At 47.6% G+C, this 57,671-nt stretch carries 46 protein-coding genes (1 of these 46 only partly in view); 18 read left to right on the plus strand and 28 right to left on the minus strand.

Annotation, left to right across the window (positions count from 1 at the left end; all coding sequences use genetic code 11):
* From B3A20_RS01150 to B3A20_RS01225, 16 genes are all read right to left on the minus strand, one after another.
* A partial coding sequence (locus B3A20_RS01150) for an ATP-binding protein (RefSeq protein WP_290760960.1) occupies window positions 1-1,224 on the minus strand: 1,224 nt, incomplete at its 3' end.
* Between the two features lie 97 nt (window positions 1,225-1,321).
* Entirely contained in the window at window positions 1,322-2,431 is a 1,110-nt protein-coding gene (locus tag B3A20_RS01155; RefSeq protein WP_290760962.1) for a putative phage abortive infection protein, read from the minus strand.
* 11 nt (window positions 2,432-2,442) lie between these two features.
* The gene (locus tag B3A20_RS01160; protein WP_290760964.1) at window positions 2,443-5,448 is read right to left on the minus strand and encodes a reverse transcriptase domain-containing protein; all 3,006 of its coding nucleotides are present in this window, start codon (window positions 5,446-5,448) and stop codon (window positions 2,443-2,445) included.
* A gap of 15 nt (window positions 5,449-5,463) precedes the next feature.
* Window positions 5,464-6,711, minus strand: coding sequence for a restriction endonuclease subunit S (locus B3A20_RS01165; protein WP_290760966.1), 1,248 nt, complete (start codon window positions 6,709-6,711; stop codon window positions 5,464-5,466).
* Between the two features lie 95 nt (window positions 6,712-6,806).
* Window positions 6,807-8,459 (minus strand): N-6 DNA methylase, encoded by a 1,653-nt coding sequence (locus B3A20_RS01170; RefSeq protein WP_290760968.1) that lies wholly within the window; start codon window positions 8,457-8,459, stop codon window positions 6,807-6,809.
* Window positions 8,460-11,690 carry a type I restriction endonuclease gene (locus B3A20_RS01175; RefSeq protein WP_290760969.1) on the minus strand — a complete coding sequence of 1,077 codons (3,231 nt, stop codon included), beginning with the start codon at window positions 11,688-11,690 and terminating at the stop codon, window positions 8,460-8,462. It abuts the gene before it with no gap.
* Window positions 11,691-12,236: 546 nt separating this feature from the next.
* A complete protein-coding gene (locus tag B3A20_RS01180; RefSeq protein WP_290760971.1) occupies window positions 12,237-12,758 on the minus strand; it encodes an FISUMP domain-containing protein in 522 nt (173 codons plus the stop codon).
* Window positions 12,759-13,093: 335 nt separating this feature from the next.
* The gene (locus B3A20_RS01185; protein WP_290781465.1) at window positions 13,094-14,005 is read right to left on the minus strand and encodes a radical SAM mobile pair protein B; all 912 of its coding nucleotides are present in this window, start codon (window positions 14,003-14,005) and stop codon (window positions 13,094-13,096) included.
* Window positions 13,993-14,682, minus strand: coding sequence for a radical SAM mobile pair protein A (locus B3A20_RS01190; protein ID WP_290760975.1), 690 nt, complete (start codon window positions 14,680-14,682; stop codon window positions 13,993-13,995). Before B3A20_RS01190 ends, B3A20_RS01185 begins: the two co-directional genes overlap by 13 nt.
* Window position 14,683: 1 nt before the next feature.
* A complete protein-coding gene (locus B3A20_RS01195; protein ID WP_290760977.1) occupies window positions 14,684-15,115 on the minus strand; it encodes a MarR family transcriptional regulator in 432 nt (143 codons plus the stop codon).
* Between the two features lie 50 nt (window positions 15,116-15,165).
* Window positions 15,166-15,693 carry a flavin reductase family protein gene (locus B3A20_RS01200; protein WP_290760979.1) on the minus strand — a complete coding sequence of 176 codons (528 nt, stop codon included), beginning with the start codon at window positions 15,691-15,693 and terminating at the stop codon, window positions 15,166-15,168.
* 54 nt (window positions 15,694-15,747) lie between these two features.
* Complete coding sequence (locus B3A20_RS01205) at window positions 15,748-17,085, minus strand: plasmid recombination protein (RefSeq protein WP_290736329.1); 1,338 nt, start codon at window positions 17,083-17,085, stop codon at window positions 15,748-15,750.
* Between the two features lie 438 nt (window positions 17,086-17,523).
* Complete coding sequence (locus B3A20_RS01210; protein ID WP_290736326.1) at window positions 17,524-18,663, minus strand: AAA family ATPase; 1,140 nt, start codon at window positions 18,661-18,663, stop codon at window positions 17,524-17,526.
* Window positions 18,660-18,986, minus strand: a complete 327-nt coding sequence (locus B3A20_RS01215) for a plasmid mobilization protein (RefSeq protein ID WP_290736323.1) — start codon at window positions 18,984-18,986, stop codon at window positions 18,660-18,662. Before B3A20_RS01215 ends, B3A20_RS01210 begins: the two co-directional genes overlap by 4 nt.
* A gap of 2 nt (window positions 18,987-18,988) precedes the next feature.
* Entirely contained in the window at window positions 18,989-20,062 is a 1,074-nt protein-coding gene (locus B3A20_RS01220; protein ID WP_290736320.1) for a site-specific integrase, read from the minus strand.
* Window positions 20,049-20,252, minus strand: coding sequence for a LysR family transcriptional regulator (locus tag B3A20_RS01225; protein ID WP_290736317.1), 204 nt, complete (start codon window positions 20,250-20,252; stop codon window positions 20,049-20,051). The genes B3A20_RS01220 and B3A20_RS01225 overlap by 14 nt, the downstream gene beginning before the upstream one ends.
* 189 nt (window positions 20,253-20,441) lie before the next feature.
* Here B3A20_RS01225 and B3A20_RS01230 point away from each other — a divergent pair, with 189 nt between their 5' ends.
* From B3A20_RS01230 to B3A20_RS01250, 5 genes are all read left to right on the plus strand, one after another.
* A complete protein-coding gene (locus B3A20_RS01230) occupies window positions 20,442-20,972 on the plus strand; it encodes a helix-turn-helix domain-containing protein (protein WP_290736314.1) in 531 nt (176 codons plus the stop codon).
* Window positions 20,973-21,158: 186 nt separating this feature from the next.
* Entirely contained in the window at window positions 21,159-21,407 is a 249-nt protein-coding gene (locus tag B3A20_RS01235; RefSeq protein WP_290760982.1) for a hypothetical protein, read from the plus strand.
* A 140-nt stretch (window positions 21,408-21,547) separates the two neighbouring features.
* Complete coding sequence (locus B3A20_RS01240; RefSeq protein ID WP_290760984.1) at window positions 21,548-22,642, plus strand: ORF6N domain-containing protein; 1,095 nt, start codon at window positions 21,548-21,550, stop codon at window positions 22,640-22,642.
* A gap of 72 nt (window positions 22,643-22,714) precedes the next feature.
* Complete coding sequence (locus B3A20_RS01245) at window positions 22,715-22,891, plus strand: type II toxin-antitoxin system HicA family toxin (RefSeq protein ID WP_290760987.1); 177 nt, start codon at window positions 22,715-22,717, stop codon at window positions 22,889-22,891.
* 8 nt (window positions 22,892-22,899) lie between these two features.
* A complete protein-coding gene (locus B3A20_RS01250; RefSeq protein ID WP_173561013.1) occupies window positions 22,900-23,319 on the plus strand; it encodes a type II toxin-antitoxin system HicB family antitoxin in 420 nt (139 codons plus the stop codon).
* Between the two features lie 192 nt (window positions 23,320-23,511).
* On the opposite strand, the gene B3A20_RS01255 is transcribed toward B3A20_RS01250, so the two are convergent.
* Window positions 23,512-24,579, minus strand: coding sequence for a glucokinase (locus B3A20_RS01255; protein ID WP_290760990.1), 1,068 nt, complete (start codon window positions 24,577-24,579; stop codon window positions 23,512-23,514).
* Between the two features lie 206 nt (window positions 24,580-24,785).
* Between B3A20_RS01255 and B3A20_RS01260 the strand changes: the two genes are divergently transcribed.
* From B3A20_RS01260 to B3A20_RS01275, 4 genes are all read left to right on the plus strand, one after another.
* Window positions 24,786-25,544 carry a 1-acyl-sn-glycerol-3-phosphate acyltransferase gene (locus B3A20_RS01260; protein ID WP_088630440.1) on the plus strand — a complete coding sequence of 253 codons (759 nt, stop codon included), beginning with the start codon at window positions 24,786-24,788 and terminating at the stop codon, window positions 25,542-25,544.
* A gap of 2 nt (window positions 25,545-25,546) precedes the next feature.
* Window positions 25,547-28,000 (plus strand): ribonuclease R family protein, encoded by a 2,454-nt coding sequence (locus tag B3A20_RS01265; protein WP_290760995.1) that lies wholly within the window; start codon window positions 25,547-25,549, stop codon window positions 27,998-28,000.
* Between the two features lie 3 nt (window positions 28,001-28,003).
* A complete protein-coding gene (locus tag B3A20_RS01270; protein WP_290760996.1) occupies window positions 28,004-28,924 on the plus strand; it encodes a hypothetical protein in 921 nt (306 codons plus the stop codon).
* 124 nt (window positions 28,925-29,048) lie between these two features.
* Complete coding sequence (locus B3A20_RS01275; protein ID WP_290760998.1) at window positions 29,049-31,136, plus strand: phosphoglycerate mutase family protein; 2,088 nt, start codon at window positions 29,049-29,051, stop codon at window positions 31,134-31,136.
* Here the strand turns inward: B3A20_RS01275 and B3A20_RS01280 are convergent, their stop codons facing one another.
* The gene (locus tag B3A20_RS01280; protein WP_290761000.1) at window positions 31,137-33,512 is read right to left on the minus strand and encodes an ABC transporter permease subunit; all 2,376 of its coding nucleotides are present in this window, start codon (window positions 33,510-33,512) and stop codon (window positions 31,137-31,139) included.
* An 8-nt stretch (window positions 33,513-33,520) separates the two neighbouring features.
* Complete coding sequence (locus tag B3A20_RS01285) at window positions 33,521-34,603, minus strand: amino acid ABC transporter ATP-binding protein (protein WP_290761002.1); 1,083 nt, start codon at window positions 34,601-34,603, stop codon at window positions 33,521-33,523.
* A 254-nt stretch (window positions 34,604-34,857) separates the two neighbouring features.
* Here B3A20_RS01285 and B3A20_RS01290 point away from each other — a divergent pair, with 254 nt between their 5' ends.
* Entirely contained in the window at window positions 34,858-35,883 is a 1,026-nt protein-coding gene (locus B3A20_RS01290) for a S66 peptidase family protein (protein WP_290761004.1), read from the plus strand.
* Window positions 35,884-35,920: 37 nt separating this feature from the next.
* Here B3A20_RS01290 and B3A20_RS01295 read toward each other — a convergent pair whose 3' ends face one another.
* The 5 genes from B3A20_RS01295 to rpmH form a co-directional block, all read right to left on the minus strand.
* Window positions 35,921-36,901: a hypothetical protein gene (locus tag B3A20_RS01295; protein ID WP_290761006.1), complete on the minus strand. Its 981-nt coding sequence runs from the start codon at window positions 36,899-36,901 to the stop codon at window positions 35,921-35,923.
* A gap of 374 nt (window positions 36,902-37,275) precedes the next feature.
* Window positions 37,276-39,132, minus strand: coding sequence for a YidC/Oxa1 family insertase periplasmic-domain containing protein (locus B3A20_RS01300; protein ID WP_290761008.1), 1,857 nt, complete (start codon window positions 39,130-39,132; stop codon window positions 37,276-37,278).
* The gene (gene yidD, locus B3A20_RS01305; protein WP_290761010.1) at window positions 39,129-39,380 is read right to left on the minus strand and encodes a membrane protein insertion efficiency factor YidD; all 252 of its coding nucleotides are present in this window, start codon (window positions 39,378-39,380) and stop codon (window positions 39,129-39,131) included. Before yidD ends, B3A20_RS01300 begins: the two co-directional genes overlap by 4 nt.
* Window positions 39,364-39,726: a ribonuclease P protein component gene (locus B3A20_RS01310; RefSeq protein WP_338082507.1), complete on the minus strand. Its 363-nt coding sequence runs from the start codon at window positions 39,724-39,726 to the stop codon at window positions 39,364-39,366. The genes yidD and B3A20_RS01310 overlap by 17 nt, the downstream gene beginning before the upstream one ends.
* 14 nt (window positions 39,727-39,740) lie before the next feature.
* Window positions 39,741-39,896 (minus strand): 50S ribosomal protein L34, encoded by a 156-nt coding sequence (gene rpmH / locus B3A20_RS01315; protein ID WP_014546417.1) that lies wholly within the window; start codon window positions 39,894-39,896, stop codon window positions 39,741-39,743.
* A 375-nt stretch (window positions 39,897-40,271) separates the two neighbouring features.
* Between rpmH and B3A20_RS01320 the strand changes: the two genes are divergently transcribed.
* Genes B3A20_RS01320 through B3A20_RS01335 form a run of 4 tightly spaced genes read left to right on the plus strand, consistent with a single transcriptional unit; the run spans window position 40,272 to window position 44,290 of the window.
* Complete coding sequence (locus B3A20_RS01320) at window positions 40,272-40,781, plus strand: DivIVA domain-containing protein (RefSeq protein WP_290761016.1); 510 nt, start codon at window positions 40,272-40,274, stop codon at window positions 40,779-40,781.
* Window positions 40,782-40,785: 4 nt separating this feature from the next.
* Window positions 40,786-41,010, plus strand: a complete 225-nt coding sequence (locus B3A20_RS01325) for a DUF167 domain-containing protein (RefSeq protein WP_097020938.1) — start codon at window positions 40,786-40,788, stop codon at window positions 41,008-41,010.
* Window position 41,011: 1 nt separating this feature from the next.
* On the plus strand, window positions 41,012-42,583 hold the full coding sequence (locus tag B3A20_RS01330; RefSeq protein WP_290761020.1) for a diguanylate cyclase domain-containing protein: 1,572 nt from the start codon (window positions 41,012-41,014) through the stop codon (window positions 42,581-42,583).
* Between the two features lie 6 nt (window positions 42,584-42,589).
* Complete coding sequence (locus B3A20_RS01335; RefSeq protein ID WP_290761022.1) at window positions 42,590-44,290, plus strand: sensor domain-containing diguanylate cyclase; 1,701 nt, start codon at window positions 42,590-42,592, stop codon at window positions 44,288-44,290.
* A gap of 33 nt (window positions 44,291-44,323) precedes the next feature.
* On the opposite strand, the gene B3A20_RS01340 is transcribed toward B3A20_RS01335, so the two are convergent.
* On the minus strand, window positions 44,324-44,758 hold the full coding sequence (locus B3A20_RS01340) for a metal-dependent transcriptional regulator (protein ID WP_290761024.1): 435 nt from the start codon (window positions 44,756-44,758) through the stop codon (window positions 44,324-44,326).
* Between the two features lie 189 nt (window positions 44,759-44,947).
* On the opposite strand from B3A20_RS01340, the gene B3A20_RS01345 reads away from it, so the two are divergent.
* From B3A20_RS01345 to B3A20_RS01360, 4 genes are all read left to right on the plus strand, one after another.
* A complete protein-coding gene (locus tag B3A20_RS01345; RefSeq protein WP_014546335.1) occupies window positions 44,948-45,529 on the plus strand; it encodes a xanthine phosphoribosyltransferase in 582 nt (193 codons plus the stop codon).
* 91 nt (window positions 45,530-45,620) lie between these two features.
* Complete coding sequence (locus B3A20_RS01350) at window positions 45,621-46,928, plus strand: nucleobase:cation symporter-2 family protein (protein ID WP_290761028.1); 1,308 nt, start codon at window positions 45,621-45,623, stop codon at window positions 46,926-46,928.
* 230 nt (window positions 46,929-47,158) lie between these two features.
* Entirely contained in the window at window positions 47,159-52,126 is a 4,968-nt protein-coding gene (locus B3A20_RS01355) for a RecQ family ATP-dependent DNA helicase (RefSeq protein ID WP_290761031.1), read from the plus strand.
* A 144-nt stretch (window positions 52,127-52,270) separates the two neighbouring features.
* Window positions 52,271-53,230, plus strand: coding sequence for a virulence RhuM family protein (locus tag B3A20_RS01360; RefSeq protein ID WP_290761033.1), 960 nt, complete (start codon window positions 52,271-52,273; stop codon window positions 53,228-53,230).
* Window positions 53,231-53,380: 150 nt separating this feature from the next.
* Here the strand turns inward: B3A20_RS01360 and B3A20_RS01365 are convergent, their stop codons facing one another.
* From B3A20_RS01365 to B3A20_RS01375, 3 genes are all read right to left on the minus strand, one after another.
* A complete protein-coding gene (locus B3A20_RS01365) occupies window positions 53,381-54,556 on the minus strand; it encodes a deoxyguanosinetriphosphate triphosphohydrolase family protein (protein WP_290761035.1) in 1,176 nt (391 codons plus the stop codon).
* Between the two features lie 119 nt (window positions 54,557-54,675).
* The gene (leuS, locus tag B3A20_RS01370; RefSeq protein ID WP_290761037.1) at window positions 54,676-57,363 is read right to left on the minus strand and encodes a leucine--tRNA ligase; all 2,688 of its coding nucleotides are present in this window, start codon (window positions 57,361-57,363) and stop codon (window positions 54,676-54,678) included.
* 121 nt (window positions 57,364-57,484) lie between these two features.
* Window positions 57,485-57,671 carry the 3' end of a hypothetical protein gene (locus B3A20_RS01375; RefSeq protein ID WP_290761039.1) on the minus strand. Its footprint extends 659 nt past the window's final position, so 187 of the gene's 846 nt are visible here — the last part of the coding sequence; its start codon lies off the right edge, out of view — the gene reads right to left on this strand; it ends in the stop codon at window positions 57,485-57,487.

Raw genomic sequence — 57,671 nt, forward strand, 5'->3', positions numbered from 1 at the left:
TATCGCCGATTTATCGCCGATTTTTAAATTTATCGCCGATTTATCGCCGATTTTCGAATTCATCGCCACTTTTTCGTCGTTATTGTGGCGATAAAAGTTCACTCGGAACATGTCCCCGATTTCGGTGAATTCGGGGCGAGCCACGCCATATTCCTGGCACATCATATTAATCCGCTGGAAACCGGAGCCCCATCCTTCTAGAACATGAACCTTTTCAAGAGTGCGGGCAAGAGTCTTGTTACGGATAGAAGAGCGGCCGCTCAAGGCCTCTTCAAGAGTTAGCGTTCCATAAAGACTCCCCGGCGAAGAGATTTCCACGCGGTCATCATATACCGCCACCTGCACGCTGGAATTCATTTGATAATTCCTATGGATTGCAGCATTGATTATTAGCTCTCGAATAGCTTTCGGCGGGAGTTCGTACTTTTCATCATGAACGACCCCGTTTATTTCGATGGCCATATTCAGGTGGTTGAGAACGAACTTGTAAGCATCGTCAATTTGCTTGCAGAGCGGACCTTCGTAGTCCTTCTTATCCAAAAAGTCGGCCCGCATTGTTCCGCGGAACCGTGCACACTGAATTCGCGAAGTATATTCATGCTTGCCCAAGAGAATAGCCAACGCATTCGTCGCCTTGTCATGCGAACGACCTGTCAGAAGATGCAAGTTTTCTAAATCCGCTTTTGTAATTTTACGTTTGGCCCTTTTTGAAAAGTCCTTGCAAAGAAATGCTATATCGGCATCGGTCACCTTTAGCGAACGATACGGGAGTCCATCGTAAGAAATGTTTCTCCCGCGATTTTCAAGTTCCGAAAGTGCCGCCAAATCAGCGTTACGAGTAGTGGCACCAAGGCGGATATACGTTCCGTTTTCTTTCCCCTGTGATTTTATATAATACGGCGTTGCCATTCCAGGGAAAACCTGCACAATCAAGAGCTGCGCGCCCTCGACAATTTCCGCCGTAATGTCGAACATTATCTGCGGTACGCACATCTGCGAAATTTTATCGGCAATACTATCCTTGAGTTCGAACAAGTCGGCCTTTTTGGGGATGCCAATAAACTCCCGACGATTATTCACGCCAACGACAAATTTGCCACCCGCCCCATTAGCAAAGGCAACGATAGACTTGACCCATTTTTCGGAATCTTCGGGCAATTCCACCTTGTACTCCAGGGTGCGGCTCTCGCCATTCAGGATTTCTTGCTGTAAAGACATTCGCATTTTCCTCAGATTCTTAAAATTACTCCGTCATCTCATCAAATATACATTCTCACCAGGACATAATTTGACATTTCAATCAAGAAGGAGAAATTCATTATTACTGTTCTTCAAACTCGAACATTGGTCCATCGCCTTTAATATGTTCAGGAAACAGAGTTCGAAGACTCACTTGATTGTATCGGTTTCTCCCATTTGGCCAAATATTATGAATCATGCGATAATCAGAAAAGAAATGATTCTCGATACACTCCCATTTTTGACCATGATTAGAAAGCCAATTATAGAACAAAAGTAATTGTTCTGTGTTAGAAAGTTGAGCTCTTAAAATACGCAAATAATTTCTTTTTGCAGAATAAGCATCCTCACTAGAACCATATAAATCGTCATCAATGTTTACGACATATTTCACAAGTAAATATAAATGCCGGTAATAATGATTCATTTGAGACGAATGCCCGTCTAAAATTATTGTACCCATCACAGGCGTATATATATCTTTAAGTTCTTTTTCGACTTGATATGGATGAATGCTACTGCACATTTGCTGAACATTTACCATATTTTTATATTGATATTCATACAATTTTTCATTATAATGCGAGTCCTTCCATTTCACAGCTTCAATCCCATAGTAAAAAATTCTATAAACTCTTTTCAACCAATCTTTTCGACTTACTTTGGCCAACTTAACATATTGCTCTTTTTGATATTTCTCTGCAAAATATTCTAGTAATAAATCAATTACCTCAAACTCTTTCAAATAGAATTCTGTCGCATCATGTCCTTTTAGTTCAACCAAATCATACTTGGGGCCAAGACTTGAACTGATTCTATCAGTAATAGATGTTGAAATTTTATTTTCTATTCCACTCATCATCCATTTTTTCATACCCAGGTATTTTGTGTTTTCTTCATGAATTTTTAGCATCTCATAAAATTGTCGTTCAATTTGCATCTTTTCATTATTACGGAGCATCTCCTGATTAGCGTTATATTGAATCCAAAAAGCCGCAAAAGTTGCAATAACAGCCGCAATGGCTATAAAAGGACTCATTATACTGAACACAGTTCCGATTCCACCCGCATATTCAGGAAATGAAATCAAAGCCGGAATTTTAGTAAAAATCAGTGGAGAGGATAGTGCAAAAGCAATAACTATTCCTAAAAAAACAGATATACCAATAGGTTTCTTGTGAGCAAATTTCATTTTCCATCTCCTTAATCTTTCTTCACAACAAATCTAGCCGACAATGGTTTAATATCTGGTTTTTCCTTTTTCTTGCATTCTTTTTTTACCTTTTTCTTCTCTGCAAAATGTTTCAAATTCTCTTTAATTTCCCCATCCAATTTTTCGTAATAACCATATTGATAATAACGATATTTACTTAAATTTATAGATCCAATTATCACATTATCATTTTCACCGCCCTTTAAGCGCACAATATCTTTACTGTCTCTATCATAGGGACCGGTAATACGAGAATCGCCATAAAGAGAAGTGTTAGATTGTGCTATAAAGCAATGAAGATCACGAGATGTGGAAGATATTATTTTTGAAAAATATGTAGTATCCGGGTTAAATACAGATACAGTTAAAATGTCACATAATCCTTTAAATAAAGCCCTTGCTGCAACATCAGTCAATTCATAGCATACAAAGGAGGCAATATTTATTCCGTTCCATTTAAAAATTTGATACTCTGGTTCGTGAAGATCTTCACATATTCTCCCAATTTTAGAGAGTTCCTTTTTTTCTATCGGAGAATAATCATTTTTTTCACGAATATATATTAGGGACTCTTTACCAAAGCGATTTAAAGGAACTGACAACGGGAAAATATTTAAAAGATAATTGTGGACAAAATCATCTTTTCCCTCAACATATTGTAATCCAGCGACAACAGCAATGTTTGTTTTCTTAGAAAAACGGATAAGATCTTTAATCCAATAAATCGGAACATAAAGCTCAGGCATTATTAAAATTTTGGCATCATGATAATTGCTATACTGAAACATTCCTTTCAAAACATTATTAAAAGATAGTTTCGCGTCATAAGTCAAAGGTTTCCATCGATCCGTTGGATTTTTTGTATCAACTTCAAATTTCACGCTCGCAACACCAACCTCTATTTTATTGCCAAAAGACTTTCGTGAAGGGATAATAACTCTATTCAGCCTATATCCAGCGATATTAGACTCTTCATCCATAGAAATAACCGGAGAAACAGTCTTTATAAAATTTACTTTTCTATATAAATTTGAGACAAAATCTGATACATACGAAAATTTTCCGTCAGTTCGTCTCTTTATGTGCCGTTGATAAAAAATTAACAGCATTACTTCTTCATAATAAATAAAATGCGGAGACCACTTAAGTTTTTTCGATTTATCCAAATCACTACTAATGTTTCCAAGTTCTTTCATTGTCATTTTCAAGAAAGACACTTCATTCTGATAATCAAAATAATTTGATAATGGTATCGGAATCAAGGAATCATCGAAATAATTGACATCTATGTATTTTTTGACCTGATCACAAGCCTTTGCGAAATTTTTCTTACAAGCGTCGAAATCTAGTGACAAACTCATATATAAACCAACATTTAACACAGATTGCAATGTATCTTGTAATTTTTTTGTCAGTCCTTTTGTTGTTGAATAGAGTTCTTTTTTCAAATTATTACATTTAATGTTCTTTATTTCTTTTCTTATTTTCTTACAAAAAGCCCTTGCGTTACCTTCATCATTTGCAATTTTTCTTCCTTTTGTTCGTTGAACCATAACTAGGAAACTCAGATAACGGCCCCAATAAGGATAAAATTCAATGCACTGACTTCCCGAGAAGAACTGTTCAATTTGTGATATATTTTCATCAATATTCTTTTTTAGCTTACTAGATCTGAACGCATCAATACGTGAATAATTATACAACAAAGAGGAGAAAAAACGTCCCACTTCAAAAGAACTTATATCAATTTGCCCAATATCCCTTATTTTATTTTTCGAGGACAAATTTTCAACATCATACACCCTCTCTGCAAAGGCTTCTAATTTCAAATCAATATCTGGAATCGGATCTAACTGGCTTGGCTTTACTCTTATAGTTTTGTCATAAATATCAATTATCGCCTTTGGTTCATCGTGTTTTACACATACGACCTTAATTTTTTCTTTTTGTATCGTCAAGGTTGGTATTTGCGATAGACTATAATTGTCGTGATTCGCCTGCAATAAATCAAATTGGATTAAGACTCGATTGATAATATCTGCATTGCATTCATTTTCAGATACACAAGTTTCATAAACTAGTAAAATATCATCTACATATCGTCCATAATAAACAGGTTCAGTTTCAAGAACTTTTTCATCAAAATTAGAAAGGTATAAATTGCCTAGAACCATTGAGGAAAATAGACCTATAGGAAGTGGATATTCTTCCTTTTTAAATTCATCCATTCCTCTTCTATAAGGAGATATTTTTTCTTTATATTTTAAGAAGACTTTTTCAAATAATTCGTTTAGCACATTTACTATTTTATTCTCAGAATTCTTTGATGCAAAATCATCTAATTGTGAAAAACTAAATCTTACCGAATAAAAAAAAGATTTTAAGTCTAGCGAAAAGAGAATCGTATCTTTTCCACTATCATAAGATTCTCTTAACGCATCAAAAGCTTGATTTCTCCATGAATTGTACTGAAAATAAAACATTTTGAAAAATCTATTGCTTTCAAAATCAATATCTTCAGAGACAACATCTTTTCTTACAGAATTACCATATACACTTTTTACAGGAAAATCATTTGAATAATAATATTCCGCAATAAAGAGAGTCCAAAATACATCTAGAATATATATTTCAACAGGAGCGTCAATAAAAAAATTTACTTCTGTTAAGGATTTCTCGCAATTACTGATATTAGAAACGGGCATATCAGCAGAGCGTTTTTTGGGATTTTTTTCTTCAAACTTTTTTGGTAAAATAAAGAAATCAATACTTTGAATCAGCGAATTAAAAAATATCTTTGACGATTTCTTCCTTGGATGTAACAATGCATCAGCCATGCAAGAAAACGATTCATTCATTTTCTCTGAATCATACTCAAAGTCAACTATTTTTGAACGAATCAGAAGGAAATTTTTATTATAGAAATAGTATCCCTTTAATTTTCTATACGCTCCCTCAAGGCATCTCTTAACATCACCAAAATCTTCAAGATTCATTTTTCATTTCCGTTTTTACATTACTTCCACTTGGCCGATCATGAGGAGCGGGAGAAGGGTGTTGCGTTGAGTTGTTAAGGCTTCGATTTGCTTTGCGTTAAAAAGTTGTTTTTTTATAAGGGGTGCTACTTGAGCATTAAATTTTTCAACAGTCTTTAGATCAGGAAAAAACCACATTGTATCAACAAACTGATCTAACTGAAAATTTTTTATCCCACTAGTTTTGCCTTCAAAATTGAAAAATATTCCATTATCATAAAACATTTTCCACATAAAAGAAATATAATATGCATACTGAGGATTTTTCATCGTAACGGCTTGGCAAAAGTTCGAGCATATTAGTTTGTTATCAAACATTTCCAACAATTCCTTCGTCATGAGCCTAGAACGGCCAGTTGATTGTGTTGGGCTTCCACCAGAAATCTCAACAACCAAATCAAATTCTTGAAGAAGTTTTGACGAATTCTTTGCCAGAATATAGCGAATAGGCAAATCAGTCATTTTTTCAATATCTGCACCCCTAATGCAAGAAACCTGAAGATTATAATTTTTTTCAGGATTTTCTTTGCCCCAGTCTCCGCCCTTGCTTTCCTTTATATAACAGCCAATTGTACTCACTTCCCAATTTGTGGGGATGTTGCGGTTGAGGGTTTTGTTGTAGGTGGTTTGGTGGCCGGCGCATTGGAGGAATGTGTAGTCGTAGATGGTCTTGGCGGTTTGTTCCAGCACGCGATTCTGGGCACGGAGATTTTCAATGCGTTTGTCAAGAGTAGAAAGCATGTCCCCTATTTTCTTTTGTTCAGACAATTCAGGAATATTTATTTCCATTTTTTTGAAATTATCTAAAACAATTCTAGGAAGTGCTGTTCCAGACACATAGTATTTCATTGATTTTTTTACAGAAGGATTACGCAATAAAAAAGAAAAAAAAGTCGGATCAATAATATCTTTGTTCGGACGCAAAATTGCAATCGAGGACAAAATAACCTCATCCTTTTCTTCTTTACACACAAAAGCATACTTAAGATAACTACCATCTTTTGCTATAAGAACATCATCTTTTTGCGGACGACATCCTGCAGCGACAAGACTTTTAAAATCATCTTCTGATATCATTTTGTAATCCGAATCGTTAAAGCCAAATTCATTCATATCTTTAACAGAATACATCGGATATCCAAAATCAACCGCCTTTGGACTGAAATGAGAACCATCTGTAATTTTCAGGCAAACATCATTTAGCTTATATTTCTTCATTTCCATAAAAAATCCTAGATTCTTCGACTTCGCTCAGAATGACAATTCCTCATTTCCCATTCCACATTTCACTTCGTTTCTCTTTCGGCTAGCGAGGGTTCTTAAATTTTCATCCCCTTAAGGTTCTTGAGAATCTGATTATCAAGTTCTAGGCCCTGAGCAGAAAGGGTTTCCAGTTCCTTGGCGAAGCCCCTTATCTTGGCCTTGAATTCTTCGGGAGTAATCTCTACGTATTTCACCTTGATATCAAAGTATTGGCCTGCGCTCAGGCTGTAGCCCTTTTCCCTGATATCCTTGTAAGTCACAGCAACAGAGAAATCTTCCACCGTTTTCTTTTTGCGGAAGGTGGTCACAATCTTCTCGATTTCTTCGGTGCGTAAGCGACGCTTCTGGTTGTTGCCTTCCTTGTATTCTTCACCAAGCTTGCTAGCGTCAATCAAAATAACCTTGTCGGAATCTTTCTTGGGCGATTTGTCGAAGAACAGCACAGAAACGTTGGTTCCGGTGTTCGCAAACACGTTACTCGGCATACTGACCACGCCACTAACGATATGCTTATCGGTAATGTATTCCAGAATTTTCTTTTCGACACCGGACTTGCTTGTAATAAAGCCCGTAGGAATAACGATTGCACCCTTTCCTTCGGCCTTTATGGAATTAATCACGTGCTGGATAAAGCAGGTGTAAATGGCCATCTTGGGCTTGTTGGGGTCAACCTTCTTTACCTTGTTGGGGATGCCGGCCCAAAAGCGGACACTGTCTGCCGCCAGAGTGTCGGAATACTCAGGGAAATCTAGCTTGAACGGAGGATTGCTTACCACAAAGTCAAACTTCTTGAGGCTTCCATCCTTTTCTACATGGGCGGGTTCCAAAAGAGTGTTCCCCTGCACCACATTAGGCAAACTGCCTACCAGATTGTTCAAGATTAAATTCAGTCGCAGCATTTCGCTGGACTTGTCAGAAATATCCTGGCTGTAAATGGAGCAGCGGTCCTCGCCCACCTGGTGAGCAAGCGCCATAAGGAGCGTGCCTGTGCCAGCACTGGGGTCGTAACAGGTTGCGCCCTTGTATTCGGTTTCGGGATCCACCAAAAGTTGAGCCATCACCTGGGCAATGGCACGGGGAGTAAAGTATTCGGCATACTTACCGCCACCGGCATTGTTGTAATCCTTAATCAGGTATTCAAAAATGCCGCTGAAAAAGTCATACTTTTCGTTAAAAACTTCTTCAAAGTTAAATTCCGCGATGTTCTTTACCAACGCCTTGGCAAAATCATCGCGCTTACCAATGTCGGTCACATAGGGCGTAACGGCAGCAAAGATGTTCACTTTTGCCTTGCCCGAGGTCACCACCGAAAACTGGTCCTGGTTATAGGTCGCGATATCAACCAAAGTGGAATCCAGCAACGCAGAGAAATCGCCCTGGGTCGAAGCATTGTATAAGTGGCTCAAGGTCTGATGCGGCTTGATTAAGGGAATGCCACCGCCCATATAAGAGAACAAATCCTCAACTTCTTCATCGGTAAAGGAGTCGTATTCAACATCCCACTTTTCCGCTTTGCTCAAGCGCTTCTTGTAAGGAGTCTTTTGGTTCTTGGCTTCAAAGGCAAACTTGTCGTTAAAGAACTTGTAAAGGAAAATCTCGGTGATTATCTTGTATTCGTTGCCGCCATTTGCAAGGCCATACGCACCAGTCGTACTTTTAAGGGAATCAATAAGGGCTATGGTTTTGGCTTTGAGTTCTTCGGTGTTCATTTACACTCCATAACTATTATACTGATTGATGTATTCATTAGAAATCAGGTTGCTAATGAATTTGCGGTCATCAAGACTTGCGGTCAAATCAAGGTCCATGAACTTGTGGCTTACGCAGCCCAAAATATCCTTACGGAGTTTGTCCTCGTTTTCCACAATTCCCGGATTCTTTTCAAACAGGTCGTCGGCAGAGTCCTTGATTTCGATAAGGCTTTTCTGAATTTCGAATTCTTCCTTAGAAAGCAAGGGTCTTTCTTTCTTATCGCTTTGGGCACGCACTTCATTTGCTTCTACAATTCGCTTGTGGATGCGGACAAATTTCTCATCGTTCTTGTAATGGGACTTTAGCGCGCGATTCTTGCGATTGATTTCCTTGATTTTGGACATTACATCTTTCAAGTAGAAAATGCTGCCTTCGGCTTCAGTTTTGTCTTTAGGAATATAGCCGTGTTCCCTGAAATACTTTCTGAATTGTTCAATAAGGTTGACAAACTTGTCTTCTTTCTTATCGAAGTTGGCGTCAAATTCGGCACGGACCTTTTCGGCTTCTTCCCTAAGGCTATTAATGATAATCTTGAGTTCTTCTGAAATGCCCTTGCGGAATTCAAAATCCAAACTATCAAGAATCGTATTGATTATGCCCGACACATCTTCGCTATGGTCGTTGCCTTCCTTGAAGTTAATGGCCGCAATGCGGCGCTCCACCTCACGCAGCAAAACGGGAATGCCACCAGGCAGCATGTTCTTATACTTGTCCTGCAGTTCGACGTTCCCGCTGGAACGGATTCTGTTGCCCAGGCCTTTTGCGTCTTCAAGAATTTTACGAAGATGGTACAGTGGTTCCTTGTCTTCAATTCCATCAATAACTTCGCGGAATTCCTCGTAATTCTCGGTAGGGAAATTCCACAAGAAATCCGTCAATTCCTTAATCTGCTGTTTGACTTCTTCGGGATTTTCAATAATCACCTGGCCCGGGTCAGCGGAAAGTTCCAAGCCAGAATCTTCCGTAGTCTTGTTCAGTTCCCGCAGGTAACGGTCGTTGGTGGCATCAAAGTTTTCCTTGATGTCAACAAAGTCCACCACATAGCCGTATTTGAAATCTTTGTATGGACGGTTGACACGAGTCAACGCCTGCAGCAAATCATGTCCATCGAGTTTGCGACCAAGATACAACTTTTTCAAGCGGTTTGCGTCAAAACCCGTAAGCAACATTTTATTGACAATCAAAAAGTCCGTCGTCATGTTCTTCTTGTAGTCAACAATGTATTCCTTGCGTTCCTTCTTGTCTCCTTCATCATGGAGAATCAGGGACGCCTTCAACGGTTTTTCAAAGAAAGAAGCGTTGTAATGCATCAGCTTTTCTGCCGCCATGTTTGCGACTTCTTCTCTCTTTTTCTCAATGACGCTTAATGCAAAATCGTAGCGTTCGTTCCACAACTCAAAAAGTTTACGGGCCTGGTCGTTGGTTTTGCAAACAATCATGGCACCAATAGACTTGTCGTCACATTCAACGCGGAAAGAGGTAAAATCATCAATGATATAATCCAGCAGGGCGTTCAAATACTTAGGATGCTCAATGATTTTATCCTTATCGATATCGCTCTTTTTTACTTGAATCTGGTTTGCCGAATTGTTTTCAAGTTCATCAAGAATCCCCTGCAAAGTTTCTTTGTAGTGGGCTTCAATGGGTTCACGCATCAACTTAAGCGTGTAACCGTCCGCAATTGACTTGTCGTAATAGTAGGTGTGAATGTAATCGCCAAACACGCGCCAGGATTCACGTTCTTCACGAAGCAGCGGAGTGCCCGTAAGGGCGAGCTTTATTGCATGTTTGTCGGCACTCAAAAGGTTTGCAAGAAACTCTCCTTCGGGATTGTAGCCTCGGTGAGCCTCGTCAATAAAGAATATTCGTTGCAGGTTTGTGTTGTAGCCCGCAGAAATATCTACCGGGGCCTTGTCTTCGGCAAATTTCTGGATATTCACCACGGTGATTTCCAGCCTACCGTCGGCACTTTTTACCAGCTGCGTATTCTTGATATCCGCCATGAGTTGTGCGCGGTCTTCTACAGTCTGCACAACAAGTCCACGAGCGGCAAACTCATCGCAAGCCTGTTCCATCAAGTCAATTCTATCCACGATGAAATAGAACTTGGCGGGAACTGACTTTTTCGCAAAATAGTCGGTGAGGCTCTTTACGGAGTAATAAGCCAAAGCCGTCTTGCCGGACCCCTGCGTATGCCAAATGATTCCGCTCTTTACGCCTTCATCCAATTTTTTACGGATGGCAAAAGAAGCGAAAAGTTGCTGGTAACGCATTACATGTTTTTCAAGAGTCTTTATCTTTTCGCCGTCGTCTTTTTCGACAGTCTTTTCTACATAGGCAAAACCATAACGAAGCAGGAACAAGAAACGCTCCTTGCTCAGCAACGAAGTCAGAATGCGGTTCGTGGGAGTAGTCACCTTGCAATTCGTGGCATACTCCGGATGGCACTTGAGGGAAAGGCAATTTCTGTGCTTAAGAATCAGTTTTTCTGTATCTTCCGAAACTTCCCGATACGGATACTTGGGGCCGAACTTTTCGTCTTCTTCGCGGAACACATTGAAAAACGCTTTCTGCTTACCAATGCAGGCGTAGAACGCACCCTGGACAGGAACACGATTCGCATTGTCGTATTCTTGATTGTTGCTAAAAATCATCAGCTGGGTGATGTTCAGAAAACGCCTAAAACTTTTGTTGGGCAAACGCTTCTGGTTTGTGCGGCTTTGCTCTGCAACAATGCCTTCTGCATTATTCGGCTTTTTCACTTCGATAAAAGCCAAAGGCAACCCGTTCACAAAGCACGTTATATCTGGGCGGAAACTATCACCCGTCTCCTGATTCTCGCAAGGAAGTTCCGTCGTCACAAGCCAGCTATTGTTCTCCGGATTTTCGAAATCAATCAGCTTGATTCCTGAATTCGAAGAGAGAACCTGGTAAAATTCACGACCAAGATCATCACTACCAAGCTTGCTTAACACAAACTTTGCAAAAATTTGAAGATCGTGAAGCTTTTGTTCCGGATTTAAACGAACAAGAGCCTTAAGGAACTCATTGATAAGGACGTTGTTGTTCTTATCAATCCGACCTACTGGAGTTCCTTCGCCATATTCAGCAAAATAGGTGTAACCCAAACGGCACAGATGGAGTGCCGCCGGGACCTGAACTCTAGTACATTCGTTAAATCCAGCCATAATCAATAGTCACTCAACTCGAAAAAAGGGTTCGCCCGAGTGGGCGAGCCTTATGTACGGTAATATAATTTAAAATCATGTTTGGCAAGTCTAATTTTCTTAGAAATGAAGCATTTGAGAGAGAAAACTCTTCTCTGGCATTTAAAATCGCTCGCCGACGGCGGGCGATTTTTTTGCAGTCGGGGCATTGCGGGGTGTCCCCGCTAGAAGGGGTAGCAAAAAACGCCGAAGGCGGTTGCAGCGAGGGGGAGGCCTCCCCCACCATAATAATTTTCAGAAAATCGCGCGGGCCTATTGACAAACAGAAATTCTGAATTTACATTATACTGCACAAGTGTATAATCTTTGGCATGGCTCTGTCGGGCCAGGCCGTACTTTTGGGTCGAAACTGCGAAAACGCTGCGAAAATGGCCCTTTGGCTCTGTCCAGTCATTCTGTACGGCTACGGAAACGCTGCGAAGTCGGAACCTGCCGAAATAGCCTAAAAACATCGGTCATGCAGCCGAAAAACAGTTTTGGAAGGGCTTACGGATTGAGGATTTTTTGCTAGCCGGGCACAAGTGTACAGTTTAGCCCGACAGAGCCCTTATCCATTGTGCCCGCACTTGCGCTGTAATAATGATACTTACCCTTGTCACCGACATCGTCAGCAGTCCAAAAGTCTGCACGCTTACCAAGCAATTCGAACTTGCCCTTGGCATTGCGGAATCCAGCCGCCTTTATGTCGAAAGAAGCGCTATTGCCCGCCACAGAGCCCCATTCACTATCGGACGCCATTCTCCAGCCACCTGGGCAAGCACCCTTTGCCGCCTCATAAGTATAGAGGCGCCCGCTAACAAATTTCTTGTCGTTACAATTCGGCTGTTTTTTATACCTCTCACCTTCGGCATCGTAGCAGTAGCTATGCTTCGTTTCAAAATCTAGATTCTCCGCCATCCAAACTTGATTGCCGATTTTTACGGTCCTGTAACTTTTCCCGTCACGCGAATCCGTCATGGCCCCCATTTGCGGAGCAGCAAGGGCAACCAACGCGGTCATCAACACAAACAGAATCATTTTGTTTATCATATTTGAATCTCTTTACTTACTTGAAACACATCCCTTTTCCTCAAGGCCCGCACGATAGGCCTCTGCCGAAGGGCTATCCCCTTGGAACAAATCGAACTCGTTGCCGGACATCATATTCTAACGGATTTTGCTTCGGAAATATGATGCCCCGTTCTTTTGATTATTTGATATATCCACATTATCCAGCCTATACGATGGAATGTTATCAAATTGTTATCAGGCGTGATAACAAAAGGCTTGTGACAATCTTTGCGCGTGTTTATTATAGCGGAAATTATTCGTATTATCAAGCATTGCCCTACAGAAATTGCTCTCCGTCCTCGATCATGCCATGCTCACTTTTTCCGCGTTCCCGTATTTTCCGAGCCTCGAATCTCCTCGTGATAGAAATAATCCACAATCACGGGATGGCCCTGCGGTACTCTGCCGTAGGGCATTTCGTTGTCAACGAAGGGGCAATCGTACTTCTTCGCCATTTCCTCCGCTTTCTTCTCCAACGCCTCAAAATAGCTTCTGTCATGCTTGTTGTAAATCTCGTCATAGAGCTGCACAAGCTCGGGACGTTTCCCGGCGATATAGTCCAGAATGGTTTTCTTGAACCCGCCTCGCAGGTTCAGGTTTTCCAGCCAGAACAGGTCGCACTGATTCTTCACCCGCTCGAAAATTGCCTCAAAGTCCGTGATGCCGGGGAAGACGGGTGAGACAAAGCAGACCGTCCGAATGCCCGCGTCGTAGACCTGTTTCATGGCGGCAATGCGGCGCTCAATGCTCACAGCGGCGTCCATGTCGTTTTTGAAGTCCTCATCCAGCGTGTTGATCGACCACGACACCGTGACCTGCCCCAACTCCTTGAGCAGATCGAGGTCGCGCACGACGAGATCGGACTTCGTGCAGATCAGAATATCCGCGCCGCTGCCGCAGAGCTGCTCGAGCAGCTTCCGCGTGTTGCGGAAGTGTTCCTCCTGTGGGTTGTAGCCGTCGGTGACGGAGCCGATCACGACGCGCTGACCCGCGTATTTCTTCGGATTCTTGATCTCCGGCCAGTGTTTCACATCAAGGAAGGTGCCCCATTCCTCGCTGTGGCCGGTAAAGCGCTTCATAAACGACGCATAGCAATATTTGCAGGCGTGGGTGCAGCCCACATAGGGGTTGACCGAGTACCCGCCCACGGGCAGATTTGACTTAGTCATTACACTTTTGACGTCTTTTTCTCCGACGAGAATCCCATCCATCATTACTTGTGCCATGTTTTCTGTTCCTCCAAAACTCTGTTGAATGCGGCGGGCAACTCCTGTATCATCTGTTCCTCGCCCATAATGGGGACGAGGTCTTCCTTCCAAAACACCGGAATATCCAGCGTGTGCGCCTGCTCCATGAGCGAGTACGCCCACGCCGGTTCTGTGTGTATCTTTTTGCTTTGAGCGCCGGTCATGGTGCCGATGACGATCCAATCGACACCATGCAAGTCCACCTCGCCGGGATCATCGAACAGCGGCTCAAAGGTCGCGTGATAGTGCCTGGCGCGGACATTCTCCCGTAGTGCATAGACGCGCCACAGCTCGGAGCGCCGCGTGACTGTCACGCCAAACCATGCGTTGTCGAGGTCGCAGTCGATGTCCAGCAGATCGGGGCGCTTGGAGAGAAACAAAAACTGGTGCTGCGGATTCTCCGCGATTTTGGCAAACACCTGCTCGCACCATTCCGGCTTCCAGCCGGAGAGATCGCTCATGCCGGTGAGCAGGAAGTTCTGAGGCTTCGGCTTCTCCATTAGCCGCAGCTTGTTCGGAAAGAACTCCGGCTGGGAGAAGTCGTCGATCATGTGATACCGCTTGACGTTGTTCCTCGCGTAACAGTAAGAACATCCCACCGTGCAGCCGATCACCAGATTCATATTCTGAATCAGATCCTTGATGCAAACCGACATATTACAGCGCCTCCTCAACATTTGTGAGCACCCGGCGCAGATAACCCTCCAGCGCGTCGATTTCCTCCGAGGAAAAGCCCTTGTAATAAATGCTTTCGATCTCCGCTGTGACCGCGTTGTAATCCTGCTCCAACGCCTTTGCCTCGTCGGTGAGATAAATCAAAATCTTCCGCCGGTCGTGGTCGCCCCTGTCCCGCCGGACAAGCCCCGCTGCCTCCATACGGTCGAGCATACTGGTGAGCGTGTTCATGGCAAGCCCCGTCTCTTTGGAGAGCTTGCTAATAGGTACGCCGTCTCCTTGCCAGAGAATGTAGAGGATACGTCCCTGCGCGCCGTTGAATGCGTCGATATTCTTATCGCTGAGAATGCGGTCAAAAACACGGCCGCCCACCTGTTTAATCTGCGAGATCAAAAATCCGCCTTGTCTGCTCATTTCTGTTCACCGATAAAAGGGCGGTCTTTCAGACCGCCCTTCCTTTCTCATTACTTCTTCTGCGCTCCCGCCAACTCAGCGTAGCCGTTCCAGCCGAAGATCGCCTCTACGGAATCATCGGCAAACAAATTCTTCACATCACAGACGTGGATTACGTGGTCGTCAGCGTCTACCGTTTCAACAACTGCTGCGTGGATGGCAAGCCGCGTGGAAACTGGGATCTGAATGTCGGTGCCCTCGACTGACTTCATAGCAAGACCGAGCTTCTCTACCTTGTTGGTGTCCCGACCGGAAGATGTGCCGCAACCGATCAACGCGCCGGCCATATCCACGCCCGGAACCGTCAGAACGACTTCCTTGGTCTTGGCGAGCAGTTCCAGAGAATAAGCGCCCTTGTTGAGTGCAAACATGATCTTGCCGGGGTTGGTGGAGGCGTAAGTCCAGAACGCCAGTGTGGCAAGGTTTGTGGTTCCGTCACTCTTGCGCGTGCAGATCAGCGTCATCGGGTTGGGCGAGGTATATGCCGGAGCTTTTGCGATTTTGATGGTTTCCATATCAATCACCTTTCTTTTTTTCATTGAATTTGTGCCGTAAGGAATATTACTATATAGAATGATATTTGTCAAGTCTTTTTATCGCGCTCCGATGCTGTGCCTCTGCCGTTGCATCCTCCTCTGCCGTTTCTGCTCTGCCTCGCGCTCCCGAATCGCCCTGACCTGCTCCTCCACCCTGTCCGCGCCATAGCCCCGGCATAAGGCGTCATAGTCCGCTGCGACCTGCTTCAAGCTCTTGTTCTCCTCTGCCAGCCGGTCAAAGGAGGCATCCAGCGAGGCGTAACGCTGTTGGAGCCGGTTATAACTATCGTTCAGCCGGTTGAAGCTGTTTATAAGGTCAAGATACTTGTTATAGAGCGCGCGCAGGACATCGACGATCTTCTTGTAGAGAGGTTTGGCCTTCTTCTCGCGGTACGACCGCGCCGTTTCCAGCGCACCCGCTTCGGGCAGCACCTTGTCAACATCATCGGAATATCGTCGCGCCAGCTCCTCGACCGCTTCGACCTTCGGTACCACGGCGTCAAGCTGGGCTTTTGCTTGTTGCGCCTTCTTCCTTGCCTCCTCCATCTCCTCGTTTCGTCGCTGAGTCTCCTCCGATGCATAGGCTGCTGCGTCCTGAATCCGTGCGAGGCGCTGCTGCTCCTGCTCCACCTTGAACTGCGTCACCGTCAGGTGTTCCTCGTTGCTGCCGACCTCGCCGCGCTCGATGTCCGTGTACCCGGCAGCGACCATGTGCCGATAGAAATCGTCCTGCAAAACGCTGTACGACTTCTTCAGTACCGGCTTGCCGTTCTTTTGGAGGATTGGCTCACCAATATCGTCCACTGCCGGTTTCGACGCCCATTTCTTGCTCCGGCTGACCTGCGTAATGACCTCTTTTACAGTACCACGCAGCGTGGGGTCTTTGCACCGCTTTGACCACAAAATCTCCTTTTTTACCACCGGCACATAGACCACATGGAGGTGGTAGTGGTACACGTCCTCACCCAACTGCTCCGACATGGCGCGGTTGCGCTCGTCGGCGTGCATGACGGCGGACAGGATGTACTGCTCGCCGCCGACGATCTCCACCGCTGCCCGGTACGCCTCCTCATAGAACTGCCGCGCGTAGTCATACCCGCCGTGGTTGTAGAAGTAGGCGGAGTTGACGTCAAACACCAGCTCGCAGAACTTGGTGGCGTCGGGTTTCAAGCCGCGCGTCGAGATGACCTTTTCTTCCTCCATCTTGCTGAACATCCCAACATAATCGTCCGTGGGCGCTTTGAAGTGGACGTTAAGCTCCGCGCGCTCCGGCACGATGTCGGGATTGACATAGGTTTTCTTCTCACGCTCGTTGTGCGCCTGCGTGTTGCCGATGTTGGCGTCGGACACGTTGACGTTGCGGACACAGGTACGGTCTCCCGTGTTTCTTGCCATCGTAAATCACATCCTTTCGTTGAGATACGCCCCGCCGGGGTCGGAGGGCACTTCCTGCGGGAAGTGTAATAACCCACTATGACACTTTCAGCCTTGCGGCTGCAAAGTGTCGTGGGCTCTCCGAGGGGGCTGCCGGAAGTGTCTGCCCGCTGCGGCGTCCAGACACTCCCGGAGGGGCGCTGCCCCTGTCAACTGCGGTTGACTCCCCGGCAGGGCTGCCCTTTGTAAAGGGCACCCTGCACCCCGCCGAATCGTCGGCATAAGCTCCATATCGCTCGCCCCCGCGCATGGCGCGAGGGCTCGTTTATTCCGCTGTGCCTCCTCTCCCCAAAAAGTCTTGCGACTTTTCGGAGACCCCATCGCCGCGACGGTCGCAACGGTTGCGACGGTTTATTTGTACCGTCTCAAATACCGTTGCAACCGTCGCAAGCGTCGCGCTTACGTCAGAGCCGCATCACCGGCAGACAGCAAACGAAGGTATATCCGCCTGCCCTCATGCCGCAGTTTCCGTCCGTATTCGATGTTGTAGTCGCTTCTGAGCCGCGCTGAATTGACATTGAGGTATCTGGTCAGCGCGTTTGCCGCCATATCGGCATCGACCACACTGACCAGCTCAGAGGGGCTGCCGCTCCATTCCGGCGCGTCCGGCGTCACCAGTGCCGCCACCTTTTCAAGCAGCGGGTCGGGCGGTGCTTTCCATAGTTCCCGCTCCGCGTGGTCAAGCTGCCAAACCAAACTATCCTGATCTCGCGTCAGGTGGAGCCGTTGGTCGGGCTGGTCGCGGCCTACTACGTCCAGCGTGGCGTTTAGGTCGGTACGCTTCTCCTTGCGGAGCAGCAGCGCGCCGTCCGCGCAGCCGAGCAGGCCCGTCGTGCCGGAGATCATGTCAAAGGCGTCATCCGCCGCTTGCTTGCGCGTGTGGTGTACCAGCAGGAGACAGATGCCCCTACTGGCCGCAAAGCCCTTGAGCTGACCGATGGCGTCGTAATCGCCGGAGTAGCTGTATGCCTCTCCGATGGCGTCGCGCACCTTTTGGAGCGTGTCGATGATGACCAGCCTTGTGTCGGGACGGTCTTTCAGAAAATTATCGAGCTGTTCGACGAGACCAAGCCCGATCTGCGCCGACGTGATGGCAAAGTGCAGGTTGTCCGTCCCCTCCACGCCGAACATCCGGGACATACGCCCCTGCAACCTTTGGTAATCGTCCTCCAGCGCCAGATAGAGGACGCCGCCTTGCCGGACAGGGTAGTCCCAGAGCGTGTGTCCCATGCTGACATGGTAGGCAAGCTGGGCAACGAGGAACGACTTGCCGATCTTCGGCGCGCCAGCCAGCAGATACGTCCCGGCGTACAGCAGACCGTCGATCAACGGCGGCCTGCTGGTAAAGGAACAGTCAAACAAATCGTTCATGGACAGGGTGTTGAGGTGCATCGGGTCGCAGAAACGCTGGACTTCCAGCAACTTTTTCTTGTATTCCGCATCCTCGTCTGTTATACTGATGTTTTCTTTAGTGAGTGACTGCCCCACATCTGCGCCAACAGATGCGATAGGGGCGGTCATTTCATTTTTGTCGTTCATCCCGTTTCCTCCTTCATGCCGTTCATGATCGCGGCGATCATGCCGATTACGTCCAGCAGGTCGTCATCGACGCCTGCCCCGGCCTCAATGCGCCGCAGCTCGTCCAGCACGGCGGCGAGCTGGTTCCGCAGCGCCTTGAACACCCTCGGATTGCCCTGCACCACCACCTCGCGGTCAGTCAGGCGTCGCGTGATGTAGTCCTGCTTGGTCAGTCCCGAGAGCCGCACGGCGGTTTCGATCAAACTGTCCTCCTCCGGCGACACCCGGAACGCGACGGTGACGTTGCGCCAGCGGTTGTGCTCGTCACGGTTCTTTGCTGACATATTCAACTCCCCCTTTCCATGTTCAGCTTGTCCGCCATCTCCGTCTGCTTGGACGGAAACAGATGTGCGTAATGATAGGTGATGTCAATGCTCTCATGCCCCACCCGGTCGGCAATTGCCACCGCCGAGAAACCCATGTCGATCAATAGCGAAATGTGCGAATGTCTGAGGTCATGGATTCTGATGCGCTTGACCCCAGCCTCCTTCGCACCCCTGTCCATCTCGTGGTGGAGATAGCTTTTCGTGACGGTGAAGATGCGATCCTTCTTCTTGACACCGTAGAGCATACCGATGTAATCCTTCATCTCGTCCCGCAGGAAATCAGGCATCTTGATGGTACGGTTGCTTTTCGGGGTTTTTGGCGTGGTGATCACATCCTCGCCATGGAGCCGCTGATAGGACTTGTTAATCCTCACCGTCCCAGCCTCGAAATCAAAGTCTGACGGGGTGAGCGCCAGCAACTCCCCCTCGCGGATACCGCACCAGTAGAGCATCTCGAAAGCGTAGTAAGAGAGGGGCTTGTCCATCATGGCATCCGCGAACCGCTGATACTCCGCCTTTGTCCAGAACAGCATCTCCTTCCGTTCCTCCACTCCCATGTTCCCGGCTTTGGCTGCGGGATTGGAACGCAGATCATAGTAGCGGACGGCGTGATTGAAGATGGCGCTGAGCTGGTTGTGCAGAGACTTGAGATAGGTCTGCGAGTAGGGCTTGCGCTTCTCGTCCCGGTAGGCGAGCATCTCGTTCTGCCATGCGATCACATCCTTGGTGGTGATCTCGCTAATCTTCCGCTTGCCGAAATAGGGCAATATCTTTTGCTGGATGATGTTGTCCTTGGTCAGCCACGTGTTTTCTTTCAGCCGGGGCTTCTTATCCTTGGTGTAAAGCTCCACAAAGGCTTCAAAGGTCATATCCAGATCGGAGCAGGTCTGTAACTTGAAACCGTGCTCCCAATCCTGCGCATCCCGCTTGGTGGGAAAGCCCCGCTTGCACTTCTGCCTGCGCGCTCCCGTCCAGTCGCAATACCGCGCCATGACGTACCATGTACCCCGTTTTTCGTCCTTAAATACCGGCATCCTTGTTCACTTCCTTTCCGGTTCCGTAGAAACGTTCATTAAAATACTGGCGATTGACTCGCCCCGAGATGGTGATGAAGCCCTTGCTTTTCAGTTCCTCGTTGAGCTGCCGAATGAGCTTGTAGGCATAGGGCTTCGACACGTCCAACTCTTTTGCGACTTCTTCTGCCCGAATAAATTTGTTATCCATGCTGCTTCCTCCTTTCCTCAATGATAACGCTTTTTGTTTAGCGTATGCTGATTATACTAACTCTTTTCCGTTATGTCAAGGTCTTGCGAGTGGGTAAATATAAACAAATTTATTTAATTTCTCTTGACGAATCTAAACAAATATGCTATGCTCTGTATGTCATCAAAAGAAAGATAGGAGCTGACGGTTATGGCAATCGGTGAGCGTATCCGCTTTTTCCGCAACAAGATGGGTGTCACGCAGAAGTATCTCGGTCAAGTAGTGGGCTTTCCCGAACGCTCCGCCGATGTGCGCATGGCGCAGTATGAAACCGGAAGCCGTTCCCCCAAGGCCGATCTGACCAAGGCACTGGCGGGCTACTTTGGCGTCTCCACCGACGCCCTGACCGTCCCTGACATAGACAGCGACATCGGCCTGATGCACACGCTCTTTGCTTTGGAGGATATGCGCGGGTTGACCGTCGGAGAGATCGACGGCGAAATCTGCCTGCGTCTGGACAAGTCCCGCGGTAAGACCTATCTCTCGATGCTGGAAATGTTGTCCGCTTGGGCGGAGCAGGCCGCGAAGCTGAAAGCGGGAGAGATCACCCAAGAGGACTATGACCGCTGGCGCTACAACTATCCCCGATACGACACCACGCAGAGATGGGGCAAGGTTCCGTCACAGGAACTTAGCGACGCATTGACCGCTGCGTTCAAGGACAAGCTGGATACCGACTGAAAAACGACAAAAAAGCCTTTACCGACGCTGCCATCGGTAAAGGCTTTCTCAATATGGATCGTGTCACCCGCAAACCGTGAAAGACCACTTTCCACCCGCAAACCACAGGGGATGCGGAATGATACGGTTTTGGGGCTGTGTTATCAAATTGTTATCAAAAGAGGAACGAGAAGTCCGCAAACGCTGATGCTGAAAGGGTTTCAAGGTTTGACGGAATTATTCCCAATCTATATCATCGCAGGCGGAAGCCTGAATACAACGGACGGACATGGCGCCCTTCTTGCTATAGGCATTCTTATCCAGGCTCTGTCGGGCCAGGCCGTACTTTTGGGTCGAAACTGCGAAAACGCTGCGAAAATGGCCCTTTGGCTCTGTCCAGTCATTCTGTACGGCTACGGAAACGCTGCGAAGTCGGAACCTGCCGAAATAGCCTAAAAACATCGGTCATGCAGCCGAAAAACAGTTTTGGAAGGGCTTACGGAATGAGGATTTTTTGCTAGCCGGGCACAAGTGTACAGTTTAGCCCGACAGAGCCTTTGGCATTTTTTCCTGCTTGTACGCCAGAGGAGTTAACGATGAAAAAAGATGTTGCGGTCAATGCGGCCGAGGCCGTTGCGCCGAAAAAGCCCGAATTTTCCCTGATAGACGAGGATTTGCTCAAATCGCGGATATACACCATCCGCGGAGTAAAGGTCATGCTTGATGCCGATTTGGCAGAAATTTACGGGTATGAAACTCGAAAATTTAATGAACAGGTAAAAAATAATATCGAAAAATTTGATGAAGATTTTCGCTTTCAGCTGACTTCAGAAGAATTTGAAAACTTGAAGTCCAAAATTTGGACTTCAAACTGCGGAAATTCGTTGAATTTCGACAATTTTTATAAAAAAGGAAACTTGATGTCCAAAAATCGGATATCAAGTTGGGGTGGCGTTCGAAAAATGCCCTACGCCTTCACGGAGCAGGGCATCTACATGCTCATGACGGTGCTCAAAGGCGAACAGGCGACTGCACAGAGCAAGGCCCTAATCCGCCTATTCAAGCAAATGAAGGACTACATTGCGGCGGAGAATGCACCAAATACTTCTGCGGGAATGGCTTTAGCGACGCAGACAAGTCAAAACACGCGGGATATCGCCGAGATTGCTACGGACGTTCGCACGCTCTCTAACAAGGTGGAGCGAAATGAGAGTTTTCTCCAAAAAGTCATGGCGAATTTCATCGATCCAAGCACATTCAAACACTTCCTGATTCTGAACGGGCAGCGGCTTGAAGCCGATGTTGCCTACACGCAGATTTACGGTATGGCGAAAAAATCGGTACTGATCGTAGATGACTACCTAAATGTAAAGACCCTCGATTTGTTGCGATGCGTGGCAAAGGGTGTTTCTATCAAGATTTTCAGCGAACAGCACGGAAGGACCTGCCTGACCGAAAGCATGCGGGCGGACTTCAAGGCCGCCCGCCCGGATGTAGAACTTGGCGATGTTCGCGCCACGAGTAACATATTCCACGACAGGTACATTTACCTAGATTTCGGAACCGCCAACGAGAAGCTGTTTCACTGCGGGGCTTCGAGCAAAGATGCCGGCAACAAGATCACGACCATCATGCAGCTGGAAGACATCGCCGTGTATCGCTCATTGTTTGAAAGGCTGTTGCAAGGGTGAAAATACTGTTTTCTGCTCAATTCCAATAAATAAATATATTGACAAATAAATAAATATATTGTATTTTAAACAATGAAGTTTAAAGAAATTTGTGACTACGCAAAGAAAAGAGGCTGGGAACTGGGGCGAATCAACGGCGACCACCACATATTCGTGAAGCAAGGCAAGCGCCCCGTCCCCATACAACGAAACAAGCACGAGATAGAAGGCGTCTATCTCAAGTGCATCTTGAAACAATTTGACCAGTAGAGGCCCCTATGAATTACGCAGCGAAAATTGAGAAAGACAAGGATATGGGTTTCGTGGTTTCATTCCCCGATCTGCCCAACGTGAACGCGTTCGGCGACACGCAGGAGGAAGCTCTCAAGCAGGCGAAGGACGCGCTCGACGGTGCGATGGAATGCGACCTGGATCTTGGCAACACGATGATTCTTCCCAAGACAAAGCCCGATTCCGACAAGGGGCTCTACCCGGTCGAGCTTTCCCCGCGAATCGAGATTGCATACAAGCTCTTCGAGGCTCGCAGGGGGCAAAAGAAATGTGATGTGGCACGCCGCGCAAACATCACCCCGCAGGCTTACCAACGTTTTGAGACTCCAAAGGGCTCGCCTTCCATCGAAACGCTCTACAAGCTGGCACACGCCCTCGGCAAGCAGCTCGTAATCGAGTTCGTGTAATAGGCCAAGGCTGTCACGCTGAAAAAAAAAGATTACCCTCCCTCACAAACAAAAAATCCCAGCCGCAATGGCCGGGATTAACAAAGCTCTAAACCCAACGACTTCGGCGCATTTCCATTCGCCTCCGCCGATAAAGTGATGCCCGCTCGTCCCCGTCAAGCGAGGACAGGTAGGCGGGCATGACAAATACGCTTACTTCTGCAAATTCAAACTTGCATTAGCAGCACCGTACAAACTAATGCTGTAATCCTTGATGAGGTACACCGGAATCTTGTTCAAGAGCGGGCGGATGTTCGGATTGTAGTTCTTTTCGAACCAAGTCATGAACAAGTTATCGCGTTCGAGCCAGCGGAGGTCCTTCTGGACCGTTCCACCTGCGAGGTAGAAACCGCCGAGCGGGAGGAACAACGTGCAAGCGTCGCTGGCAAAGCGGGCAAGCATCTTCACGAACATGCGCATCATTTCGGCAGCGACCGGATCGGTATCACTTGCGCGGCTGATGTACTTCGGACGGTCATGCCAATCGGTTTCTTCAATCTTCTTGAATGCATCGTTCTGCGGTACGCCCTTCGTGTCACGCCACCATTCATAGAGGTGAGCAAGACCCATGCCAGAGACGAGTGGTTCAACGCCCGGCACGGTGCCGATGCGCTTTTCCATGTAGTCGCGGAAGTCCTGAGTTTCCTTGTCGAACGGAGCAAACGTAGAATGGCCACCTTCGGAGCAAGCCGGGATGTACTTTTGACCGTCAAATGCGAGGAAGCCAACGCCCATGCCCGTACCCGGACCAATCACGGCCTTCGTGGCAGCCTGCGGCTTCGGTTCGCTACCGTCGGTGTGCTTGAACTTGAGGATCTGTTTCGGGTCATCGACGTCGAGAGTCGGGATGCCATAGCTAATGGCCATAAAGTCGTTAATCACGAGAGTCGGGATGCCGGTTGCATTCGTGATGGCATCGCCGTCAACGCACCACGGGAGGTTCGTCATGACGCACTTGTTGTTTGCCACCGGACCTGCGGCGCTGATGCAGATGTGGGACGGCTTCAAATCCGCGCGGTTTTCGATTGCTGCCTTGAGCGTTTCGCGGATCGGGGTGTCAAGTCCTTCAATGCACTGGCTCGGGCAAACGGTTTCGAGAATGAGCGTAAACTTGCCTTCCTTGTAGCCCACAAGACCAAGATTCGTATTCGTACCACCGATATCACCCGCCAAAACGAGACGGTCAAACTTTGCATCGGGATTAAGCCATTTAATTTCCATAATTTAAAACTCCATGTTTTACGTTCAGGAATATAGTTTTTTCTCAAGGAAATAGGAGATTCACGATTAAATCGGGAATGACTAGTGCGTATTTATGCGTATGTAACAAAAACAACCGATTTACTCCGCTCAAAAAATATACATTAAGCCCATAGGGACCTATTTATAATGAGTGGGTCATAATTCACTTTTAACAAGCAGAGACCATGCGCGCTATTCTTGCACTCTTTTATTACATCGTCGTTTTCACTATCATGGTTGTTGCGGGTATCCCCTACACCCTCTATTGCGGTATCCGCGGGCACTGGGAAAACTGCACCAAGATTTGCACTTTCGCCTTCAGGAACATTATTTTCAAGCTTTTCGGCATTAAAGTCGCGGTCAAGGGGGCAGAAAACATTCCAAAGGGCGTAAACTACGTCATCGTCGCCAACCACCAGAGCTTTTTGGACATCAACGTCGTCTGGCATTCCATCACGTCAGCCTCGTTCATGGCTAAGGCGAGCCTCTGGAAAGCGCCCGTATTCGGCTGGGTTTTGAACCGCTCCGGCAACATTCCTATCCACACGAACCCGCGCAAAAACGCAGGCCTCGGCAAAATCCTCAAGAAACGCCTCGAAAGCAATTACAACATTGTCGTGTTCCCCGAAGGCCACCGCAGCGAAGACGGGCACATGTTCAAGTTCCAAAATGGAATTTTCCGTTTGGCAAAAGAACAGCACTTTGACATTTTGCCAGTTACATTTATCAATACCGGAAAGATTCTCCCAAAGGTCAAATGGGCGGTCTATTCCGGCACCGTCGAGATGGTCGTTCACCCGCTAATCCGTTATGAAGATTACGCCGACAAGCCAATGGCCGATCTCCGCGACGAAACCCACGATTTGATTGAATCCGCGATGCCGTACAAGCAGGCGGAACTTGCCGCAGCAAAAGAAGCGGCAACAGAAAACAAGGAGGCTTAATTATGGCTAAGGAATTACCGAGCGAAGAACAAATTATTGCAATCCTTCGTGACGAACCCATGGTAGGGAGCCAGCTCCGCAGCGCTCTCGGCCTCCCGAAAAAACAGAAGATGGCTTTTAAGCAACTCCTCGCCGACATGATTGAGCGTGGTGTTTTAAAGCGTTCTGCGCACAAGGAATATCAATTGGGCGATGGCGAACCGCTGGAAGACAAGCGCGAAAAGCGCCGCAAGAAGCTTGCAGAGCAGGGTGTCGAAGACAACCGCCGTCCGGGCGCACGTAGTCGCCGTCAGACCGAAAAGGATTCCGGCACACGCGTGAAGCGCGGCATTCTGCACCAGACCGGTGACGAAGACTGGCAGGTGACCGAAATTGATACCGGCAAGGTGTACGAGATGTGCCACCGCAGGCAGGCGCCGGGCAAGGAAGGCGAGACCATCAGCTTTACACTTTATCCGCACCCGAAGCTCAAGCACAGCTACTTGGCAAAGGTGGACCGCTCTGCCGAAATCATGAACGTGACTTGGGACGAAGTCAAGAAACAGTTCATGGAAGAGAGCAACTTGCCCAAAGGCTTTAGCCCCGCTATTGAAAAGTACGTAGCCTCCATTACAGAACCGACCGAAAAGGATTTCAAGGGCCGCGTGGATTATCGCAAGCTCGACATTCTCTGCATTGACCCCGAAGGCGCCATGGACCACGACGATGCAATCAGCGTGGAACGCAAGCCGAATGGTGGATACAAGCTCGGCGTGCACATCGCCGATGTGAGCTACTACGTGCCCGAAGGTTCGGACCTCGACGAGGAAGCACTTGAAAGAAGTTATACGCAATACTTGCCATGGGCCGCAGTGCCGATGCTCCCGGAAAAGCTTTCCAGCGGTGTTTGCAGCTTGCACGAAGGCGTGGACCGTTGCGCTTTTACCTGCATGATCGACTTGGACAAGGAAGCAAACGTTCTCGGTTGGGACTTCCACCGCAGTGTCGTGAAGATTACGAAGGGCATCACGTACCAGCAGGCAGTGAAGATGATGGAAGAAGGTGACGATTCCATCAAGGCACTCGCCGAAGTGACGGCACTTCTCAAGAGAAACCGCACCAAGGATGGTTTGCTTGAATTCCAGACAACCGAATACGGTTGCAAGTTTGACGAAAACGGTGAACCGGTCAAGATTTTCCCGCGCGAACACGACGATTCCAATTCGTGGGTCGAAGAATGCATGCTCATCGCGAACAATTGCTGCGCCAAAGAACTCAAGCAGCGCAAGCTGCAAGGCATTTACCGTATCCATGAAGCTCCGGACACGAAGGACATCATGGAACTCTATTACATGTACCCGGACCTGTTCAAGGACGCTCCGGTGATGTTGCGTGACTTGGGTAAGCCGCGCAGTGGCGATACAAACTTGAACCCGGTCGCTTTCAAACTGTACGAACACTTGGTGAAGCGCGCCGCCGGCGACGAGACGCTCACGAACCGCATTTTGCGCAGTATGCAGAAGGCCCATTACGACAGCAACAGCTTTGGGCACTTCGCCTTGAACTGGCAGGATTACAGCCACTTCACTTCGCCGATCCGCCGTTACGCGGACCTCTGGTGCCATCGTGAACTCGCCCGCAAGGGTAAGGAAATCACAGCCGACCGCGTGAACAGCGTGATTGAAGTTTGCGATTTGATTTCAGCAAACGAAATCAAGAACATGAAGGTGGAACGCATTTCTATCAAGGTGTGCAGCTGCTGGATTTTGAAGAGCCGCATTGGCGACAGCTTCGAAGCAAGCGTTACGGGCATCGAAGAATGGGGCATTTACGTTTCCATCGACGATCCGATTGCCGAAGGTCTTGTGCGCTACCGCGATATCGCAGGCGATGACTTCTACGTGTTCAATCCCGACCAGGGTCTTGCATTTGGCAAGCGCAGTGGCCGCACCTTCCGCCGTGGCGACAAGGTAATGGTGCAGTTGTTGCGCGTGGATCCGTTACGCGGTCAGGCCGACTTCAGCATTACCGAAAAGCTGAGCCCCGAACCGAAGAAGCGCCGCAGCCGCGAAGATACCGAACGCGACATTCGCAATTTCAATGAAAGAGCTGACCGCGCTGCGGCCGCCGAAGCACTCGGCTATGTGAGCCAGCCGGACGAAGACGACGATTACGAACCGGAATACGTTTCTCGCGGTCGCCGTGGTCGCAGAGATTTTGACGGTCCGATTTTCGAACGCACCGGTCGCGATTCTCGTGAACGTGGCGGTTTCCGCAAGGGCCGTGACGAATTCGATGAAGGTCGCCGTTCCGACAAGCGTGGGAAACACGGTTCTGAAAAGCGCAGCGGTCGCGACTCCCGTGATTTCGGCGAAGGATTCCACGTAGCGAGCGAACCGCGCGAAGCAAGACGTGGTCGCAGATCTAGCGAAAAAGGTCGCGGACGCAGCAGCCGCGGAGGCCGCAGAGGAAGATAGCTGATGGACGCATGCAATAAAGTCGCCCTCTACGCTAGTTACCAAACCGGGGAAGACCTCCCCGGCTATGTCCGTTTTGCGCTCAAGCATCTTGCCGAGACCGACTTCAAGGTCGTCCTCCTCACGAATCGCCGAACGCTTTCGAGCGACACCTACGATTTTCTGAAGGAAAACCATATCGAGCTTTTCCTCACCGAAAATCGCGGGTTTGATTTTGGCATGTGGCGGCGTTATTTGCAACTGCAGGCAAACCGCACCGACGCAGCCGGCAACTACGTTCCCGGCGTCATCACGCGCGATGTGGAACGCTTGTTGCTCATCAACGATTCCATCGTCTATTACAAGAACAAGTTCAAGGAATTCTTTGAACGCGCCGAAAACAGCAACGCCGACGTCGTCTCACTCACAAGCAATGACGAATTTGCCCCGCACCTGCAATCGTTCTTCTTGTACATGAAACCCGCCGCACTAGGCGTGTTCTTCTTGCACATTTTCGAGACTCCCGAACAGACCGAATTCTACGATGTCACCCGCAAGCTCGAAGTGGGCTTAAGCGAAAAATTCACCGAAGCCGAAGTCATCATGGAATCGCTCTACCACACGGAACGCCCTGTGTTCTTCGCTTACGACGAACTCACCCAACAAGGGGCGGGATTCATAAAGCGCAAGCTCCTGGAACGCCGTTTCAACTACGAAGAAAAGAAACACTTCGTACGCCACCACGCCTACGACGCACTCAACAAGGACTACACTGCCCTTGTGAAAAGCGCCGGACTCGACGCAGACTTTGACGAGAATTGGCTCCCGAAATGTAACGAGACCAAGGCAGAGCGCATCAAGGACTTTATCTGGGAAAAAGGATTCCAGCTCGTAGGCTTCCCCGCCAAACGGCTACTCGATAAAATCAAGAAAGGAGATTCCTGATTATCCCCGTCATCCCCGTCATCCCCGTCAAGCGAGGACAGGCGCGAGGACAGGCGCGAGGACAGGTAGGCAGGAATGACACGAATGGCGCAAGTCAATCACAAACGTAAAATAGGTATATGGAATGAGATTTTTTGGTTTAACAGCGATTGGTTTTGCTGCTTTTTGGGCATCGTTATGGATGGCGGGCTGTGGCTCTGACGGAAACCCTGCCACCGGCAATGGCGACATTGACCCGAACCAGCCTATTTCTCTTTTCGATACTTTGAGCGTTCCGAGCGCAGCCAACTTGCCTGCTTGCGACGCAAGTCGTGAAGGTCGCGCATTCTTTGTGCAGAATGAGAACTTGCCGCGACTTTGCGTAAAAGGCTCTTGGCGCAGTGCAGCGGACTCCACAGACTTTAGCGTCACATGCAGCGACGGATTTTTGCACGCGGTTGACAAAATTTCGCCAACCGGAACAACCGTCGGTAGCCCAGACACTGTCTTTGTCGAAGGCTTCGTTTCGCCGATGACAGGCATTGCGCAAAAAGGGCCGTTCGTCTTTGGCACAAGCGTCACCGTCACCGAAACAAGCAAGGAATTCAACACCGAGACTTACCAAAAAGCAGAAGGTTGCATCCTCACTAACGACGGCCGCTACACCTTTAACGAAGTCCATTCGAATTCCAACTGCGTGAAAATCAGGGCGACCGGATTTTACCGCAACGAAGTGACGGGCAGAGTTTCAGACAGTCCCATCACGCTTGCCGCAAAGACATGCTCGCCCGAACATGCGAACGTGAACATTCTCACGCATATCACCATCCCGCGCATCGAGCAGCTCACGATGAATCACATTGACTTTGCCGAAGCCAAGGCGCAGGCGGAGCGCGAAGCATTTGCCGCATTCGGAATTGACACGGTCACGCTTTATTCGCAGCCGTACTTCACCGACGGACGCACCAACAAGCCCGTTGCCGAAGATTTGGACATGTTCGGGAACAGCGAATATAGCGCCGCACTGTTTGCCATCTCCGCCTTGATTCAAGGCGAGCGCAGCGAGAACGACATGATGAATCTCGCAAACAATCTCGCCGAAGACCTCAAGGGTGATGGCACTTGGAACGACCAAAACTGGAAAATTCAAATTGCCGACTGGGTTGTAGGTCTTGACACGCTCTGGAAATACAACGACATCCGCAACAACGTTTCATCGTGGGGCATGAACATTCCGAACTTTGAGCGCTACATGCGCGCGTTTATCCCTATCGCTTACGGTTTCGAGCCATGCACTGACGCCAACGCAGGTCAAGTCACATACGTGAACCAAGGTCAAAGCGCCCTTTTCGCAAACGACTACGAGCACGCCGACCATTCTAGAGTCCGATTCATCTGCGACGTAAGTTCCAAGGAATGGCGCATTGCACAGCCCATCGAAAAAGACACGGCTGGATTCGGCCCCGGCGAATACGACAAGGAAGTCCGCGAAGGCCGTGTAAATCACGACAACTATTACATCTTCGAAACAGCCACAAACGCATGGCGCGTCGCCACCCCGCAAGAAGCCGACGGATTTACAGACCTCGTTGAAGTTTATGCAAATCTCAAGTCCGATGAAAAAGCAGTCTTCATCATTCGCCACAGCGAACGCACCGATGACACCGGCCCAAGCGGCCACTTGACCAGCAACGGAAAAACCTACGCCCGCAATCTCGGCGCACGCCTCGCCGCCGTTGCTAACGAAGACTTTTACTATGGATACTCGGGCTACACACGCACGCAAGAAACTTGCGAAGAAATCGCCATTGGCAAAGGTCAAGTCGGTTACACGCTCAACATTCTCCCCTACATGGACGGAGCCTGGTATATCAAGGACGAAGCCACCGCCAACAACTACATCAACGCCGAAGGTGGTTGGGTTGTATTTTCCAAGTACGGTTTTACAGGCGCCTATCCGGACGCATTCTACGATTTAGAGACACGCAGCGAAGAACTCCTGAAGAACAACATCCTCGCAAACCTCCCGGCCATGAAACGCGTAAACGTCATGTGCACGCACGATTACCTGGTGGTGCCGCTCCTCGCCTACACCACTAACGGTCACGCGAACGTCCGCTACTACGAAAAATGGCGCTGGGTCAATTACCTCTCCGGCGTTGCAATGATCATCTCCGCTGACGGTTCCGTCCGTTACGTCCCCGTCAAGGGACTTGAATCGGGAACAATGTAATTACTTGCGCTTCGCACGGATTTTCGGATCGAGCCTATGCTGTAACATCGTAAGCACGCGAGTCAAAATCCAGATGATAATCAGGTAAATAAACGCCGTCATAATCAACGGGAAGAACGCCTCGTAAGTGCGACTGCGGATAATATCCGACGCTTTTGTCAAATCCAGGATGGCGATATAGCCCACCACCGATGTCATCTTCACCATGCTAATAAATTCACCTTGGAACACCGGCAAAAAGTGGTGTGCCGCCTGCGGGAAGACAATCTTGAAGAACGCACGAGGTTTCGTATAGCCGAGCGCAAGCGCCGCTTCCATTTGTCCTTTATCGACCGCCAAGATTCCCGTGCGCATAATTTCGGCGGCATAGGCGCCAAAGTTCATGCCAAAGCCAATGATGGCAACCCACACGCCATCAAGCCCCGTACGTGCAAACACGATGTAGAACAGCACCATCAAAAGCACGACCGACGGAATCCCTTGCAAAAGGCGAATGTAGCCTAGCGCAAAAACATTCGCGTATGGACGACTCGAGAGGCGCAACATGCAAAAGCCAAAGCCAATCAGCGAGCCCAAAATTCCCGAAAGGATAGAAATAAAGATAGTCACGCCAACACCTTGCGCCACAAGCTTCCAGCGATCTTCACGAATAAATGTTCTCTCGAAGCTTTTCTTTAAAGAACCCCAAAAGGTTTCTTCATAAGGGGCAATAGCCTCTTCTTCTGCAGTCCGTTTTACAATGGCAACGACTCCACCATCATAAACAGGAGTAGAAAAATTAACGCTTCGCTTTCGTTCTGCGGTAACCGTAATCTCCCCCACGGCCAAATCACTTGCGCCAGACACGATCGATGGCAATATGGATTCAAAATTCATATTCACAATTTCAAGTCCATAACCATAAGCCTCACAAAAACGGACAACCCAATCAATATCATAACCAACAATAGCATTGTCCTTAATGTAAACAAACGGGGCTACCTCCACATTCGTGGCCAAGCGAAGTGTTCCATTGGTCGCTTTCAACTTTGACAAATCAATTTTCTTGAGCGATTCATCGGATCCAAACCAGACTGATTCCAAATCAGTTTGCAAACCTTGTTTGATAGAAATTTGAATAAATTCCGTCATTTGTGCACACAACTTTTCACCTTTTTCACTTTTTGAGAAAGCAAAGGCATAGTTAGCCTTTTCTAAAATCTTATTTACAATTTCAACTTCTTTACGATTTTCTACCAAAAGCCTTGCGGTAGGCTCATCAACTAGCATGGCATCCAATTTTCCAGCATCAATCGATTTGACCATATCAGCATAAGTATTGAAAAACAGGGACTTCGCTGTCGGGAAAAATTCATTCAATACTTTATCGAAGGCTCCTCCTGTCATAAGGCCAATCTTAGCGCCATCGCGATTCAAGCTTTTAATCATGTCTTCAGGATTTTTCGCTACCTGTTGCTTAGCTTTACCATCAAGAATCTGCACCGCCATCACGCATTCAGAAACGTAAATAGGGTGCGATAGATAATTTTTCTCCTTGAATATAGGAGTTGCACTAAGCGTCGCCGCCGCAAAATCATACATTCCCGTTTCGATACCAAGAATCACCGATTCAAACGCCACGTCGTGAACTTCGAGACCGCAACCTTTTTCCTTGCAGAATCGTGCCATCAAATCCATTTCGTAGCCGACAATTTTGCCATTCTTGATGTATTCAAATGGCGGATTCACGGCGCTCGTCGCCATCTTGAACGTAGGCATTCCCGATTTTGCCTTCGGAAATTCCACGACCTTTTTTTCTTCATCTTCACCGAGCCAAATGTTATCAATCGAATCCAGCATTCCCGACAGATGCATTTTATCGATAAACTCATCCATTTCGTCACGAAGCGCTTTAGCCTTTTCATTCTTCGGGAAAACAATCACAATATCCATCGGCTCGAAATCGGCATGAATATAAGCAAGGTTTGGATTTTCGAGTGCGGCATAGCGGATCACAGGTTCGTCATTGATAAAGCCATCCAGCTTGCCGTTCGCCACCATGTAAGCCATGTCCGGAGTAGACTTGTAATACTTGATTTCGGCCTTGGGGAGCATTCGGCGCGTTTCTTTATCGACAAAGACAAAACCCGTTTGCATTCCAAGTACAAGATTCTCGTTTTTGTTCATGTCCGCAATGGAATTGTACTTGAGGTGCAATTTTCTAAATCGTGGCGGAACATCCTTCAATGCAGAATCACGTCCTTCTTCGTAGCCAATCGTATATTGCGGGGCGTTCAGCTGGGCCGCACTTTCAATTTTACGTACTTCTTCATCGCAGCCCGTCAACAAAACCGTCAAAGCAATGAGAGCAGCCAAATATTCGAGAATCTTTTTCATAGCACCCCCTATTTGACATGGAAATGAATGACATTCAAGTTATTGACAACATTTTGTTCATAATGTTCTGTAGCCACATCAATCAGTTGTCTAGAAATTTCGTCGCAAAAATCCAACGGATTCACGTTCGGTCCTGCAAATTCAAGCCGAATTTCTGCACGGCTGTTGTCTTCGGAATACTCCGCCATTAAACGGATATCCGTACCTTGCGGCAGTTTGGGAACAAGCCCAAGCATCACCATTTCGTCGAGAACATAGCTCACGTTTCGAATGGTCCGATTCTCCATCTGGTTCTTTTCGGCGAAAAACAGGAATCGGTTCATAACGCCCATAAAATCAATATTTCCAACGACAAGATGTTCGTCAAACACTTTCAAATGCTTGATAAACAACCTCGTCTTTTCGCGTTGCGGATTTTCAAAAATCTGCTTCGAAGTCCCTTCTTCGTAAATCACCCCCTCGTCCATGTAGAACACACGCGTCGAAATATCGCGAGCAAATTTCATCTCGTGCGTAACAATCATCATCGTGAGTCCCTGATTCGAAAGTCCCTTGATCACCGCAAGGACTTCTCCAATCATCGTCGGGTCCAAGGCGCTCGTCGGTTCATCGAGCAGTATAATTTCAGGATCCATCGCAAGCGTACGTGCAATAGCGACACGCTGTTTTTGGCCGCCCGAAAGTTCTTCGGGTAAATTATCGGCCTTGTCCGCAAGCCCCACACGACGCAAAAGTTCCATACCCTTTGCGCAGGCATCCCGCTTGGAACGGTGCAAAATATCCATCTGCGCGACCATGATGTTTTCAATAATCGTCAGATGGTTGAACAAATTAAATGACTGAAATACCATCCCCATCTTGCGACGAATTGCAGGTACATTCGCCCCACGCGCTGTAATCGATTTTCCGTCAATCAGTACCTCGCCCGAGGTCGGACGTTCCAAAAGATTTATACAACGCAATAACGTCGACTTGCCTGTTCCCGACGGCCCAATAATCGACACAATATCGCCACGATTAATCTCGGCATTGACATCCAAAAGCGGAGTCGCATTCAGATACACCTTTTTCAAATGACGAATCGAAATCATCAAAACACCCTTTTTCCCCTTAAAAAATGTGATATTTATCTTTTTCCCTAGTTAAATTATATCATTCCCTCCTAAAACGATACAAAAAGTTTACCTTCGCGTAAAAACATATATATATTAGACCATACAAAAGGGTTTTAAAATTTATCCAGAGGGGGAGCTTTATGGATATTGGAAATATGTCGTCCTGCAACGTCATGGGTTCTTGCCTGTCGAAAAAAACGATAGGATTAACAGCTGTATTATGTTTATCTATGATACTTGGTGGTTGCGGTGACGACAATTCTTCTAGCGCTTCTGTGAACTTGAAAAACGCACCGATTGCAGAAGGCACGGCACCCGCATTCTTGAAAAAAGGCGACAAGATTGCACTCCTTTCGCCCTCCTACACGACACCCGATTCCACAATCCAAAAGACCGCAGATGTCCTCGAGGACTGGGGATTCAAGCCCGTCATCGGCAAGAGCGTCGGTAAGGTTGAAGCAGGCAAGTTAGCAGGTACCGCCGAAGAACGCGCCGAAGATTTCGAAAATGCGCTCAAGGACACAAGCATCAAGGCGATCCTTTGCAACCGCGGCGGTTACGGCACTATCCAGCTCGTTGATTTGATTGACCTGCAGCTCGTAAAAAAGAACCCGAAATGGGTTATCGGCTATAGCGATGTGACCACGTTACACGCCATGCAGACCAAAGCGGGCGTCATGAGCATCCACGGTACCATGAGTTCGAGCATTGCAAAGACCGAGGGCAAGGATGAAAATAGCACGCTCCTGCGCGACTTGCTCAAAGGCGAAGTCCCGACGTACAAAGTTCCTAAGCACAAATACAACCAGAAAGGCAAAGCCGAGGGTATTCTCGTAGGCGGCAACATGGCAACATTTGTGCCAATCATCGGCGCTAGCGACATCGACGTTTTCCAGAATGACGGTATCATCCTCTTTATGGAAGAAATCGGCGAGAACTTGCGCAACATCGACCGCATGTTCCATTCCATTGAACTTCACGGCGTGATGGAGAACGTTAGAGGCGTTATACTTGGTGAATTTGTAAGCTCCGGGACCGACCTCGATTACGAAAGCACCGAAGCGATGCTCTCCAAGTATTTGAAGGAATACGACATTCCTGTGATTTGCGGATTCCCCGCCGGGCACGACGACATCAACGTACCGATCGTTATGGGATCCAAGGTCAAAATGGACGTCAACAGCGATGGCGCTACGATTACATTCGACATCAACGGCGAAAAGAAAACCGTAGATACAGAAAAGCTGGGCCAATAGACCCAGCTCTCTAAACCACTTTAGAATTTTATAGTCTTTAGAACTTCCACATCACGCCCACGGTCGGCACAATGCTGAAATTGCCCATGTCGTCATCGTGGTTGACTTCAAGGCGGCTAAAGTCGCCTTTCTTGTACTTGACAGAAGCATCCGAATCGACCTCGGCTACCCAGCGGCCGCCGACACTAGCAAAGAGCCCGACGTGATTGCTGAGCGCAAACCGAGCCATGAAATCGCCACCAAGAGTAAGAGCGGTCAAGGATTCGCTATAGCTGCGATCAACGCGTCCGAGTTCCTTGTGCTTAAACGACTTTTCTTCCGTGACAAAAACGGCGTATTCAACACCAACAACCGCAAACATCGAGAACGTCACTTTCGGGCTGTTCACAAAGCTATAGCCCGCACCGAATTCAACGGCGCTGTACGTGCCTGTTTGCCAACCGTCCGACGGATAGAACTCGATGTTGCCCGTCGTTGCTATACCAGACGTAATAGACAGCTTTGTAGCAAAGCCACAACGGCAAACGCCCATATAGCTAGCATTCACGCCGTAATTGATCAAGTTAACTTTTTTGTTCCCAATGCCGTACTGATCAAACGGAATAGAAAGACCAGCACCAATATAATGGTTCCATCTCTTAGTCTTAACCGGTTCTGCTTCAGTCGAATCTACTGTTTTTGCAGAATCCACAGCCACTTCAGAGACCTTAGCTGTATCGACTGCAGGCAAAGTTTCTGCAGGCTTGACCGGTTCAACGGCCTTGGCAGTATCAACAACTGCAACGGTGGCTGAATCGACGGCAGGTGCTGCGGCTGGTACTGCAACCTTAGCCGTATCCGAAACCACAGCGGCAACAGGATTTGCGGCAGGCACAACAGCCTTAACAGAATCAACGGCCGGAGTCGTTACAGGAACTGGAGCCTTCGCACTGTCCGCTTTAACGGCGGGCACCTGAGCCACGCCTTGAGCAAATAAAGTTGAACAGCAGGCAAGAGCAAGTCCAAAGATTTTTTTCATAGATAATTCCCCTTTTTTTATTTTTAAAATAGTATAATTCAGGCTAGCAATATTACAAAAACATACTTTCATTTTAAAAATGATATTATATTAGACTTTTACAAAGTTTTTGCGTTGTCCAAAGGGGAGTTTTTATGGATTTCACGCAGGTTTTTGACGCCGTTGTCAAAGCGGTCGAAAAAGGCGATATCAAGGAATCACGAATCGACGAAAGCGTCAAGCAAATCTTAAAACTCAAGAAAAAGAAATAATACAAAAAGAAGCCGCGGGTGCAGCTTCTTTTTGATTTAGATCCTTCGACTTCGCTCAGGATGACATTGCACAGTGAGATCGCTCAAGATGACAAATGCGCGGAAAAGTCCGCGCATTTTCTGTTACTTCACGATTTCAGCGTCCTTGACGTTCTTGCCCTTGAGCTTGGAAGAAGTCTTCGGAGTAGAGCCATTAACCGGCGGGAACTTGCTGTAGATGTACTTGTACTGAGCAATGCTCCAGATGTTACCGATAATCCAGTAGAGCACGAGACCAGACGGCATCACGGCGCTGAACAAGAGCATCATGGCAGGCATCATCCACACCATCATCTTCTGCTGAGCAGGATCCATGCCGGCGTTGGAGTTCATCGTCACCTTGGTCTGGAAGTAGGTCGTTGCAACCATGAGCCACGGGAGGATGGCAAGGCCAGACGGCATGATGATAGGAATGCTGATACCGTTCCAGACAACGTCACTGCGGCTGAGGTCCGAGATCCAGAGGAATGCCGGAGCGCCACGGAGCTCGATTGCGCGGCCAAGCACAAAGAAGAGGCCCATGAAAATCGGCATCTGGATGAGCATCGGGAGGCAGCCACCAGTGCAGCTTGCAAGCGGGTTGATGTTGTTCTTGCTGTAGAGTTCCATCATAGCGGCCTGCTTCTTCTGCGGGTCGGTACGGTACTTCACGTTGATTTCTTCAATCTGCGGCTTGAGAGCAGCCATGCCACGCGTAGACTTGATCTGCTTCACAGTGAACGGAGTCGTGATACCGCGAACGATAATCGTCACGAGGATAATGGCAATACCGTAGTTCGGGATGATGCTGTAGAACATGTTCAAGAGCTTGAGGAGCATCTTGCAAATCCAGACGAACCAGACGTCTGCACCACACCAGCTCCAGCCACTCACGATAATCTTTTCGTAGTCCTTGTCGAGAGCGGAAAGTTCATCCCACTTGAGCGGAAGAATCATCAGGTCATAGTTGATGGATTGCGCACCGCGAACGTCGTCAGCAATCGTAAGCTTGTACGTACCCGGATCGACTTCGTTATCCACCTTCATCGGCTTCGTCTTGAGCACAGCCGGAACAGCTTCGTCGAACTGGACCGTCATGGCCACGTACTTGCGGCGCAGCCCTGCCCAAATGACCTTGCCTTCAGTAGCATTGAAAGAAGTCTGTTCGCGCGGCATTTCACGTTCCACAGAATAGCGATCATTGAAGACGACTTCGCTGAAGTAGTAGGTGCCACCACCGCCGATGCCCATGAAGCCTTTGGACTTCGGGATATCTTCAGTTTCCTTGAGGCCGCCCTTCCATGCGAGTTCATAGGCATTCGGCTGGAAACCGATAAACTTGTTTTCTTGACGGACTGCCGGGCCTTCCTTGGTGAAACCGTAAGAACGGATGACCTGGTTGCCGTTTGCGTCCTGGAATGCGAACTGGACCTTTGCGCTGTCGGTCACGACAATCTTTGCAGGCGTATTGCCGAGTTCGAACATCGCTTCGCTCAAGTCAGCGTTGTCGAGCTTCAAGTCAAAGGCGCCGAGCGTCGTGTCCTGGATGAGTTCCGGGAACTTGCCGGCAGAATCCGGGAGTGCCTTCACGATGACGCTCTTGACCTTAGCCCCCTTGTTGGTGAGGGTCATGATGAACTTGTCAGTTTCGACCGTCACGGAGCGTTCTGCAATTTCGGCCTTCGGAGCGACCGGAGCTGCGCTATCGTTTGCCACAGCCGGAGCGGCAGCGTTTTCAGAACCGCCCAAGACCGGAGCAGCCTTGATTTCGGGCGTTTTCTTCGGGAGGACAAGCGCATTTGACGTGCTTGCGGAATCCGCTACGACCTGCTTTTCGGCTTTAGCCTTTGCCTGTGCGGCACGGGCAGCCGCCTGCGCCTCGGCATTTGCGTTATTGACAGCCATCCACCAAATCACGATGACCGCGATAAGAATGGAACCAATGAGTGTATTCTTGTTCATTTTTTATCCTTAGGGGGCGGAACCGGGTCATAGCCGCCCTTGCAGAAGGGGTTGCATCTTAAGACTCTAAAAACCGCAAGATAGAAACCTTTAAAGGGCCCGTGGAGGCGTAAAGCTTCAATTGCGTAGTTTGAACACGTAGGCTGGAATCTACAGACCCCATGGAAAAAATAGGGGTGCACCAGTTGGTATAGACGGATGGGGGCAATCAAAGCCGCCACCAGAGCATTTTTAAGCTTCTGCCACATCCGGTTGCTTGTCCCATTCCATCTTGTGGAAAATTTTCTGGGCGGATTCGCGGAAACGTTCAGAGGACATTTCCTTGGAATTGTCGCTCACGATAATCATTGCCCAGATGGGCTTTTTGATATTCGGGACAATACCATAAAACAGTGGACGTAGGATCCTACGGCACTTATTGCGATACACGGCATTTCCGTTTTTCTTCTTGGCTAAGAAGCAGAAACGACAAAAACCGTCCGGAGCTTCAATCCATCGCATGCTAAAAGCAGGTGCGCGGAGGAACTTCCCTTGGACGGCTACTTGCCGGTAAGCGGGCTGATTGGGCAGCCGATAAGAACGCAGAGTGGCTATAAGCCAGCCCCGACTTACTTCTTATAGATTTCGTCGCTGACAGTGAGGACCTTACGGCCCTTAGCACGGCGACGGCTCAAGACAGCACGACCCCAACGGTCTTCCATACGGGCCATAAAACCGTGCTTGTTAACGCGCTTACGATTGTGAGGCTGGAATGTTCTTTTCATGATAAAAACCTTTCTATGAAAACAGAATTTTTTTGAGACTCAAATTTAGTAAAATGTTAGTATTTATCAAGGGGTTACAACCGATCTAAAGGGTAAAAATTCACCCTTAACGGGACTCAAACAAAAAGCATTCAGTGAAAACACAATGTATTCACAAGATGTAAACAGATATTTTTAAGGGGCCGATCAGTGGACAATGGTCATTAGTCAGTAGATACGTCAAGCGGAGCATGACAAAGCAAAGGCACCTTCAAGCAAGATTTAACGAACAACTAGCAACTATTGACCAATAACTAACGATTAACAGCCAACAACTCGCATTTCCTTTTATATCTTTTAATTACATAATAGATAATAGCGTAAAAGCAGGATTTTATGGAACTCACTCCGCTTGATATTAGAAACCAGACATTTCATAAGAAATCTTTTAAGGGGTACGATCCGGAAGAGGTGAAGGCTTTTCTGGAAACCACGGCGACCGCGTTCGAGAACATGTTCCGCGACCGCACAAACTTGACCGAACGCCTGAAAGTCGCCGAAGAGCGCGTGAACTACTACCGTCAAATCGAAAAGACGATTCAGGACGCCGTCGTCACGATGCAGCGCACGATTAACGAAGTGAAGGCATCTGCCGAAAAGGAAGCGGAAATCATCATCGCCGAAGCGAAGGCTCGCGCCATGCGCGAAGTAGAAAGCATCAAGCGCGAAAGCGAAAACCTCCGCACCGAAATCGAGCAGCTCCGCCAGCTCCGCACAAACTACTTTATCCGCTGCCGAGCCCTCATCCACAGCCAGGACGAGCTCCTCTCCGCGATGGAAAACGACCAGCAACGGGAATTCGAGGCGCCAGTCACCATCCAGAACGATGGCATAGCGCTCACCTAAAACTATGCGGATAAATATCAAGGTACACGCGCGAAGCAAGCGCGAAAGCGTCACGCCGCAGCCCGACGGAAGTTACAAGGTCGAAGTCAAGGCCCCGCCAGTTGACGGAGCCGCGAACGAGGCCATCTGTGAGCTCATCGCGGACTACTTCCACGTGCACAAGCGAGACGTTTCGGTGGTTATGGGATCGACAAACAACAAGAAGGTCATCGAAATACTGGGGAAATAAGATGAAACGTCGGTTCAGGGCTACGATTCAGACAAAAATTACAGCGCTAGCGATTTTGGGCTTGCTCATCTGCACGTTAGCCTTCGGCGGGCTTTGCCTCTACACTACAGACAAAGCAGTCCATGAAGGCACCGAAAAGAACCTGCACAGTCTGACAAACATCGAGACCATCAAGATAAACAACCGACTGAAAAGCGTCGAGCAGTACGTCAACACGCTATACATCGCAATTAGCGGCATGCTCGACAGCCTCGGACAGTTGACCGACGAAAACCAGCTTAAGGGAATCACCGAACGGAGCCGCGACCTCATCGGCCTCACCATCGGAAACACTGAAAAAGCGGTAGCCGCCTACTTGCGGTTCAATCCCGAATTCACGCCGCCGACTTCGGGCGTATTCATGACAATGACCGCGACAGACCACAAGCTGAGATTCACCGAGCCCACGGATTTTTCGAAGTTCAACGCCAAGGACATGGAACATGTAGGCTGGTACTACACGCCCATCGAGACCAAGAGACCCATGTGGATGCCGCCCTACCAGAACAAGAATACGGGCATCTACATGATATCGTACGTCGTCCCGATTTTCAAGTTCGACAAAGCCATCGGCGTCACCGGAGTCGATATCGACTTCGACTATCTCACCCGCGAAATTGCATCCATCCACATTTTCGAAAACGACTACGCATTTCTCACCGACCGGTACGGCAACATCCTTTTCCACCCGAGCATTCCCAAGGGGCGTTCGTTTACTCTACCAGACAACAGCATCCTCATCCACAACAAGCTCGTCAACGGAATGAACCTCGTGTTCGTAATCCCGAAATCAACCATTACAGCCAACCGCGACAAGCTCATCAAGGACTTAGTCCTTATCACAATGCTGATTCTAGTCGTCTTTATTTTTGCCTCGCTCATTTTCTCCAATTCACTCACGAGATCCATCAAGCTCCTCACCGACTACGCCAACCGACTCATTGACGGCAAGGTGGGCATTGAACTAGACATCAAGAGGAACGATGAACTCGGAGATCTAGCCAAGAGCTTTGTAAAGACCAAGGCGAGACTCGCCGAAACTATGGGGCACATCAAGGGGCTAGCCTTCAGGGACCCTGTTACAAACGTCCGCAACCGCAATTCCTTTGACCACTACATCAACGAATTCAGCCTCAAGGCGTCCACGGGCGACATCAAGTCGTACGGCATTCTCGTGGCAAGTGTAGACAACCTTTTCAGCACCAAGAGCAAATTCGGAAATTCGAAAGCCATAACGTTGTTGCAAACGGCAAGCAGGCTCATTTGCACAACGTACGATCACAGTCCCGTATTCAGAGTAAGCGAAGAAGAATTCATCGTCGTCTTAACCAACAGCGACCTGAAGAATTGCGATGCACTTCTCGAGAAGTTGCTCGAAGGCTCAAAGAACACGAATCTCGCAGAAAACCCGTGGGAACAAGTCAACCTTTCCATAGGCATTTCCATTTGCGAAGATTCCCAGAAGTCGTCCCTATCGGAACAACTTGTCTTTGCCGAGAACAACATGCTGAAAAAACGTAATAGCATTGAGTAAGATATTATGAGATTTTCAATTCAATCCAAGATTTTAATTCTTTCGCTATCGAGCACGCTTATCGGTACGCTTTCGCTCGGTATTCTAAGCACGCTGTTCATCAGCCGGACAACGCAGCACAACTCCATGCAGTACATGAAGGAGCAGACCAAGAACGAAGCGAACAAGCTGAACAACTTGTTCGAATCGCACGAAAAATATACCATGGCGGCAGCAGCGGGCATCCTCTCCCAGATAAAGGAAGATCCGACATTTTTTGCAGACTCCCAATCTCTTTCAAGAAACATCGACGGAATTAGGGAGCGCTTGTTAGCAACCATAGGCAATCTAACGTACACCAAGAGCGTCTTCGCAAGGTTCAATCCCGACATCACGCATTCTTCCGAAGGAGTCTACCTCGTTCGAGATTCTCGCGACGACAAATTCAAGTCCCATCCTACGACAAACATCAAGCAATACAGTCCAACGGACATGGAACACGTCGGCTGGTACTACAAGCCAGTCATGAGCGGGAGCCCCATTTGGCTTCCACCGTATTTCAACAAGAACATCAATACGTACATCACCTCTTACGTTATTCCGATATTCATTGATAACAAAGAAATTGGCGTTGTCGGAATCGACATTGACTTTGAACAAATGACGCAAAAACTTTCGCAAATACGCTTCATGGAGAGCGGTTTTGCATTCCTAGAAGATTCCGAAGGCTACGTCATTTACCACCCGACACTCCCGAATGGCCTTACGTTCAAGCCCGAAGAAGACCAAATTAAGTTTACAGTCCCACTCCGCAACGGCATGAAACTCGGAACAATAGCTCCGATTCTCGAGATTAACGCTCAGAGGGACAAGCACATCAAGCAGAGCATTGTATTCATATTACTCCTCCTTGCCTTCACTACAGCAATCACAATTTTCTTCTCAAGGAGCATCACGAAACCGCTCAAGGAGCTCACGATTGAAGCCAAGAAGATGATTACCGGCGACATGAATGCGGAATTCAACATTCAGCAGAACGACGAAATCGGAGAACTTGCAAAAAGTTTTTCTGCAGCCAAGTTCCACATCAGCCAGTACATGAAGCAAATGCAGGGTCTTGCGTTCCAGGATTCGCTCACAGGCGTACGCAACAAAATGGCATACGATACATACACCGACGAGCTCAAGGGGCGAATCAGCCGCGGCGAAGTAAAGTCATACGCAATAGCCATCCTTGACACAAACAACCTCAAGGAAATTAACGACACCTACGGCCACGAAAACGGGAACGCCTACCTGATAAACTCGTGCAACTTAATTTGTCAAATCTTTGCGCACAGCCCCGTTTTTAGAATTGGCGGCGATGAATTCCTGGTTGTCCTAATTGGCAAAGACCTGGAAAACCGCCACGAGCTCTTAAGGCAATTCAAGGAAAGCATGGACCTGACCAAGAACGCTTCGTTCCCGTGGAAGCAAATTTCCATCGCCTGCGGCATCGGCATTGCCGAACGCGCCCAGGAAACGACCGTCGAAGAGACGTTCAACAAAGCCGACAAGAACATGTACAAGAACAAGCGCGCCATCAAGCTTGCGGAACACAGACCGCTCAGCCGAGATGAAGAAATGCACGAAGCCTGGCATGCCAATGCAGAATCGCAAAAGAAAGAATTTACAATGGAAAATCAGAAGTCTTTAGAGGACAAACTAGAAGATTCAACCAAAAGCTAACGAATTTCTTGGGGCCGCGAAAGTGAGCCCCTTTTATTTTGGCTTTTCAATCTTTAGTTTTTTCACCTTTTGGGCAACAGCACCTTCACCGCTCTTTTTCATAAAGTCTTCGATGGTCGAAAGCGTCTCAGCCGAAAGAATGTGTTCCATGCTGCAAGCATCCTTGTCGGCAATCGCTTCGGAAACACCCAGACGAATCAAAAATCCCTTGAGGAGAATGTGACGGTTCAGCACATCGGCGGCTGCCATCCGGCCCTCTTCCGTAAGCTCCACACCGCTATAAGGTTCCTGCGTCACAAGCCCAAGCTTTTTGAGTTCGAGAATCGCCTTAGCCACAGAAGGCATCTTCACAGACAGCGCCGCCGCAATGTCCTTGACACGGGCAACCCCGTTTGTCAATCGCAGCATGTGCACCATTTCAAGGTAATCCTCGAGACTCTGGCTGAGTTTCATGTGTTTGTCTTCCATAAGAACCTTAACGTCACCGTCGCTAAAACATTTTAGATAAAGCTAAATTAAATAAGCCATCCCGATTCGTCAAGTAAAACTTTTATTTTTACGCCGTTTCGCCAATTTGACCATTTATGAGGAAGTTTCGACAATTACTTATCGCCACGCAGTCTTTGCAAAGATTTCGCCATTTGCTAGATTTCATGCATGAACTTCCTTGAGCAAAAAATCCTTGCCGATGGCGTAGTCAAACCCGGCAACGTCTTAAAAGTTGACAGTTTCCTAAACCACCAAATCGACATCCGCCTGATGCAAAAAATCGGCGAAGAGTTCAAGCGCCGTTTTGCGGATGTCCAGTTCAATAAGGTGCTCACCATCGAGGCAAGCGGTATCGCCATCGCGGCATTTATCGCCTACCTGAACGACGTGCCCGTGGTGTTTGCCAAGAAGGGCCAGACCGTCAACAGCACCGACGACAAGTACGTTGCCAAGGCATATTCCTTCACGCACAAAAAGTTCAACGACATTTTCGTTTCGCGCCCCTACCTCAAGCCGACCGACAAGATTCTGATTGTCGACGACTTCCTCGCCGACGGTGAAGCTAGCAAGGCGCTCATCGACCTCGTGAAACAAGCAGGCGCCGAGCTTGTCGGCGTCGGTATCGCCATTGAAAAGGGAATGCAGCCCGGTGGAGCAAAGCTCCGCGCCGCAGGCGTCCGCCTCGAATCCATCGCCATCGTCGATAGCATGGACCCCGAAACTGGATTCATCAAGTTCCGCGAACAGTAATCATAGATTGCTTCGCCCCTTGCGGGGCTCGCAATGACGAAATAAAACATTCAAAGTTCGCAATGACGAAACACAGCATCTAAGGTAAAGCATGAAGACTTCGGACAACATCTACCAGCTTGACGGACGCGTTCCGCTTTTACAGGCAATTCCATTCGGCTTGCAGCACGTGCTCGCCATGTTCGTAAGTAACATTACGCCGATCATCATCCTTGCTAACGTCGTCGGGATTGAAAAGGGCATCACCGCTTCGCTTATCCAGAACTGCATGATTATCGCAAGCATCGGCACGCTCATCCAGCTCTACCCCATCTGGAAAATCGGCTCCCGCCTCCCCATCGTTATGGGCATCAGCTTCACATTCCTCTCTGTCTCCATTTCCATCGGAACGTCGCAAGGCATGGGAACGCTTATGGGAGCAGTCATCATCGGCGGTATCGTCGAAGGGCTGCTCGGCCTCTGCGCCAAATACTGGCTCAAGCTCATCCCGCACATCGTTGCGGCCACGGTTGTCACATCTATCGGATTCTCGCTTTTGCCGATTGGCGCTAATTCATTCGCGGGCGGCCAAGGCGCTGCAGATTTTGGCTCTGCGCAGAATTGGATTGTCGGAAGCGTCACACTCCTCAATTGCTTGCTCACGCAAATTTTTGCGAAGGGATTCTTGCGTTCGCTTTCCGTTTTGGTAGGCCTCATCGTCGGCTATATCCTCGCGCTTTGCATGGGCATGGTTGATTTTTCCGGACTTGCCAACTGCAGCATTATCGCGCTTCCGAGAATTCTTCCGTTCACTCCGGAATTCCACCTCGGTGCCATTCTCTCCGTTGTCGCGATTTACCTTGTCTCCGCCACGGAAACCGTCGGAGACTCCAGCGCACTTTGCAGCGGTGCCCTCAAGCGTCAAATCCACAAAGTCGAAATGGGCGGAGCCATCAGCTGCGACGGCTTTGTCAGCTCCATTTCCGGGCTTTTCGGCTGCACCCCGATTACATCCTTCAGCCAGAACGTCGGACTCGCCTCGCTCTCTGGCGTTGTGAACCGATTCGCCATTGCGACAAGCGCAGGCATCATGCTCCTCGGCGGGCTCTTCCCACCCGTAGGCACACTCCTCACGACCATCCCGCAAGCCGTTCTCGGCGGCTGCACCATCATGATGTTTGGCTCCATCCTCTTTGCAGGATTCGGCATGATCGCGAAAAGCGGATTTTCGCAACGCAATATGATTATCGTTAGCTTGTCCTTAAGCACCGGTCTCGGATTCACATCCGCATCGCAGATGTTCAAAATCTTCCCGCAGATTATCCAGACCATCTTCGCCGAAAACTGCGTCGCCGTGGTATTCATCCTCGCCGTAGTCTTGAACTTGGTACTGCCCAAGGACAAGGAAGAAGGGAAGTAAAAGGGGCAACGCCGCGAAACCTCTTGTAAAATTGCATGTAAATGTCCGCCAGCAAGCGGACATTTTTGTTTTGGGAAAATCGTAAAAATACACATTTAGAGAGTTATACCGCAAAAAAGTGCTTATAATTCTCTAAATCTCATATTTTTGAGGACATTTAGAGAATTATAGAGAGGTTTTTGTAAAAAAAGCTATTCCTTTATCCTTAAATTCTTTTATATTTCGAAAAAATGGCTGATTTTAGCAAATTCTTATTTTTTGATTTGGAATACAATCCCGAAACGCAAAGGGTTCGGGAATACGGCTATATTCTAGGCGAAGAAGAAATACGCGAAAGAAATACTGCAAAACTAGAACAAGCCGCATCAAAAGCAAAATACATCGTAGGGCACAATGTACTACGTCATGACGCCCCAATACTTCGTCAATATTTTTCTATTGATTTTCCAAACGTCCATGCACTAGACACTTTAATGTTGTCATCGTTATTGTTTCCTCGCAAACCATATCATAAACTGCGCAAGGAATATCTGCATAATGAAGACGAACCATCAAACCCTTTGGAAGACGCCAAAATTTGCAAGAATCTGTTAGAAGATTGCTTAAAAAAATGGGATAGTTATCCATGGCAACTTCAATATTTGCTCTATCAATTTTTGAAAAACGAACCTGGTTTTGCTCCATTTTTTCAACTAGTAGAAACACCTAATCCGATAAAATTACGTTTAAAATCATCTGAAATTCAAAGGTGGTTTACAGACAATTACGAGAAAACAATTTGCTTGCATCAGAATTTTCAAAATGAATGGGTTGCTTACCGAGCAGAATGGTGTTTTCTCCTGACTTTATTTTACGAAGAAGGGCCTAGCGATTACGTTCCACATTGGGTGCGATACCAATATCCGCATCTTGAAATCATTTTACATCGCAGGCGCCTTGTTCCATGTGGTAATCCACAATGCCCTTATTGTTCCGAACAACTAAGCTCTACCAAACAGTTAAAGAAATGGTTTGGTTTTGACAATTTTCGTTCTTTTAACGGAGAACAAGTTCCTCTGCAACAACAAGTCGTCGAATCGGCAATGCGAGGAGAATCTTTGTTAGCGGTATTCCCGACTGGTGGCGGAAAATCCATGACGTTCCAGCTACCCGCATTAATTGCAGGAACACAAATAGGAGCGCTTACAGTTGTAATATCTCCTATTGTTGCACTAATGAAAGACCAAGTTGACGTACTTGAAAAACGAAGACAAATTGGAGATGCCGCCTACATCAACTCAATGCTATCTCCCGCCGAAAGAAAAGATGTCATTGAGAAAGTCAGCAATGGCGAAAAGAATATTCTTTACATTTCACCAGAATCACTGCGTTCCAATACGACGTTCAATTTATTGAAGCACAGACGCGTAGAACGAATCGTCGTTGACGAGGCTCACTGTTTTAGTGGCTGGGGACACGATTTTAGAGTCGATTATCTTTACTTAGCAGATTTTCTAAAAGATTTGCAAAAAGAAAAGAATCTTGAAACTCCGATTCCCGTAAGTTGTTTTACGGCTACAGCAAAGCAATCTGTGGTAGACGATATTTGCAACTATTTCAAGGAACGTCTTAATCTTGATTTAATCAAGTTCATTAGCCCAGCCAAACGAACAAACCTGACATACAAAGTTCTTGAATCTTCGGAATCACCTAACGAACGTCGTAAACAATTAGTAAATGTTCTTCGTGATTACAATGGTCCTAAAATCATTTACGCATCCAAGGTCAAGACTACAGAATCTCTAGCCGAAGAATTACACAACCGCGGTTTTGCAAGTGCCTGCTATAATGGCAAAATGGAATCCGAAAAGAAGATGACCATTCAAGACCAATTCCAAAATGGTGAAGTCGACACAATGGTCGCAACAACCGCATTTGGAATGGGCGTTGATAAAGACAATGTTGAGTTAGTTGCTCATTACGAAATTTCAAGTACGCTTGAAAATTATGTTCAAGAAGCGGGACGTGCAGGTCGTGATCCCAAATTGCAAGCAAGCTGTATTGCACTATTCAATCCAAAAGATCTCGACACAAATTTTCAAATTCTTCAGCAATCTAAACTTTCTGCACAAGAAATTTCTGCTGTTTGGCGAGTACTTAAAAAGGCAGCAGGTAATCAAAATCGTTTGATTATGTCGGCACTTGAAATTGCCGACCAATGCGGATGGACTGAAAAAGAAACGGACGCCAGCGTTAACACAACAAAAGTCAAGCTAGCCATTCTCGTTTTGGAAGAACAAGGATTCCTAAAACGTAAACGCAATAGAACCCAAATGTACGGTTCTTCTATTACAGTAGAATCCGCAGAGCAAGCCCGAGAAGCTATAGGCTCCGATAAAATTGAAATTCTTAATTCGGTAGAAAGCATTGCATACCGAATCATTCACCACATCATCAGCAAACGTTGGACACGATCTCCTGAATGCGCTCTTGACGAGCTCACTGTCAATCTAGGCTTAACAAGAGAGCAAGCCAACGACGGCTTACGTTTGCTGCGTTCATTACACCTTCTTAATGAAGACGATGACTGGAGCGCAAGATTACAAAGAAAAGGGAACGACACACCTCGTTCACTCTTAAAAGCGGCATACGAACTACAAGAGGAACTATTAAAAGCTTGTGAAGGCAAGGGAATTAACGATCGGTTTGTGTTAGACATGACCAAACTCAATTCCCTGTTGAACCAAAGAGGCGATGCAGTTGGTGCATCAACATCACGTCGCAATCTTTTTATATTCCGTGGTATTTTACGCTATTGGGCACATGAAAGTGTCGCCGAAATTCATCTTGTAGAAGCAGGTCACCAAGTTTATCAAATTGAGTTTCTTGTTCCGCCTGAATCCGTCAAAGAAAATCTCAGAAAGCAATGGCAAATATTTGATAAAGTCATTGACGCATTGACAGGGATGCAAAAGGAACAGACGCGCCAAAATGGAAATATCGTCTGGTTCTCCTTGAATGGTCTAATGAAGAGGATGTACAAGGAAAAAGGCGAAAAAGCTGTCGCTCGTATTGAGATGCAAAAGCAGCTTGAATACGCACTTCTTTTCTTACATCTTGTTGGATCCATCACGCTAGATCATGGTCTTGTTGTTTTCTATACCGGACTTGTCATGGAATTAAATCCAGAGGCAAAGCAACGGAATTTCACAGCCAAAGATTTTGAAATGCTCAACACCCATTATAAGCACAAAGCTGAAGCTATTCACATTGTTGGCGAATATGCAAAGATGATGCTTATTGATGAAAAAGCGGCACAACAATTGCTAGACGATTACTTCGTCATGGATATAGCGGATTTCCGTCTAAAATATATGCAAGGCATAGAACAGATGGAATCCGTATCCGATGAATTAAAACGGAAAATAGAAAGCGTCAATGACGAACAGCGCAAGATTATCAAAAGCCGTAAAAAGCACATTCTCGTAGGTGCAGGTCCAGGCTCGGGAAAAACGCACTTACTCGTCCATAAAGTAGCCTCTCTTTTATGGATTGAAGAAGCAAAGCCAGATTCAATCTTGTGTCTAACATATACTCGCGCAGCATGTCGCGAGCTGAAGAAACGTTTTTTCGATTTAGCCGGCCCTTTAGCAGCAAAGGTAAATATTACCACCTTCCATTCACTAGCATTTTCAATTCTAGGAGTGCAAGGAAACAAGAAAGCTCTTGAAAATGCAGATGACGTTGTATCCAAAGCAGCAGAGCTTTTAGAATCAGGAGAAGAAGCCGGTGTAGGAGCACCCACAGTTATCTTGGTCGACGAATTTCAGGACCTATCCGCAGGAGAATATCGCTTATTACGAGCCCTATACGATTTAGGAGAAAAAGATCCTCGCGTTATCGTAGTCGGCGATGACGATCAAAGTATTTTCGCATTCCGAGGAAGTTCATCTGAATACTTCCAAAAATTTGCCGACGAGTTTCCAAATACAGAAAAATTCTATCTAACAACTAATTACCGTTCCGTTGCGGGTCTCGTCCGAGCAAATGCAAAATTACTCGAATTGATGACAGAACGCGTAAAAGAAGGTTCTCAACAACTCGCTTTAAAGCAAAGTCAAGCCGAGCTTGCATTTTATGAAGAGGGAGACAAGGCAACTGCAGCATTCGGCGCAGCTGAAATTCTTGCACAAAAATTCAAATCAAATCCAACTGAGTCTTACTGCATTTTAACCCGAGAAAATGCAGAAGCGTTCTTGTCTGCAGCGAAGCTTGAAGAGAAACAAGTTCCATATCGAATGCTAAAAGGCCGAGATAAGGACAAATGTCCCATTGAGAAAACTCGAGAAATTTTAGGATTCTACGCAATTCTTCAAGAAGATCCGAGAGTAGGAAAATTCCCGTGGAGCGCAAAAGAATTTAAACGCATAGCCGAGGACTATAAAGCAAGCCACCCAACAGAAAGCTCCTTTGAACTTTTAGATGCACTAATAGATGATTTTATCGAAACAGAAACTGCTTGTGGTGAAGATTCTATTACTCTAGGCGACTTCAATCAATATTTAAGCGAAGTATCTTACAGCGACTTTGCATCAAAAAACATGGGCGCAGTTTCTATTGGAACAATGCATAGTGCAAAAGGACTTGAATGGGATAATGTTATTCTCGCATTAGGCTCTTGGGTTCTGAAAGATGCCGATCAAAAGAAGGCTCAGGAGAATTATCGCCTGCTATATGTTGCAGCCACCCGCGCAAAGAAATCGCTAACCATTATCGGTGCAGAGAAAATGTTGCCACAGGAATGGCTTAGTCACTTTGCAAGACAAGGTAAAGTCAATAGTGTAAAAATTCCGAATGTTTTGCACATTGAAACAGGACTCAGTGATGTCAATCTTGGGCATCTTCTTGAAAATGAAAAAAACAGAAATCGAGTTCGATATATTCAAAGCAAGCTAGAAACATCATCCCTACAAAGCGATGTCAGCGTAAATTTCAGTCAAGAATTTCACAACTACAATACAAATATTAACGGAAGGCTAATTGCGGCATTCTCTAACGACTTTTCAAAAAAATGTATCGCATACCTGCAAAGGTACGGCTATAAACCTACTACTACAGCAACTCTTTCACAAGTTGTTCGCTGGACATCTGATGATGGTCAAGAAACATGGGTGCCACTATTTAGGGTGGAATTTGCTAAGGATTCTATCAACAAATAGCGAAATTTACTCCCCACTTGTTTTTCCATACCGTATTTTGTACATTCTCCAATAGTCAAGCTATAGTGGCAGGATAAACCTGCGACAAGCCGTATTTCTTATATCTAAAGGAATACGGCTTTTTTTGTTATAAGGAGAAAAAAAATGGCAGAAAACGAAAAGAAGGGAGAAATCGTAATTTACCAGCCGGAAGGCGAAATTCGATTAGAAGTACGAGTAGAAAACGAAACAGTATGGCTAACACAACTGCAAATGGCTGAATTATTCAACGCAACAAAGCAAAATGTGAGCCAACATATTGCAAATATTTTCAAAGAAGGTGAATTAACACAAGATCGAACTGTCAAGGAATACTTGACAGTTCAAAAAGAAGGAAAACGTTCTGTCACCCGCAAAGTTTTGTGGTATAACCTAGACGTCATCATTTCTGTAGGATATAGAGTAAAATCAATCCAAGGAACTCGTTTCCGGCAATGGGCGAACCAAATTTTAAAGGACTTCATGCTCAAAGGCTATGCCATAAACCAACGAAAAATCATAACAGACCTGCAAATTGCAGACCGTCTACATGAACATCAACAACTAATCAATAAGCAGAACATAGAAATTGCTGATTTTAAAGACAAAACCGAAAAACGTCTTTCTGAAGTCGAACAGCACATTGACTTTTTTATAAAAGCAACTCAAACACCTTCAGGCGGAATTCTCACAACAGGGACTCGGTTTGACGGACTTGTGTTAATCTCAGATCTCGTAAAAACAGCAAAACACTCCGTCGTATTCATCGACCCCTTTGCCACCATCGAAGTGCTAAAATTCGCCGCAGCACGAGCAACTGGCGTAACAGCAATCATATACTCACCTCGTATTACTCCAAAATTTAAAGAAGCGGCGAGGTTGCACAACATACAAAATCCAGGGTTAGAACTAAAAACAATGCGTACAATTCATGACCGTTTCTTACTCGTTGACGATACCGTTTATCATTTTGGTGCAAGTTTTAAGGACATCGGGAACGAAATGACGGTGTTTAGCGTTCTTGACTTTGTCACTCCCCAAGAAGTCATCAAAAAAGTCGAAGATTGCACTAAAGGAACAAAATGAACAAGTCGAATAACTAAAGATGAACTTTCAGACCTCAATTTTATAAAGTCACAAGTTGTGACTTTAAACGAGTGCTTTCAGAGAATTAAAATAAAATAGAAATCGCAAATTGCGACATCCATGTTTTTTGGTGAACTTTTTGGTGAACTTTTACTTTTCCCCAAAGCTCACGCCGAATGACTTTGGCATCACGATTTCCTTATAGGCGTTCATCAGGTAGTCATCGGTCATTCCAGAGACGTAATCAGCAACAATGCGCGGGAGCGATGTCGTTTCTTTGTACTTTTCACCAAGCGATTCACACCAGTGATTGATTCCTGTTGCCTTTTTCACGCCAGAGCATAGTTCATCAAGGCATTCTTCCAAGACGGTACGAAACATCATCTTGATTTTTTCGTCCTGGGTTGACTTTTTCGGATTCAAGTAGATGTTATCGTAGTTCCAGTTTTTCAGTTGGTTAAGCGCATCGAAAACTTCCGGCGAAAAGACGAGCGTTTCTTTGTCTAAACTATTATTGACAAGGTCTGTAATAAGCGTGTTGACGATTTCGCTATTTTTGCTACCGAGGACTTTCGTGATTTCTTGGGGGATATCTTCGCGTTTCACTAATTTCAAGATGATGGCATCTTCGATGTCGCGGCCAACGTACGCAATCACGTCCGAGATTCGCATGACGCATCCTTCCAATGTCATCGGGACCATCTCTTTCGATTTCAGCGTTCCGTCCAAACTATTTTTGTATTCTTCCAGCAGTTTTTCTGGCGTCTTGCTACGGTTGCAGCCGTATTCGTTTTTCAGAATTTCGCCGTTGTGACAGATGATTCCGTCGAGCACTTGCGCGGTAAGGTTCAGCCCTTTGCCGTACGCTTCGAGGTCATTGAACAGTCTAAAGCTTTGAACGTTGTGTTCAAAAATTTCTTCACCGCGCTCTTGCAAAAACTTCGAGACAATCTTTTCGCCGTCATGTCCGAAAGGCGTATGGCCGACATCGTGCCCTAGCGAAATAGCCTCAATCAAGTCTTCGTTCAGATTCAAAAAACGTCCAATGGTCCTTGCAATTTTGGCAACCAGCTGCACGTGCAACACACGATGCGTGATGTGGTCATTTTCAACAAGGTAAAACGCCTGAGTCTTGTCAATGTATCGGCTATAGCAATAGGAATGGATAATCTTGTCCGCATCGCGGGAAAAATTCGGGCGGATATCGTCAGGCAATTCGTGATAGCGGACCGCAGCCGCAGACTTGCAGGCGTATTCTGCAAGCGAATTTTCCTTTTCAAACAAGCGGGTTTCAATTTCTTTCTTGACTGAAGCGTTCCATTCCATAAGGCTATTCCATTAGATGACAATCATTTCGCATTTTACAAAATATATAAAAACAGCAAAAAGAAAGCCCTGAAGATGGACTTCAGAGCTTTTTCTAATATTTAGGATTTTATTCGCGGTTACTTCACCACAATGTTCACGAGCTTGCCGGGGACCACGATGGACTTCACGACGGTCTTACCGTTCATGAACTCTTTGACGCGGTCGTTGTCCATGGCGAGCTTTTCGAGGGCGGCCTTGTCCATGTCCTTGGCGACACTTGCCTTCGCGCGGACCTTGCCGTTCACCTGGAACACGACTTCCACGGTGTTTTCCACGGCCTTGGAGTGGTCGGCTTCGGGCCAGGCGACGTTCGTGAGCGATTCGTTGTGACCGAGGATGCACCACATTTCTTCGGCGATGTGCGGGGCAAACGGGTGCAGCAACTTCACGAACGTTTCGCACGGTTCGCGGTAGCGCTTGTCCATCTTCATCATTTCGTTGTTGAAGATCATCAGCTGGCTAATCGCGGTGTTGAAGCTCATGTTCTCGATGTCGCTCGTGACCTTGATGACGGTCTGGTGCATCACCTTCTCGATAGCTTCCGGAGCAGTTTCGTCAACGAACACCGGGGCTTCGTCAGAATCGCCCACCACGGAGCGCCAGGCGCGGCCGAGGAAGCGGTTCATGCCTTCGATGCCCTTGGTCTGCCACGGCTTCACAGCATCGAGCGGACCCATGAACATTTCGTACAAACGAAGACTATCTGCACCGTAATCGCGGACAACGTCATCCGGGTTCACGACGTTCTTGAGGGACTTACTCATCTTAGCCACAATCTGCTTGAGCTCGATGTCGGTACCCTTCTTGAAGAACTTTCCGTTCTTTTCCTCAACTTCGTCGGTCGGGACCTTGGAGCCCGCGGCATCTTCGTAAGCGAAGGCGAGAATCATGCCCTGGTTGAAGAGTTTCTGGAACGGTTCGTCAGTAGAGACGAGGCCGAGGTCGAACAAGACCTTGTGCCAGAAACGGCTGTAGAGCAGGTGAAGCACGGCGTGTTCGGCACCACCCACATAGAGGTCCACCGGCATCCAGTACTTTTCGAGTTCCTTAGCGACGAAGGCGTCACCGTTGCAGGCGTCGATGTAGCGCAGGTAATACCAGCAGGAGCCAGCCCACTGCGGCATGGTGTTCGTCTCGCGGATACCCTTGCGGCCGTTCTTGTCCGTGACCTGGAGCCATTCGGTGGCGTTTGCGAGCGGGGACTGTCCGCCGTCACCCGGCTTGTAGTCCTTGAGTTCCGGCAACAGCACCGGAAGTTCGGCATCGTCCACCGTAGAGATTTCGCCATCTTCCCAGTGGATAATCGGGAACGGTTCACCCCAGTAACGCTGACGGCTGAAGAGCCAGTCGCGGAGCTTGTAGTTCACCGTGGCCTTACCGATCTTATTGGCTTCGAGCCATTCGATGACCTTGGCGATACCCTGCTTCTTGTTGAGACCGTTCAGGCAGAGCGTTGCATTTTCGCTGTTGATGTAGGTGCCGTCGGCAGCCCAGCAGGCTTCACCCTTGAGCACGAGCGGCTTTACATCTTCGGGGCAGCTTGCATCGGGTTCCATGATGCAGATGACGGGCAGGTTGAACTTCTTCGCGAAATCGAAGTCGCGAGTATCGTGTGCCGGCACAGCCATGATAGCGCCAGTGCCATAGCCCGTCAAAACGTAGTCAGCAACCCACACCGGAATCTTCGTGCCGGTGAGCGGGTTTACAGCATAAGAACCAGTGAACACACCGGTCTTTTCCTTGGCGAGTTCGGTACGGTCGAGGTCACTCTTCAAAGCAGCGGCATGCACATATTCTTCCACGGCGGCCTTCTGTTCGGCAGTCGTGAGTTCCGGCACCATAGCGTGTTCCGGGGCGACGACCATGTAGGTGGCACCGAACAGCGTATCGCAACGGGTGGTATAGACGCGGAGCTTCTTTTCGGTCGGCTTGCCGTTAGCGTCGGCAATGGCAAAATCAACTTCGGCACCGTAGCTCTTGCCGATCCAGTTCTTCTGCATGTCCTTCACGCCCTGCGGCCAGTCGAGCTTGTCGAGGCCCTTCAAGAGGCGGTCGCCATACAGCGGGATGCGCATGAGCCACTGCTTGAGGTTACGGCGTTCCACTTCCTTGGTGCCGCACTTTTCGTGGCTGCCGTCGTTCAAGACTTCTTCGTTCGCGCAAACAATCTTGCAGTGCTTGCACCACCACACCTGAGCGTCGGCGTAGTAAGCGAGGCGCTTAGAATCCTTGTACTTGCGGACTTCGGCTGCACCCTTGGCTTCGACATCGGCCGGGATCGGGAGTTCTTCGATGGGGCGGCCCTTCTGCTGGTCTTCATCGAACCAGGTGCAGTAAAGGCGCTTGAAAATCCACTGCGTCCACTTGTAATACTTCGGGTCGGTGGTGTTGACTTCCTTGTTCCAGTCGTAAGAGAGACCGAGGCGCTTGATCTGGCGGCGGAAATTGTCGCAATTCTTCTTGGTCGTAATGGCCGGGTGCGTACCGGTCTGGATGGCGTACTGTTCAGCAGGGAGGCCGAATGCGTCCCAACCCATCGGGTGGAGCACATTGAAACCGCGGCTGCGCTTGTAGCGGCAAATGATATCCGTTGCAGTGTAACCTTCCGGGTGGCCCACATGAAGGCCAGCACCACTCGGGTACGGGAACATATCCAAGCAATAATACTTCGGCTTGGACTTGTCTTCGCCAGTCTTAAACGTCTGATGTTCTTCCCAGTAGGCTTGCCACTTGGTTTCGATTTCTTGCGGATTATACTTTGCCATTATTTATTCCTCTAACGCCACGGCGGAACCGCCGCGACCTCATTAAATTTTCGAGGCAAAAGATAGAAACTTAAAAAGCCCCGCATTGCGGGGCCAGTAGCAAAAGAGCGTTACAAAAACATCAATCCGATACTATCGATTCTGGATTCTGTTCACCTAAATTATTCCATTTGCCGCTAGAACATTTAAAATACATGTCCCTGTAAGCATGGTAAGGCTCATAATGGTATTTCGCTATTTTTCCTTCATTTGCAGCATCACATTTTTCTTCAATCCATCCATCATCGGTATAAGTAAAAACCGCAATA

Source organism: Fibrobacter sp. UBA4297, assembly GCF_002394865.1.
Lineage (GTDB): Bacteria > Fibrobacterota > Fibrobacteria > Fibrobacterales > Fibrobacteraceae > Fibrobacter.

What these genes read in the sequence shown, in the direction of transcription:
- B3A20_RS01285 (WP_290761002.1), bottom strand. Translation starts at nt 34,603, where the DNA reads ATGATTTCGATTCGTCATTTGAAAAAGGTGTATCTGAATGCGACTCCG.
- B3A20_RS01235 (WP_290760982.1), top strand. Translation starts at nt 21,159, where the DNA reads ATGCTGAAAGGGTTTCAAGGTTTGACGGAATTATTCCCAATCTATATC.
- B3A20_RS01210 (WP_290736326.1), bottom strand. Translation starts at nt 18,663, where the DNA reads ATGAACGACAAAAATGAAATGACCGCCCCTATCGCATCTGTTGGCGCA.
- B3A20_RS01180 (WP_290760971.1), bottom strand. Translation starts at nt 12,758, where the DNA reads ATGATAAACAAAATGATTCTGTTTGTGTTGATGACCGCGTTGGTTGCC.
- leuS (WP_290761037.1), bottom strand. Translation starts at nt 57,363, where the DNA reads ATGGCAAAGTATAATCCGCAAGAAATCGAAACCAAGTGGCAAGCCTAC.
- B3A20_RS01250 (WP_173561013.1), top strand. Translation starts at nt 22,900, where the DNA reads ATGAATTACGCAGCGAAAATTGAGAAAGACAAGGATATGGGTTTCGTG.
- B3A20_RS01360 (WP_290761033.1), top strand. Translation starts at nt 52,271, where the DNA reads ATGGCAGAAAACGAAAAGAAGGGAGAAATCGTAATTTACCAGCCGGAA.
- B3A20_RS01190 (WP_290760975.1), bottom strand. Translation starts at nt 14,682, where the DNA reads ATGTCGGTTTGCATCAAGGATCTGATTCAGAATATGAATCTGGTGATC.
- B3A20_RS01325 (WP_097020938.1), top strand. Translation starts at nt 40,786, where the DNA reads ATGCGGATAAATATCAAGGTACACGCGCGAAGCAAGCGCGAAAGCGTC.
- B3A20_RS01165 (WP_290760966.1), bottom strand. Translation starts at nt 6,711, where the DNA reads ATGGAAATGAAGAAATATAAGCTAAATGATGTTTGCCTGAAAATTACA.
- yidD (WP_290761010.1), bottom strand. Translation starts at nt 39,380, where the DNA reads ATGTGGCAGAAGCTTAAAAATGCTCTGGTGGCGGCTTTGATTGCCCCC.
- B3A20_RS01225 (WP_290736317.1), bottom strand. Translation starts at nt 20,252, where the DNA reads ATGGATAACAAATTTATTCGGGCAGAAGAAGTCGCAAAAGAGTTGGAC.
- B3A20_RS01365 (WP_290761035.1), bottom strand. Translation starts at nt 54,556, where the DNA reads ATGGAATGGAACGCTTCAGTCAAGAAAGAAATTGAAACCCGCTTGTTT.
- B3A20_RS01345 (WP_014546335.1), top strand. Translation starts at nt 44,948, where the DNA reads ATGAACTTCCTTGAGCAAAAAATCCTTGCCGATGGCGTAGTCAAACCC.
- B3A20_RS01270 (WP_290760996.1), top strand. Translation starts at nt 28,004, where the DNA reads ATGGACGCATGCAATAAAGTCGCCCTCTACGCTAGTTACCAAACCGGG.
- B3A20_RS01260 (WP_088630440.1), top strand. Translation starts at nt 24,786, where the DNA reads ATGCGCGCTATTCTTGCACTCTTTTATTACATCGTCGTTTTCACTATC.
- B3A20_RS01340 (WP_290761024.1), bottom strand. Translation starts at nt 44,758, where the DNA reads ATGGAAGACAAACACATGAAACTCAGCCAGAGTCTCGAGGATTACCTT.
- B3A20_RS01205 (WP_290736329.1), bottom strand. Translation starts at nt 17,085, where the DNA reads ATGGCAAGAAACACGGGAGACCGTACCTGTGTCCGCAACGTCAACGTG.
- B3A20_RS01265 (WP_290760995.1), top strand. Translation starts at nt 25,547, where the DNA reads ATGGCTAAGGAATTACCGAGCGAAGAACAAATTATTGCAATCCTTCGT.
- B3A20_RS01290 (WP_290761004.1), top strand. Translation starts at nt 34,858, where the DNA reads ATGATACTTGGTGGTTGCGGTGACGACAATTCTTCTAGCGCTTCTGTG.
- B3A20_RS01330 (WP_290761020.1), top strand. Translation starts at nt 41,012, where the DNA reads ATGAAACGTCGGTTCAGGGCTACGATTCAGACAAAAATTACAGCGCTA.
- B3A20_RS01215 (WP_290736323.1), bottom strand. Translation starts at nt 18,986, where the DNA reads ATGTCAGCAAAGAACCGTGACGAGCACAACCGCTGGCGCAACGTCACC.
- B3A20_RS01155 (WP_290760962.1), bottom strand. Translation starts at nt 2,431, where the DNA reads ATGAAATTTGCTCACAAGAAACCTATTGGTATATCTGTTTTTTTAGGA.
- B3A20_RS01175 (WP_290760969.1), bottom strand. Translation starts at nt 11,690, where the DNA reads ATGGCTGGATTTAACGAATGTACTAGAGTTCAGGTCCCGGCGGCACTC.
- B3A20_RS01195 (WP_290760977.1), bottom strand. Translation starts at nt 15,115, where the DNA reads ATGAGCAGACAAGGCGGATTTTTGATCTCGCAGATTAAACAGGTGGGC.
- B3A20_RS01255 (WP_290760990.1), bottom strand. Translation starts at nt 24,579, where the DNA reads ATGGAAATTAAATGGCTTAATCCCGATGCAAAGTTTGACCGTCTCGTT.
- B3A20_RS01160 (WP_290760964.1), bottom strand. Translation starts at nt 5,448, where the DNA reads ATGAATCTTGAAGATTTTGGTGATGTTAAGAGATGCCTTGAGGGAGCG.
- B3A20_RS01170 (WP_290760968.1), bottom strand. Translation starts at nt 8,459, where the DNA reads ATGAACACCGAAGAACTCAAAGCCAAAACCATAGCCCTTATTGATTCC.
- B3A20_RS01240 (WP_290760984.1), top strand. Translation starts at nt 21,548, where the DNA reads ATGAAAAAAGATGTTGCGGTCAATGCGGCCGAGGCCGTTGCGCCGAAA.
- B3A20_RS01275 (WP_290760998.1), top strand. Translation starts at nt 29,049, where the DNA reads ATGAGATTTTTTGGTTTAACAGCGATTGGTTTTGCTGCTTTTTGGGCA.
- B3A20_RS01355 (WP_290761031.1), top strand. Translation starts at nt 47,159, where the DNA reads ATGGCTGATTTTAGCAAATTCTTATTTTTTGATTTGGAATACAATCCC.
- B3A20_RS01245 (WP_290760987.1), top strand. Translation starts at nt 22,715, where the DNA reads ATGAAGTTTAAAGAAATTTGTGACTACGCAAAGAAAAGAGGCTGGGAA.
- B3A20_RS01280 (WP_290761000.1), bottom strand. Translation starts at nt 33,512, where the DNA reads ATGAAAAAGATTCTCGAATATTTGGCTGCTCTCATTGCTTTGACGGTT.
- B3A20_RS01320 (WP_290761016.1), top strand. Translation starts at nt 40,272, where the DNA reads ATGGAACTCACTCCGCTTGATATTAGAAACCAGACATTTCATAAGAAA.
- B3A20_RS01350 (WP_290761028.1), top strand. Translation starts at nt 45,621, where the DNA reads ATGAAGACTTCGGACAACATCTACCAGCTTGACGGACGCGTTCCGCTT.
- B3A20_RS01230 (WP_290736314.1), top strand. Translation starts at nt 20,442, where the DNA reads ATGGCAATCGGTGAGCGTATCCGCTTTTTCCGCAACAAGATGGGTGTC.
- B3A20_RS01335 (WP_290761022.1), top strand. Translation starts at nt 42,590, where the DNA reads ATGAGATTTTCAATTCAATCCAAGATTTTAATTCTTTCGCTATCGAGC.
- B3A20_RS01295 (WP_290761006.1), bottom strand. Translation starts at nt 36,901, where the DNA reads ATGAAAAAAATCTTTGGACTTGCTCTTGCCTGCTGTTCAACTTTATTT.
- B3A20_RS01220 (WP_290736320.1), bottom strand. Translation starts at nt 20,062, where the DNA reads ATGCCGGTATTTAAGGACGAAAAACGGGGTACATGGTACGTCATGGCG.
- B3A20_RS01200 (WP_290760979.1), bottom strand. Translation starts at nt 15,693, where the DNA reads ATGAAAAAAAGAAAGGTGATTGATATGGAAACCATCAAAATCGCAAAA.
- B3A20_RS01185 (WP_290781465.1), bottom strand. Translation starts at nt 14,005, where the DNA reads ATGGCACAAGTAATGATGGATGGGATTCTCGTCGGAGAAAAAGACGTC.
- rpmH (WP_014546417.1), bottom strand. Translation starts at nt 39,896, where the DNA reads ATGAAAAGAACATTCCAGCCTCACAATCGTAAGCGCGTTAACAAGCAC.
- B3A20_RS01300 (WP_290761008.1), bottom strand. Translation starts at nt 39,132, where the DNA reads ATGAACAAGAATACACTCATTGGTTCCATTCTTATCGCGGTCATCGTG.